The organism is Neolewinella persica DSM 23188 (assembly GCF_000373105.1).
GTDB classification, from domain to species: Bacteria; Bacteroidota; Bacteroidia; order Chitinophagales; family Saprospiraceae; genus Neolewinella; species Neolewinella persica.
The window spans coordinates 57,672-115,342 of the sequence record NZ_KB890421.1 but is presented as its reverse complement, the minus strand read 5'-3'; the positions used below and the strand labels follow the sequence as shown (position 1 = coordinate 115,342).

Below are 57,671 nucleotides of genomic sequence, written 5' to 3'. Positions count from 1 at the left end.
TGCGGCAGGCCGGGTACCTCGCAGCTGCCGGCCTTTATGCCCTGGAGCATCACGTAGACCGACTGGCCGAAGACAACGCACGCGCCCGGCGCTTCGCTGCAGCCCTCGCTCCCCTACCCTTCGTTGCATCGGTGGAAGAAACTCAAACCAATATTTGTATCTTCCATCTGGCCGGTGACCTGATGGCCACCGACTTCCTGGAAACGTTGGCGGGACAAGGCATTCAAGCCGTTCCATTTGGCCCGCAGATGGTACGCTTCACGACCCACCTTGGAGTGACGGATAAAATGGTGGATTACGTAATTGAACGGTTGCAGCTTATGAGCAACGGTTTTTCTGCTTAACGCAGGATCACTCCGCGTTCGTGTTGCGAACGCGGCCAACAAAATTGACGCTTGTAAGGGCGGGGCTTACCTCCGCCCTACCAGTATGAATACCAGCAAAATTCACCCCAGCCCAATCAACATGCAATCATAAACTTTCAGAGGCTTCCACTAACTTACCTAAGATAACTGAACAATAGGTTCAATTTGCTTTCATGTCGGCCAAAATCAAAGGCTGTTGTAGGTAACGCACTGTCGACAACTACATGAACCCAGGTACGGCCGTTACGCTCAGGCTTCAACCATACTTCAACGACCTCGCCAAATTTATTGGAAGAGGTTCCAGGCATACTCGCGGACAACCGACCACCAGCACGGTCCGCCTTTTCCATCGTCATCCCTGCTTTTTTAATCCCCTGAAGCACTTGGTGGTAGGCGGCTCCGTAACCCTTGACCAGCTCAATACTTCGTTCCTTTTTACTTGGAGAGCCTTTGTACTGAATGTCTCCATCAAAGCCAAGAATCACCTTCGGAGCTGAAGACGGGTCTTCCTCGGTAGTCGTAAGATTGAGCTTAAAAACAGGCTTGTCATCATCCGTGGATTTCTCGTGCTTAGCCATAGGCTTTAGCTCCTGAATGACATCTTTCAGTCCGCCGGCAATCCGGCTACGTACCCGGCCAATGTCTTCGTTGGAAAGTGTCCCCATATCAATCCGTTCTTCCATCTCCCGTAACCGGATGGCCAACTGGTTAATTCTTTTCAGGTCGGGATGTTGCTCAGGTACTGCGGCTATCAATTGAGTGATCGTCTCGTTCAATTGATCTTCCGCAATGAGGTTCAACAGTACTCGTTTTTCTGGCTTAGTCATGGTCTAATTTAAGGCTTAAGACGGAGGCAGCCCTAATTCATTGGCCAATGCTTTTGCTTCCTGTAGTTTGATGAAATCAGCATCTGCATTCGCCCAGGTTTTCAGGGGGCCTGCTATTGACTTTTTGGCTGCTTCAGTATCGCCCATCGCATGTTGGCTCAGTGCCAGCTCAAGCAACAAAACCGGGTCATTAACACGAGCAACGAGGGCTTTTTTCAGCACTTTCAGCGCTTTTTCATTATCTCCCGCGAACTGTCGTAAACGAGCTTCTGCACTTGGCGTCAGCATCTCTTTTCCTGCCGCTTGCCGTTCGTCAAGCAAAGCAACTGCCGCACCATAATCTCCGGTGAGGATAATTTCCGCAAGATCGATCAGGTCTTCAGCCGATGGACCATAGCCCAGTAAAGTTTCTCTGCAGCCTTCGAGGGAGGCTGCACCACCAGGCTGGTGTATTCCATAAATAGCTGCCTGAACTGGAATATAGCAGCCATATAACTCCGCCCTGCTGGCATCGAAGGCTGCTACTTCCGCAAGTAAGGTATCAATTAATCCGAAACGTCCGCGTTTGATGGCATAGTCGGATTTAGTCGCAAAATTATTGTTGATTATTACATTCCGCGGGCTAGTCCTGGAGATTAGATCTTCGAAGGCCAGCAGTTCCTTCATGGCCCGGTCAAATTGACCTCTTCCGGAATAGGACTGGATAAGGTAATTCCAAGCTGTTGTACTGTCCGCAATGTTAGTGGCCTGTGCCATTGCCTTACGCGTCAGCTTTTCAACTTCGTCGTAGTTACCTGCCCGGAGCTCGGCAAAAATAATGTGATTAGTGACATCAAAATTCAATGGGTCAAGCGCTTGCATTTCCCGCAGAATTTCCCGTGCCTTATCCATCTGACCAGTAGTTTGGTATAGACTGGCGTACATACGCCGGGTTTTATCGCTGTCGGGAAACTCTTGCTCAAGATCCTTGATGATGGCCTCTACTTTTTCATAATCTTCGGCACTAACATACAGTTGATAAAGTTTTCCCAGAGCTCTCTCCCGATCAGACAATTCCGCCGCCTGCTGCATTAATACAATGGCAGAATCAAGGCCGTAATTACGGGCATAATAGCTTTCCAACATCTCGTAGGGGCTGAACTCATAGGGGTAAAGACTCCGATAAGATTCCATCAGCCGGTAGTATTGGTCATATGAGCCGTTGACGGCCATCAGCGTCGATTTGTACCCGAACTGCTCCCGTTCAGGCAGAACTTCCGCCAGACGGGTAGCTTTGGATATCAGTAACTTTGCACTATCTAACTTGCCTGAGCCATAAAGTTTATCTCCGGCACCATATGCGCAAGGAGCACAATTCGGGTCCAGTTCCAGGGCTTTTAAAAAATAGTCGAGGCTAACCCGAAGATTTCCAGGATCAAGGCTGAAGGCAACAACACCCGCTACATAAGCTTGTAAAGCCTCTTCCCGATCCGTGATCATGGCCGAAGCTGGTAGTTCAGTAGTCATTTGATCCACTACTACCGGTGGGGGAAGGAAATCATTAATCTGATCCCGTAGCCGATCGACCACCGTAAATATGTCCGGCCCAACCGCCTGTAAAGTTTGAACCAACTTACCATCCCGGGTGCGGTATAGCCCACCATTAACTTCGTGGCTGTCTTCTCCGGCAGCGTACTTTCCACTCACGAAATAGTCCGTCCGGGCGCGCTGGGCAATTTTTCGCTGTAGACCAACATTGATGTCGGTGAATTGCTCCACGTTAAAATGCGAGTAATAGCGGTTGAGGGATCGAACGCCCAGCGTCAACAGTTCCGGTCGCTGTCGCAGGTCATCATTCAGCAATAGGGAGTAGGCAGTTCCCCACCAGTTCTTGGTTTCATCTTCCGATTCATTGCTTAATTCAAATACGGCAATGCGTTGAACTGAAGAAGCAGAAGGAATTACCCGGCTCACTTTTTTGCCATCTGTGTCAGTGGTGACTACAGTCTCGGTAGCAGCGGGGGCGACACTTCCAGGAAGCACAAAAACCAGTAATAATGCCAGGCCAAGGTTGCCAAATATGGCCCACTTCTTCCAGTTGAACCCTTTTCCCACCTTTGCCGGCAGGCCCTTGTAATAAAGAAGCAGGGCAACGGCTGGGAGCAGTAATAACCACAGCAGTAAGTAGCTGTCTACCCAAAAGCTGCTCATCGAAAACCTTCGGGAAATAAATTCAACAAATTGTAACACACCAAAACCTACTGCCAGGTAGGTACCAAGTAGTTGAGGAACTTTACGTTCCCATAATTTTTCAATAAAGGTTGGTGAAGTCATGTAGGGGTATTTCAGGCAAATGGTTGATATGGTAACTAAAGACTGGCGAGAGGGTTTAGGAGTAGCCCACTTTTTGGGCGGGGTCGCAGGTGCGATGCTTCCCATCCTCGGCTACCGCCTCGGGCCCGGGGGGCAAAGAATTGAGGAGCAAAGAAACATCGTCCTCATCAGTAGCCTAAATTTATGGCCAAAATACAAAGGTTTGTACAGTATAGCCCACACATCAGTATAGCGGGGTCTTAAGGTTAGCTCCAGATGCAACAACGGCCCGCTCACCAGAAGGTAGCGGACCGTTGCCAAAAAGAGGAATGACTTTGTTCAGGGATAATTCTTAGTTGAGACGACTAGTCGCGGCGGGAACTGCTCTTCTTCGAACGCTTAGCACGTGGTTCGGACTTGGCGCCGTAGACTTCATCGTAAGAACCATTTGCACTGGTAACCTTTCCGCGGCTACGGCTGCGGACACCATTATCAGCCTTTACTACCGTAGTACTACGGCGTGAGCTGGAAGCGTTGGTTCCGGTATTCCGACTGGGGCGGCCGGTAGTTCCGACGTTGGAACGACGGCTGGTGGTCGTAGTGGTGCGCTGACGGGTACTAGACGAGTTGCCGTTGTTCCGGGCGTTGCCACCAGGAGGGCAGTAATTGGGATTGTTGTTTGTGTTGGTCCGACGTGTATTTGTCGGAGTGGAAGTTCTGATCCTGGGGGCGGTAGAGCCCCGGTTAGTGGAAGTGCGGCGCGAATTGGTCGTCGCAGGAGTGCTAGTCCGGCGAGTTGCCGTTGTACGGTTAGGGACTGTCGCTGTGGTTGTTGTAGTCCGGCGGGTAGCCGTTGTGCGGGTGGCGGTGCCACGGGTAGTAGTGGCGCGGGTCGGCGTTGTCGTTGACGTTGTTTCCGTTCCGCGTGGATTGTTAGGCCGTTGTGCCTGTGCTGGCATTACTACGAGGGCAAGAACAAAGGCTAACAGGGTAGAAAGTAAAATTGACTTTTTCATTGCGGATGCTTTGATTATGACTGCAAGTACGTACCACAAGTACCCTATCTCCAACTTCCTGAAGCTGTTTAACGAGGGTTTGACTATTTCGGAGGGAAGTGTTAAGAAGCGTTGCAGGGTTCCATTACGGGGGTTGCAGGGTCGCTTCGCTCCTGTTGCAGGGCGCCTACGGCGCGTTGCAACTCCGCACCAGGCAACTCGCCATACTCGTAGAGCTTGTTCCCTCCCGAGAATACCTACATTGTGGGCTTCTAAGTACCCCAATTTTACTTATGCAGGCCACCACAAAAACACTAAACTTCCTCATTGTCATCAGTGCGATAATCGCAATAGTACTGGACGTGACGGGGAATGTCACCCTTTATCGTTCTTTGAAGCCACTGACAACAGTCCTTATTATTTTGCTGCCAATGATCTTTGGCAGAATGGCACCAAAGGCATACTGGCTACTTACCGTTTCGGGACTACTGCTTTGCCTCATCGGAGATATTTTCCTGTTGGATAGCGAAAACTTCGTTTTTGGCCTCGCCGCTTTTTTGGTCGCTCACGTTCTCTTCACGATCAGCTTTGTAACATTAGATAAGTTTAAGCTTTACCTGACCCCGCTGCTGCTATTGCTTGCCTTTGGCCTGAGTTACTATTACTTCCTATATCCTGAACTGGAATCCCTTGCCCTTCCGGTATTTCTCTACTTCTTGTTCATTTTCGTGATGTGCTGGCAAGGAGTTTGCCTCTACCTCTGGAAAAAAACAAGTGCCCACCGAATGATTGCGGTGGGCGTTGTGCTCTTTTTACTCTCCGATTCTATCCTTGCCCTGAACAAGTTCATTGCTCCCTTCGACTGGTCGGGCGTACTGGTGCTCTCCACCTATTGGGCAGCAGTAGCCCTGATAGCGAATGCCGTTGTTGTGATCAGCAACGGTGCCCGGGAGTAATTGTCGGCCCCTACCCTGCTCCTTTTATCCTTTCCCTGCACCTGCGCGCCGTCGCCCAAAAGAAAGCAGCCCTCCCGACGCGTGGCCAGAAGGGCTGCTAAGCAATTCTAAGTCTTAGTCGCAGCTAAATCGCTGTAACTTGACTTAAATATGCACCAATTTCAAGGTCTTCAGAATGCTGCCACGTGGCGTAGCGATCCTGACGAAGTAGGTGCCGGACGGCAACTTGCTAAGGTCGATCGTATGGCGATAAACCGAGGCCGGAAGTTGCTGGCGTTGCGAGCTGATTAAGCGACCGGAAATATCCACGAGCTCGAAGCGTAAATCGAGGTTACTTTCGGTCTCGATCTGTAAGGTAGCAAAGTCACTGGCCGGATTCGGGAATAACTCCACGCCAACACCGGCACCAAGGTCAATGACGGCAGAGATGACGTCCATAGATTGTTGAAAGCCCTGGGTTAGCTGATTATTTTCAGCGGAGAAAGTCAGTGTGGCCACTTCACCGACGGTGGAGGAGGCGGTCAAGCTGTCTGAAGCAAACACCTGACCAATGGAACCGATCACCTGCCGTTCAATCTGCAGCTGGCCGAAGAGGCCACCCACACAGAACAGACAGGCTGCGGTGGTGATGATTAATTTATGCATGGTCATGGGGTTTATTTCTTGGAGGTTTGGATCTGGGTAGTATTGGGAGATGACTTCCCTTCCAAAGCATCCAAACGTGCCAGCACACTTGCCCGCAGCTGATTAGTTTCCGTTTGCATCGCTTCGATGATGGCCTGTTGCTCCTTAATGGCTTCGAGCAGGATAGGCGTCAGTTTGCCGTAGTCGACGGACTTATAGCCATCATCTCCCGTCAGCACAATCTCCGGGAAAAATGTTTCCACCTCCTGGGCAATTACCCCGATCTGGCGTTCATTCGTGAATTCCCGCTCGGGGAATTGCTCCTGCTTCCAGTTGTAGTACAGACCATTTAGCTGCATCACTTTGTCCAGGGTGTTCTCCAGGGAGGCGAAGTCCTTTTTGTAGCGCTCGTCGGAACAGGCACCGATGGTTCCTGTATAGCAGATGTTGCCGACTACTTCGAGTTTTTCGCGTGGTGCGTTGGTGCCAATACCTACACGTCCATATCCTACGGCAAGTGTCGTGTTGTCCATTACCTCAGCTACCATTTTCACTTGGATGGTTAAATCTGCTCCAACATTTGATGCGCCACCTGCATATTCCGCTTGTGCCTGCACCCAGTTCAACCCGGGAAAGAAAAGCGTGTACTTACTTCCAGCTTCAACTAAAAGAGGAGTGTTTAGCGGGAATTCGACTAATTGAAGCTGTCCTCCGGGATCGAATGCCGCGTATTTTTGTTGGTGAAGCGTGGCTCCCCCTCTGCCTTCACCTTCATAAATTCTGAAGAAGCTGGGCCCCGTAACGCCAGCCGGGCCATTTACTACACTTACTGAACTAATGTATCCCGATTGCGTCGCGGTAAAGGATTGCCAAACGTTAGGCGCCCAAAACGTTAACGTTGTAGAAATTTGTTCAACATCTGTTACAATATCTCCCTGACGACTTTCGGTGGTTATTTCCAGCGTTGTTTCAGGAGAATTCGTCTTAATACCAACATTCCCATTATTTGTGGAATGAATGTTTTCACCAGACAAGGTCCAATACGTGGGCGTCACTGGCAAATCAACCGTCCCGCCATCAGCAGACAGGCTCAACTGATTTCCGGATACAGAAAGCGTCTGAATCTCATTATCAGGGCTGCGATCATTATCATCATTTGCGGTGCCCGCAGCTGTAGCGAAGTCGGCGGTTCCTGCAGTAGCAGCAGTTGTGGCTGAAGTAGCGGTTCCAGCAGCGGTCGCAAAATCAGCCATGGTGGCATTAGTAGCATTTTCTGCTGTTGCAGCGAAGACAGCTTCATCAGCAGTAGCGGCGCTCAAAGCTCGCTTTGCGTAAAGACTGAAGGGAACGCTGGAGAACTCCTGCGTACCTGCACTAACATCGTTAAGCAGTACTTCTAGGAAGTAGGGGCCGGCGCTCCAGTCGATGGCGGCGAAACTGCCGGTAGCGGCGGTGCCTTCACCGACTTTTACGTTAACGAGGCCAAATTCATTGGTCGTGGGGTCGTGCATTTCGCTGTAAACGATCGTTCCGTCGGCAGCCCCCTGGCGGATATTGAAATCAACGGAGGTAACCTGGTTGGCGCGGATGGCACCGTCGGCATCACGAACGACAGCCTGGTAATTGAGGGACTCGGGAGATTGGGCCATCAGTGCTGCCGAGCAGCAAAGACAACAGAGAAGGGTAAAAAAAATGAATTTCATAGTTGAATTGTATGGGTGAAAAGATGCGCAGCTACCAGCAGGTGCTGTAGATGGTGTTGTATGGGTGTAAAAATTAATGCTGATTAGCAGAGTCGTCCAAAAGAAGAATACCTCCTATATCTAAAGTCAGGTAGAAATGCCTAAAAGAATACGTAGAACTACTCATGGAAAACACCTGACAGGGTATCAAAATGGCTAGATGAAAAAATAGCTTATGCCCGCTACGTATCTTCACCAACTGAAATCCATCAGATGTCTGAGACCATTACTACACCTGCACCATTCGGAGACAACCTATTCCGTTTTGCCAAAACACTGCTGGGTACCATCGTCTGGACGAGCGCGCTGATCTTCGGTTTGTACATTTTGGTTTTCTACGCCTTCGCCTATGTTTCGGGAGATACGGCACAATGGAATAAGGTCTTACCTGGCTTGTATGACGCGGAAAATGGTGGCTCTACAGCTGGTATTGCGGTCCACTTCCTTGCCGGGGGGATCATCCTGGTGCTGGGGTGTTTACAGCTGTTACCATCCGTTCGCGAGCGGTACCCCATGGTTCATCGCTGGTCGGGAAGGGTCTACGTCGTTGCGTGTTTGCTGGCCGCCGTTGGCGGCCTGGTCTTCATCGCCCTCAAGGGCACTATTGGTGGCCTGGTGATGGACATCGGCTTTATCGGGTATGGCCTGCTCATGTTCCTGGCGGCCATCCAGACGGCGCGGTATGCGCGGCGGAAAGAGTTTAAGCGACACCGGGCCTGGGCGCTTCGGCTCTTCGCGCTCGCCATTGGCTCGTGGCTATACCGTATGGACTACGGCTTCTATATCGGCTTTGGCGGCCGGTCGGGCCACACAGAAAATTTCACCGGTTGGTTCGATTATTTTATGGACTTTTGGTTTTACCTCCCCAATCTGGTTGTAGTGGAAATCATCCTGGCGGAGTATCCTTTCTTCCAGCGGCCATGGGTGAAGATAGCAGGAGCTACCACCCTGTTGCTGGCAAGTCTTTTCCTGCTGTTTGCCAGCTACTTCTTCATCAAAGATTATTGGGGGCCGGGGATATTGGGAGGTTTATGATCAGGCGCGGACGCAGGTGCAGGGGGAAGTTTAAGAAGCAGGCAGATTGGCCCGTTAGGTCCCCAGAGTATCCGCTAAAGACTGAACCGGCTCTGCTTTCGGTACCAGCAACGGACTCACCGAATCGGTACGCATACTATCGGGTATTACTTCCGCTGCGGGTTTTCCGGGGACAAGAAGCTTTGCCTCCTCCGGTGGGAGTTCACTGCTGGCTACGCAGTCAAATTCCGGAATGGTATAGGTAAAGTTCGAGATTATCGGCGTCCGCCAAAGGCTGAGATCGGCAAAAACGCGGCCAACCATCGGCAAAGCGGTATTACTCCCCGAGCCAAGCCGCGTTGAATTAAAATGGATTCTTTTATCCATGGTGCCTACCCAGGCCCCTACCGTTACTTCCGGAGAGCTGGCAATGAACCAGCCGTCCGTATTATTCTGGGTCGTACCGGTTTTTCCAATGATGTTGTAGGGAATATTGTAAGCACTGATCCTGGAGCCCGTTCCTTCGGTAAGTACGGATTGCATCATTTTTCTCACTTGCTGGAAGGACTCCGCCGGCTCTCTGCGGGTAACGTCGCTAAACGGCCTGGCATAAATTTCTTTTCCGTCTTCACCCTCGATCCGGACAATGGAATAAGGCTCCACACTGCCTCCGCCATTAGCAATATAGGCGTAGGTCCCGACCATCTCCTCCAGGGTAAGCTCAGCCGTCCCTAACACTATGGAAGGTACCTTAGGGATCTCAGTCGCCACCCCGGCCCGCTGGGCCAGTTTGATGACGGCCTCCGGTCCGGTAGCCAGCATAACTTCGGCAGAAACTGTATTGATTGAATTGGTTAAAGCTCCCCACATGGAATAGCTGCCACCGTATTTCCCATCAGCGTTTCGTGGGCTCCAGTCTTCGTAACGACTATAAGTACGGCGCTGGTTCGAATAGAAATCACACGGCGATAAGCCCCTTTGTAGTCCGGCAAGGTATACCAGCGGCTTAAAGACAGAACCAACCTGGCGCGGAAGTTTAATCTGGTCATACTGACTGTAATCATAGTCGTTACCACCAACGTACGCCAGGATGCGCCCAGACCGGTTGTCAAGTGCTAAAATACCGGCATGCAAACGAGTAAGCTCCTGGATAATGTAATTCCGAAAGGTCATATTCACGTCCTGGAAACCATCCCAGGTCCATATTTGCTTTTCACTTGCGGTGGCAAATTTCTCTTCAATCTCTTTTCGCGACAGACCTTGCGAACTGAGATCCCGGGCATACTGGTCCTGCCACATCAACTTGCGCAGGAAACTATCCCGTGAGATACCTTCGATGGAAACCTCCCAGTTTTCAGCGAATACTTTTTGCAACCTTCGCATGTGCCCTTCCTGTGCCTTTTCGGCAGAGAGCTGAATGGCCGGGTGAAGAGAGGTGTAAATCTTTAATCCATCACTGTCCAGGTCATAAACGGAGCCATCCGGTTTAGGAGACTCTTCGGCCCAGGCTTCAAATTCTTTCCTCAGGAAAGCCTTATAATATGCCGCATTCGTAGTGGAAATCCTGGCTGGTTGGTAATTAAGTTTCAGCGGACTATTCTTTGCGGCTTCGTAAGCCACCTCGTCAATCTTTCCGTATCGGTACATTTGGTACAAAACGAGGTTACGTCGTTTCAGGGCCCGCTCCGGGTTCTTGCGTGGATTATAAGCATTTGGCGCCTGTAACAGCCCTACCAGCAGGGCTGATTCGGGTAGATCTAACTTCGCCGGCACTTTATTCAGGAAGCGATGTGCCGCTTTTTCGATTCCAAAAAGATTCTCGCCGTACATCACCGTGTTCAGGTACAGTAGTAATATTTCATCTTTATTGTATACTTCTTCCATTCGCCGCGCGATGAACATCTCCCGGATCTTGTTGATGGGCGTAGAGAAAAAGAATCGTTTTTTTCGGCCAAATACGTTTTTCGCGATCTGCTGCGTAATGGTACTCCCTCCCCCACTACTGGCATCCGCCATCAGAATTGATTTAACCAAAACGCGACCCAGGCTACGGTAATCGATGCCATTATGCTCATAAAAGCGGACATCTTCTACCGAGACGAGTGCCTCCCTCAGTATTTGATTTACTTCTGAGGAATCTACATTAGACCGATTCTGTAGGTAAAAACTGCCCAGCACTTCTTTGTTGGCGCCGTAGATGGTAGTTGCAACCGGGTTGCGTAAATGCCGGAGCGAATCGGTGGAAGGCAACTTCCCAAACAGCCCCAGCCAAATGGATACGATCAAAAGCAGGAGGCTGGTTAGTCCAAAAGCCGTCACGTAGGTGATCGTCTTCAGCTTGTTACTTAGCATCCAGCGCAGGGCCTGCCCGGTTTGGGCCCGGACTACCTGCCAGGAAGGTAAACTCAGATTATTGAATATTTTCATTTACAGCTTATTTGCCCAATTTTTAGCGCCAGCATCTTACCGATATCCTTCACTACCGGAAGGGCGGCCCGGTTACCCAACCAACAATAGACTGTCGCGTTCCCCTGGTGATCTGGGTAACCCGGTGAATGATGAAGGAAGGGAAGATAATGATGGTTCCCTTTTTCCGCGGGGCGGTAACGATGTTCTGATTGATCATGAATTGCAGGTCACCGCCTTCGTACTCGTCGGGATCCGATAGCTGAATGGTCATGCTGAGTTTACGAGCGGAAATTCCGCCTTTCCCGAAATCCAGGTGCCAATCAAAGAAGTCGCCTTCTGAATATCGGGCTAACTGAAGTTCTTCATGGAATCCCAGTAAATCAAACCAGTATCTCTCGTTATTACAGGCTACTGCCAAGCTAGCCAGTTTTTGGTAAAGCCACCTATTTTCCGGAGCGTCGTCAATCCACATGACAGAACTTTTTCGCAGTTCATCTACATGTACCTTATCGCCGGTAAGCTCCGCTTTAATGGTTTTGTCGTCATCCCAAAAGTTTAAAATCCGGTCGATCTCATGGGGCAGGAACAGGCCGTCGTAATAAACGTATTCCGCGAAATTGTTTTTCAAGGGGAGACCGAAAGAATAATTAATCGCCAAGGCTTTATGGGTTTGATCGGTCCGTAAGGTAATCAATTGTTCAAGACCAAATAAGTCGTAAATCCTATTGCTGCTAATAGTGCCAGCGGCCCGGTAAGTAAGACCAGCCATCCCATAACCATCATACCGTTCAATACCCTGCCGAAATTGAATCCGAAGCGAATACATGGATCCGTTCCTCCTTCGTTGATGTTGCATCCCAGCCACTTACCGGTAACCTCAGCGATCCCGACCAGAAAAACAGGAAAGAGGGCAAAGAGTAAAATCAAGAGATAGGTGAAGGTGATGTGGATCGTCGTCATGGGGTGAAGATGGCAAAGAAACCTGAAAACAGCCGTTGGAATGCGTGCTCTTTTACCTTCCCCTGCACCTGCGAAAGCGCCCTGAAAGTAACATCATGAATCTGTCCTGCAGTCGGCACCGCGAATAGTCGGTATCCTAAAAAATGCCCAATCAGCTTACAGGCTCCATTTGTTCCCCACCTCCTCCAGCGGCAAACAACCAATATAGTCCCCGGGAATCGGATCATAATTAAGCACTTCCGTCCCTACCTTTTCAGAAGTGGAATAGGCCCATATGGCCATCGACTTCAGGGATCGATAAAAGCCTACGGGTTCCTGCTTTCCGACGGCTGTCCCCCACACTCCTCCGTTGAAGGTTGGGGAGGTGGACTCCGCAGCCGTTAGTACCTTCATACGGTCACCTTCACTTAGCTCGGCAAAGGGTTTACCGTGTTGCTCCTTGCAGTCCGTATTGAATTTCGCAATGTCTGCCCGAACGGCTGCCTGCCCGGCCTCATCGGCTGTATGGGCCCATATCTTGTCCATGAACATATCCGCCTTCACGTCCAATGCACCGGGCGTATCCGTGCGCGGTAATAGCGTATCAACGAAAGAGGACACGAAAACAGCTTCATCTTCCGTCAGGAATTCGGGTTGCCAATCGACACGGGGTTCAGCCTGGCAAGACTGGAGTAAAGCCAGCAAGGAAGGGGCTGCCATGGTGGCCCCCGCCAGTAATCCGGTTTTCCGTAGTGCATCTCTTCTATTCATGGCTTAAAGATTTCTTTTGTTGAGTTCAGTAACGGCGTGATCGGCTGCCCGGGCAGTAATCGCCATATATGTCAGCGAGGGGTTTACGCAGGAAGAAGACGTCATACAGGCCCCGTCCGTCACAAAAACGTTCTTCGCTGCATGTACCTGATTAAATCCGTTCAGAACGGAAGTTTTCGGATCCCGGCCCATACGTGCGGTCCCCATTTCGTGGATACCGAAGCCTGGGTAGTGCTCATTGTCAAAACCAACAACGTCTTTAACGCCGGATTTTTCGAGCATCTCCACTGCATCGATCTGAATTTGCTTATTCAATGCCAGCTCATTCTCCTTAAACTCCGCGTCAATGGATAAAGTGGGTTGGCCCCATTTGTCGAGCACATCTCGGTTAAGACTGATCTTGTTTTCGTGATATGGTAAGCATTCGGCGAAGCCGGTGATGAAGAATTCCCACGGGCCTGGTTTCACCAGTTGATTTTTGAGGTCAGCACCAACTGCTGGTAAATTGGCGGCATGGCCACCACGACCGCCGCCGCCCTGAAAGCCGAAGCCCCGGACAAATTTGTCGGATTGTGGTCCGCCATCAAGGTTAACGTACCGGGGGATGTAGATGCCGTTCGGCCGTCGTCCCTTATAGTACTTGTCTTCGAAGCCTTCCACTTTGCCCATGGCACCAATCCGGTAGGTGTGGTCCATCAGGTTATGGCCCAATTCGCCACTATCATTACCCAAGCCGTTTTCGAAACGGCTGGAAGTAGAATTCAGCAGAATCTGCGTAGAGCTCAGGGCGGAGGCATTACAGAAGATGATCTTCGCATTGTAGACGATGGCTTCATTCGTTTCTGCATCGATGATGCGGACGCCCGTGGCTTTGCCAAGCTTATCGTCGTAGACAATCGACTGAACGATGGAATAGGGTCGTATGGTCAGGTTACCCGTAGCGTTTGCGGCCGGTAAGGTAACGGCGTTGCTGCTGAAGTAGGCCCCATAAGGACAGCCCCGGCTACAGCGATTCCGGTTCTGGCATTTCCCCCGGCCATTCAATGGTACGGTCAGGTGCGCCGCCCGGCCAATGATCAGGTTCCGGCCGGGGAAGTTCTTCTCCAGCCGTTGCTTCACGCTTTTCTCGACACAATTCAACTCCATAGGTGGTAGAAAGTGGCTGTCAGGAAGCTGTGGCAGGCCAATTGCTTCTCCGCTAATGCCAGCAAATTTTTCCACGTAGGTATACCACGGTTCAATGTCTTTGTAGCGGATGGGCCAGTCGACACCATGGCCATCCTTTGCATTGGCCGCAAAATCCAGATCACTCCATCGGTAGGTTTGCTTTCCCCACAGCAGGGAACGCCCCCCCATTTGATGGCCACGAACCCAAAGGAAGGGTTTGACTTCGGTGTACGGGTTCTCTTCGTCGTTGGCCCAGAAATGCTCCGTATCCTTACCCACGAAGCCGGTACGCATCGTCTTGTAGTGCTTGGCTTGCTCTTCGGGAGTAAGCCCTCCCCGGAGCTCCATGTCCCAGGGATCCAGGTTCATAGTAGGATAATCTATGACGTGCTCTACGATGGGTCCGCGTTCCAGGACCAATGTTTTTAGTCCTTTTTCGCAAAGTTCTTTCGCCGCCCAACCGCCACTGATTCCTGATCCGATAACGATCGCATCATAGGTGACGTCCTTTTGGGCGTCGATGTTAAAATTGGCCATATACTTGAGTTAATGGCCCTAATGTAGGGTTTTATGCTTAATCTGACTTCCCTTGCACCTGCGGCCGCGGCCCAAAAGTCTCTGGCTTGAAGTTCGACTTAGCTAGTTTAGGCTTTTGGGGCGCGGCCGCAGGTGCAAAATCGATTAGAGGCAAGGAACGGGCACTTGTGGAGATAAAGCCAGGAGGTGAAGCAAACTCCATAAATGAGTGACCTCACTTATCCGTTACCTTCGCAATTTTCTCCATCATCGTCACAGCATTTTCATTTTCCGGATTCAGCACTAAGGACTGCTGGTAATTTTTTAGGGAAAGCTCGTACTGCTCATTCATAAAAAAACCTTCGCCCAGGCTGTCATAGGCATTGGCTAACTCAGGAAATTCGTCCACCAGCAATTTAAAAACGCTGATCGCCGATGAAACCCTGTCTATCTGCAATAGGTCATAACCGATTCTATTTAATAGGTAAGGATCATCAAAAATGTAGTTATCGGGTTCGTCGGTCTTTAGCTTATGGTAATAAGTGATGCCGGCATCCGTATTTTCAAGCATTGCCTTTCGAAGTTCGAAATAGGGATTTTTCTTCGGAAAAAACTCCATGTCATCATACAGGTAGTTCGCCGCTCTGTTGACTAGCTGGTCCGATGTATCACCATTGGAATTGAAAACAATGGTATATCCTGCGTTATACTCCGGTAAAATGATTAGCCAAAGTGTAGTTCCCTTCGCTCCACCCCGATGCATAATTTCTGTTCCATTGACTAGCCAGAAGAAGCCATATTCATCATCGTCTTCGTCCGCAAACAATGGTGTTCTCATTAGGTCTATGGCTGGATCACCTGATTCAAGCACATATTTGACAAGTTTCAAGAGGTCCGACACGGTAGTTTTCAGGCCGTATCCGGCCCCCGTCAGCGGAACAGGCGAAGGGAAGGTTAACTGACCATCATCGGTATAGCCCGTCATTAAGTCATTTTTCCGGTTTTCAGGAATTTGGATGAAAGTATTGGTCATACCTGCCTTGTCAAAAAATGAATGTTTGAAGCAATTCATTGTAGGTTTTGCCGTATACTTTTTCCAGCGCCATTGCAACCATCTCCGGTCCCACAATCGGAGAGTAATCGTAGGCAAGGCCAGGAGAAGTGGTTAGTTGGAATGCCTGAAGGTCTGCAATAAGGTCCTCTTTCTTATAGTTTTGAATGGCCAACCTATCTGCTTCCGTAGCATCATCCGCGAACATCTTATTGAACACCGGGGAAGCCGATCTGGGAACCCCGCTGGAATGGGTCAGCAGGTCACGAATTTTGACGGGCCGTCCTTCAAATTCCAGTCCTTTGTATTCTCCCTCCAGGTAATCTCTCACATCATCCTCAATGTTTAGTTTCCCATCCAACACCGCCTGCGCCACCAGCATGCCGGTAAACGCCTTGGTAACTGAGGCGGTTTCAAACAGTGATGCATCCGTAGGGGCATTTCCTTTTCCAGGATCAATTTCCCCGAAATAACCTTTTCTGACTTTTTCATCCTGGTAAATACCAATGGAGACGGCGTTCAGCTCCTCATTCTCCAGGAGGAATCCTGCCAGGTGCTCCATGGAATATTCCAGGGGGTCGGGAGGAGCTGTTGTAGTAGAAGTCTCTTCTGATCTCGTGCAACCGATCAGGAGTGAAAGCAGAAAGAATAGAGTGAAGTTTTTCATTGGGTGAATGGTTGGTTATAAAGTTGTTCAGAGATTTTCTAAAATTTACCCCAACGACTTCCCAGTTAGCAAAAGGGTTGCATTATACTGAAAGTAAGAATTGACACATCCATGTCCCATTACATTCCCAGATAAAACTCACTACTTTTTAAACAATTGGATTCCTTATTAACACTGTGGTGTAGGCCTAATTTTCTAGACCTTGGTTTCAACAGCCCAAATCTCTAAGATTTCTCTAAGGTGTAACTGAAACGGTTCAAAAGCAGGATTCAAAGACTTCAGCCATAGTTTACTCCCTTCTTTCTTGATATTTTTCAAGAAAATGCTGTTGTCTTTACAAACAACAATAACGGCTTGTCTTTCAGTTATCTCCTCAATCACTGCCTTTTTACACATGATGACATCACCATCCTCATAAATAGGATTCATACTATCACCATCAACTCTGATTCCAACTTTTTTGTTTGAATTTCTTTTTGGAAGATGACGCCAATCCTCTATGTCATGATACTCGACTGTATAGTGCGGACCAGATTCCAACCCAGCGACTGCTTTTATAGGAAGAATGGGGAGGTAATTCTCATTTATCTTCTTTAGTATCTCCTTGCCTGAATTTGATATTTCAGATAATCGCTGAATATAATCTCCACTATCGATTACTCCTTCCTTTCTCAGTTCCGCAAGCTGTGTAAATCGATGAAGTTGCATTACGGCATCACTAGTGATCTCATCCTCATCAAAAGAATTGATTACCTCTTTCAAAAACTTGCTAAGAGGACTCTCTGCAAACAAGGTTTGCCAATATGGGATTAGACCTTTAATCATTTGTATAAGCTCACCATAGCATAGGTGACTGATACAAATTTAGGCTAAATTATTATAGGAGTCAAGAAAATAGGTTGTTTTTAAAACATTTTGTTTTGCTAAGTCACATCTTCTTCTCTCTTTGAACTAAAAGCTTAGCATATTCATTCGAGATGTATCCAATTAAAGATGAAGTTATCTGATTCACTTCAATACTGTAACTGTTCAAGTCTATGAGTCCATCACTATTTAATTTACTAACTCTTTTATATCGGCTTGAGAGGTGAACAATGCTTCTCCAAAGTTCGTCTTCGCCAATTTCTTTCAAATTCTCATTGAGCTTAGCTATGGCTTTCTCCACCTGACCGCTAGAAATCAATTCCAATAATTCGTTGACTGTTAAAGACAAAGAGTTGCTAGTGGCAATATGACTTAGAGAAAGGCTCGTTTCTTCGTAATTGTTAATCTCAGTCGGTTCATGTAGAACGCCACTGTCGAAGAAGCATATCTTCAAGTCTGCCAACTCCCATATATTCAACTCTCTCAAAGAGTTCCTCCTTTCATCGGCAGTAATCATGCGAATTGCGTGTTTCCTATCAGTAATCTTATAATCCCTCTTCCTTCCCCCTTCATCAATTATTTGCCAATAGACTAAGTCTCCCAATTCAATAACTATATAGTCCTCTTTATTCATTGTGCTGTAAAACCAACTATAAAATGAAACCTCTTGAATCTTGTTTAAGTGCCTATTCCTGATTTTCATATGTTACCTTTATACCAATTGAACTAAAATCCCTTCAACAAATTCTGCGACCATGAGCCTAATGATGCGAACAGTTAAACCGTCACAACTTAGCCCTTCCGATCCTTGAGTTTGTTGAAGGGATAAAAGAAAGTATCAAGTGATCAACATCACTATTTTCGCGCGTCCTTATCTCCTTCCGGCGCCTTAATCACCTGAACCCCCTGTTCAAGGATCATCTTATTGTAGGCCGGAACTTTATCAGAGATGACCTCCCGGTATTTCGCCAGCTCGCCATCAATAGCGTCGGAGAGCTCCTTTTTAACCGCATAGGCCGCTGCGGTAGGTTTATGCGTACCGATGCCGGTCAGGCTATTCAGGTGGGAGAGTTTGTTCGTCAGGCGGATCGGGTAATTGAGGGGGTCTTGCCGACTGCGGTTCTTCGTCTGGTACAGCGCCTCTTCTACTTCGGTAAGCGACTTTATGATCTCCTTACCGTAGTCCTTCAGTTCCTGAGAAGCGTCTTTGGGTAGCCGCTCCTGGAAGGCTTTGATCTGATCACGAACGCTGCGAAGATCAATGATGGCCTGGTGTGCTTCGGAAGTCTTATCCTGCACTTCTTTCATGAATTGGTACTGTGCCTCCCGATCTCCATCAGTAGCTTTCACCCGGGGGTCAGCCTTAACGACGAAGTCCCGGAACTGCACGTCATCCCCGTGCTTCAGGGTTACCCGATACTCTCCGGGGAGGGCCATTGGCCCGCCGCTACCGGCCCACCACATTATCATGCCCGGCACCTTGACGCCGTCGGGCAGAGAAAGGTCCCAGTTGATGACCTGGCCACCTGCTTCCAGTTCCAGCTTATTGTCCTTGTCGTCAGTAGACCAGCTGCGAATCTCGTCGCCACCTTCGCCATACTCTGCAATACTCAGGGTGAAAGGAATGGTATCCTTAGCGGCTTCTTCTGATAACCAAACGTGGAAATTAACGCCACCGGGGTGGTTCTTACCGGATGTCCGGCTTTCACGGCTGCTGCCGCCCATCCGCCACGCGTCAACGGGGTCATACAGGTGAAAATCGCTATTGGCAGTAACCTCTCCCAACTGCTTGAGGACGGTCAGGTCGTCCAGAATCCAGAAGCTGCGTCCCTGAGTAGCCAGGATAAGGTTATCGTCCTTGATGGTAATATCTGTGATGGGGACCATCGGTACGTTGAGTTGGAATTCACGCCAGTTTTTGCCGGTGTCAAAACTGACGTAGAGGCCGGACTCCGTACCGGCAAACAGGATGTTTGGCTGTCCGGGGTACTGCCGTACCACCCGGGTGAAGTGATCACGGGGAATACCGTTGTCAATCCGTGTCCAGGTTTTTCCGTAATCGCCGGTGTGGTAGAGGTAGGGGGTGTAATCGCCGGTTTTATAAGCAGTGCCAGCGATGAAAAGACCGCCGTTGCGGCTGTTGTCAACTTCCACCGAGTTCCACATCACGTACTTCGGCGCCCCTTTTGGCGTCACGTTGTCCCAGTTACCACCGTTGTCTTTCGAGACGTGTACCAGGCCGTCATCGCTGGCCGCCCAGATCAGGCCCTTTTCTTTATGGCTTTCGCAGGCGGCAAAGATGGTCGCGTAGTATTCCACGCCGGTATTGTCCTTGGTAATTGGACCACCGGAGGAAACGAGTTTGTCCGCCTCACTACGGGTAAGGTCCGGGCTGATGATCTCCCAGGTTTCTCCTTCGTCAGTGCTCCGGTGTACGTGCTGACTGGTAGTGTAGAGTACCTCCTCATCGTTGGGACTAAAGAAGATCGGGAAGTTCCACTGGAAGCGGTACTTCATACCTTCTGCGCCGTAGCCCATCGGGTTGTCGGGCCATACGTTGATGGCGCGTGCCTGATTTGTTTCGTGATCATAGCGGGTCAGGTAGCCGCCATAGCTGCCACCGTATACAATGTCCGGGTTCTTGGGATCCGGTGCAATGTGGGCAGACTCCCCTCCTGCCGTAGATTCCCAGTCGGATTCACCAATGGTGCCGCCGTCGGTCCGGTGATAGATGCGCACGGTGGAGTTGTCCTGCTGCGCACCGTAGATGCGGTAGGGGAAGGAATTGTCCGTCACCACCCGGTAAAACTGACTGGTGGGTTGGTTGTAGTAAGTAGACCAGTTTTCTCCCCGATCAAAGCTCACCTGGGCACCGCCATCGTCGGCGATGATCATTCGTTCGGGGTCCTCCGGGGCAATCCACAGATCGTGGTGATCGCCATGCGGGGCATTGTTCGACTCAAAGGTCCGGCCACCGTCGGTACTGTGGTGGTAGCTTACGTTGACGACGTAGACACCGTCGATGTCCTGCGGATCGGCGTAGATACGGGTGTAGTACCAGGCACGCTGGCGCAGGGCACGGCTATCGGAACGAGCGCTCCAGGTATCGCCGCCGTCGTTAGAGACGTAAATACCACCTTTATCGTTTTCGATCAGGGCGTATACACGGTTGCCATCTACCGGACTGACGGCTACTGCGTTGATGCCCCACAGGCCTTTCGGTAAGCCTTTGTTGCCGCTGATGTCCGTCCAGGTGTCTCCACCATCGGTGGAACGCCAGAGGCCGGAGCCTTCTCCCCCGCTCTCTAAACTGTAGGGGGTTCTACGGATTTTCCAGGTGGAGGCAAATAGCACGCGTGCATTCGATGGATCGACGGAGAGGTCCACTGCACCTGCGCCAGCGCCCGCAAAAAGCACCTGCTTCCAATTCTTGCCACCATCGGTAGACTTATAGATGCCGCGTTCCTGCGAATCTTTGAACAGGTCGCCCATCACCGCTGCATACACAAGGTTCGGGTCGTTTTTATCGATACGGATCCGGGAAATGTGCCGGCTGTCTTTCAGGCCCATTTGCTCCCAGGTCTTGCCCCCGTCGATGGTCTTCCAGACGCCGTAGCCGTAGCTGACGTTACCGCGCACCGTTTTCTCGCCACCGCCGACGTAAATGATGTTCGGGTTGCTTTCGTGTACCGCAACGGCACCGATGGAACCTCCGAAATAGCCATCGGAGATGTTGGTCCAGGTCTGGCCACCATCTTTCGTTTTCCAGACGCCGCCGCCGGAGCTGCCAAAAAAGTAGAGGTTGGGCTTTCCGGGTACGCCGGTTACCGCGCTGCTTCGGCCACCGCGGAAGGGGCCGATGTTGCGGAATTCGAGGGAGGAATATAGGCCTTCGTCTTGTGCCTGGAGGTCAAAAGACAGGCAACATAGTGCCAGGAATATCAGGGTAAGTAGTCTCATGGTATGTGGTTTGGGGTGGCAATATAAAAAATTAACTTCTTTGCTTATTATGGGGGTGGGCGGGGACGCGGGTGCAGAAGATGGTTAAGGGCAGGGTAAAAAGCGTTGGCACGGCTGCTCCAGGTCAGGTTTTTGACAAACGGTCACGAACAATATACTCATCACGAAGTGGTACGGGAAGCCCCGTGGCGCTGAGCGCCTGCAAACGCTGCTGCTCTCAAGTCTACGGTTTCCCAAACCTTTACGGTTTGGATATATAGCCACAGAATGATTGAAACAACTGTACCAGCTGCTTGAACCAGCGTCAATCTATTCCTGTTAGGCGCTCAAATCAATTGCTACGTGACGCAACCTAAAACCCTTCGCCTGATCCTGGGCGACCAACTCAACGAAAACCACAGCTGGTTCAATAAAGTCGACAGCTCCGTCACCTACTGTCTTTTTGAGACCTGGTCGGAGTCCAATTATACCAAACACCACGTCCAGAAAGTAGTCGCCTTTTTCCTGGCGATGCGGCATTTTGCCGACCGGTTACGTACGCTGGGGCATACCGTCGTATACCGAACCCTCGAAGAGACCCGGGAATTACAACTGGAAACCATTACTGATAACCTGGCTCATTTGGCAAACGTCCTGGAAGTTGACGAAGTAGGATACCAACTACCTGATGAATGGCGGTTAGACCAAGAGTTAATTTCATTTTCAGAAAACTTCGGAGGAGTAACTCAGTCTTACAAAAGCGAGCATTTTCTCAGTAGCCGTAATGACCTCGAAGAACTGTTTAAGGGCAAGAAGACCTATCTGATGGAGACTTTTTACCGGATGATGCGTAAGCGCCACCTGGTGATGATGGAGCCGAACGGGGAGGAACCTGAAACCGGGCAGTGGAACTATGACCACGATAACCGGGGCAGTCTGCCCAAAGACATTGAATTCCCCGAAGCCGTTAGCTTTCCGCGAGACGTGACGGAACTGGTAGAAATGCTGAACCGAAACGGCGTGGAGACAATGGGCAGAATAAAGGACAACACACTCTCCTACCCCATTACCCGGGTAGACTGTCTCAAAGCCCTCGAAGATTTCGTCATCAACCGATTACCGCTGTTCGGCACCTACCAGGATGCCATGACGGTAAAGCATCCACTGCTGTACCACGCGAACCTAAGCTTCGCCATGAATACTAAGCTGATCTCCCCAAAGGAAGTTATCGATGCGGCGGTGCAGGCTTACCGTGACCGGCCGGAGGAGATCACCATTAACCAGGTGGAAGGCTTTGTCCGTCAGATCCTTGGTTGGCGGGAGTACATGCGCGGCGTCTACTGGGCAAAAATGCCGCAGTTCTCCGCAACGAATGATCTGGACCATCAACGAAAGCTTCCGGGCTGGTTCTGGACAGGAGACACCAAGATGAACTGCCTGAGCCACAGCATCAACCAGAGCCTGGACTTGGCCTACGCACACCACATCCAGCGCTTGATGGTGACGGGGAATTTTGCTTTGATCTTGGGCGTCCACCCGGATGAAGTAGATCATTGGTATCTAGGCGTTTACATTGACGCAATTGAATGGGTAGAGATCACCAATACCCGGGGTATGAGCCAACGGGCTGATGGCGGGCTGGTGGCAACTAAACCTTACTGCAGCAGCGCCAACTACATCAACAAAATGAGTGATTACTGCAAAGGATGTCACTACAACCATAAGCTAAAAACGGGAGAAAAGGCCTGCCCCTTCAACGCTCTTTACTGGGACTTCCTCGATCGGCATCGGGAGAAATTCGGCAATAACTTCAGGATGGCGTTTATGTACAAGACCTGGGACCGGTACTCAGGAGAGGACAAGGCGGCGATTTTGGAGCGGGCGGCCTGGGTTAAGGAGCATCAGGAGAAGCTTTAAGGGACCAGGGATCAGTTTTCAGGATTTAGTACGTAGTAATCAGCACTCAGAATTTTGCCATTGGCACCTACTTTAATCTGACTTCAACCGGGGAAATAAATCCTTCACTTTGCTTCGGTAAGTTTTGCCGATGGGCAACTCCTGCTCTCCCTGCTGATACTTCATGAATAAGCGGCCGCCTTGATAGGAAGCCAAGTGTTGGATATTTATGATGTAGGAGCGATGAATCCGAACCATGAAGTCTTTTGGAACCTGTTGGGAGAAACTGGTAAGATTGGCGGTCAGAACGTAGGTATCTTTTTCAGTAATTATTTTAACGTTTGCTCCCAGCGCCATCACCCAAATAATACTAGCGATCTTGACCCTCAGGTGTTTGTACCCATCTTTGAGGAAAACATAATCCGTCACTGAAAACATTTGCTCTGCTGGAGATTGCTGCTTGCGCAGCGAATGAGAAGGGTCGGCAAGGGTTGAGGAACTAAAGTTAGCTATTGCAAAATCCAGGGCTACTTTTAGTTGGGGGGCATTACAAGGCTTAACGAGATAGTAGGCCGGACGGGCTAATTTGGCTCTTTCCACCGTTGCGGTATCACCGGATGCGGTCAGAAACACAATTGGCACTCTGGCAATTTCATTCATTTCTTTAACCAGCTCGATTCCATCAAGGGCGGATCCTTTCAGCCGGATGTCACACAGAACGAGATCGGGACGCCGGCGGCGAAAAGAAAGTAGTGCTGTGTCGCTTCGAGAGACGGTGTCGGTAATGGCGTAACCAAATTCCAGGAGCTGCTCCCCCAATTCGGTAGCCAACAGGAGGTCGTCTTCTACGATAAGAATTCTGAGGACTTCCATATCAGGCTACGATTCTGTCTTCGATGAAATCAAAATAAAAACGAGCGGTCGGTTCTCGCTCCAGGGTAAGTGTTCCGTCTAGCTGCCGGGTTAAGATATTAATGAGTTTCATGCCCAATGAATCTATCTTGTTGATATTCAAGCTAAGCGGAATGCCAATTCCGTTATCCGCATAGGTTAATCGATAACCGTTCGCTCCTTTCCGTTCCATCCTGATATTGATGATCGGATCTTTCTGTTTATCAAAGGCGTGCTTGAATGAATTGGTGACCAATTCGTTCACAATGAGACCGATGCAGGAGGCTGCTTCGTCGTTTGTTGTCAATGGTATGATGTCTAGTTGTATGTCAGGAATGTTCTCCAGCAAAGGATAGGTGCTTAAGAGGTAGCCACATAATTCGTCGAGATAATCATGCAACTCGGTAGCATTATCCCTTCCTTCCATATAAAATTTCCGGTGCAACAATGACATTGCCTCGATCCTAGACTCCCCCTCACGTACGGCTTGACGTGCCTCCGCGCCACTGAGGTGCCGGCGTTGCATTCTCATTAACCCAGCAATGAAGGCCAAGTTGTTTTTGACCCGGTGATTAAGCTCCTGATGCAATAAAACGATTCTTTCATTCTGCGCTCGTAATTGATCGTTAAGCAGCTTTCGTTCCCTGCTTCGCCGATAGGTGATAAAGGCAATAATCCCTAGTGCTGCCGCCGCCAGGGCAAACAACCATAGTCTACTCCGCTGCCGACGTATGGTCAATGCCTGTGCTTCTTTTTCAACGACCAATAAGCGGTTTAGCGTCGCGGCCTTTTCGGTTTGGTACTTTGCCTCCAACTCATTGATTGCAAGTATTTTCTGTTCGGAGAAAAAAGAATCTCTTACAATCCTGATGCGTTGATGTAACGAGGTCGCTTCTTCGTATTTTCCCAGCGCTGCAAAATTATCAAATAAAGATTCCAAGCTGCCCAATTCCATCTTGCTATTATTGATGGAGCAAGCGTAAGTCACTGCGTTTCGCAAATAGGGTTCTGCTGCAGCGTATTTCTTTTGCCGGAATAGAATTCGGCCAACGCTGCGGTACCCATGGACAATCTGAAAACTATCCTGGAGTTGCTGGGCCAGGTCGAGCCCCTTCCGATTCTCTGACAGTGCTAGTGCTTGCTTATTGAGTTTACTCAATTGTTCTGCCTTAGTATAGTGTAGAAAAGGCATGACATGGTTCACCTTAGCCAGCCGCGCATAATGAAAAGCTGAGTCGATTAAGGATAGTGACTTGGTGTATTCCTTATTACTAGCGTAAGCAATCGAAAGGTTCTGATAACTGGTGGGAAGTATTCCATAGCTGCCAATTTCCTTCTTCAGGGCGATGGCCTTTTCAGCGTATTCAATCGATTTTTCTATCTGCCCAAGCGAGTTAAAAACACCAATAAGATTGGAATACGCTTGCGAAAGTCCTCGCTTATTCCCTTGCTTTTCGAAATATTCGGCTGCACTAAAGTAGTATTTAAAAGCCTTTTCATCGTCCCCCTGTAATTCATAATTAATGCCAATATTTAAGTAGTTATTAGCTACCATGGCGGAGTCTGCATTACTTATCGCCAGTTGCATACTTTTTTGATAAGCAGAATCGGCCGCCTCATACTGGTGAAGGTTCTGCAGAATATTTCCTTTTAAGAAATTATTCACGGTAAGGCCTTTCAACGAACCTAATTTTGTGCAAACCTCCAGACTCTGTTGCATCATGTCCAAAGCTTTTTTGTATTCTCCTCTTAAATTGTAAATATCGGCGAGGCTGTTACAAGCTTTTGCGATGGGCAGCAAATCTCCATCAGACTGGCACTCATAGAGCAGTCTCTTGCCGTAAACTTCCGCACTATCCAGGTTTGTGTATAGGTACTCAACGGCAATTGCCTTTAAAAGTACTTGACGATCAGTTGTACTGTCAATACTTGTTTCAGAAAGCACAATTTTTAAGCTATCAATCCCCCTCGCACCATGCATTGAGGCACTATGAGAACACAATAGGAATAGTAATAATACCTTTAAATGGCTCGACATAGAGTTAAAATGATCTGAATTAGTTGAGTAAAGCCCCTACTCTGTCAATTTTACAAAAGTGGTGTTCAAAGCTGTTGTTCATAGTTAAAAAAACAGAGAGGGGTCTAACTCTACTAATCGATGGGGGCGTTTGCACTGATAATGCCCATCATTTTATGAGAAACCCAATGTCTGAATCTTTCAGCTAAAATGAAGTCACAATAACACCAAAGGCCACATTTACCTTACGAAGGGACGTATTATTATGACATCTTGTGTTCTAATTGCCCTCTCTCCCCTTCCGACAAACGTCTCAAACAAGCAATGCACCGATCGAGCAAGTCAATCGGTGCATTTACGTTAGGAAGTTAAAGGATAAGACTACTGCCCTCCTCCCCCCACCAGGAGAATCTTTGCCTGGTATCCCAGGCTGCCTTTGTGCCCGAGCCGGATCATATAAGATCCGGCAGGCAGGCGCCGTTCCAGGTCAAAACGAAAAGCCTGCCCCGGAAGGTGGAGGTAAGATTCGGTAAACAGGGCCTTGCCCATAAGGTCAAAAACTTCCAGCGTCATAGTCTCCCCTGCTTCCATTCCTTCCGTGCGCACGCTGAAATGTTTACCCGTATTTGGGTTGGGGAAGAGGTTAAATGACCAGTCAGCAGCGTCGGAATATTGTACCTCTATCAGGTGTGAGAGGCTCACTACACCGTCAAAATCCGTAGTTTTCAGCCGGTAGAAGGAGGATCCCTGGTAAGGTTCATCGTCCCGCATTTCGTAGTGGAGTTGTTCTCCTGGCTCGGAGAAGCCGGCAGCGTCCGTATCGCCAACAAAAGCGAAGGAGGAGCCATCTACAGTTTTCTCGATCGTGAAGAAATCTGTCGCCTCCTCATTCTCGGTCACCCACTTGAGCAAGACGTAGTCTTGCTCCGGGAAGGCGTCGAAACTGATGAGCGTGAGCGGTAAGGGGATACTGCCTACGTACAGAGAGACATCGAAACCGTCCCCATCTCCGCCGCCGAATAAGGCGGCCAGGTCCTGGCCGCTGATGGTGGTAGAAAACTGCAGCACGTCGAAGCCATCGCCGGAGCCTCCACCGAACAGGCCGGCAAGATCGGTGCCGTTGAGGGCAAGAGAAATGGATAGGTTATCGAATCCGTCGCCAACACCGCCGCCGAATAGCCCAGTCAGCGATTCACCACTGATGGTGGCATTGATGGTTTTTCCGTCGAAACCGTCACCGTCGCCACCGCCGAATAGTCCGGTCAGCGTGTTGCCGGAGAGCGTCAGGGAAATAACTTCCCCGTCAAATCCGTCGCCATCGCCACCACCAAAGAGCGAAGCTAAGTTTTCGCCACTGATGGTTAGGCTGACGGTATGCTGATCGAAGCCGTCGCCATCGCCACCACTGAACAGGGAAGAAAGATCGATTCCGGACAAGGTGAGGCTTTCGGTAACATGATCGAAGCCATCTCCATCTCCACCGAGAAATAGTGCAGTAATCCCGGCGGGGACCCCGTCAAAGGTTACTTGTACGATCGCGTTGTTGGTGAATCCGTCACCATTCCCACCAGCATACTGAGCAAAAAGTGGAACGGTTACCAAAACTCCTCCAAGAAGAACAAGGCATCTCCACATGATAATTTTATAGTTCATGGCATAATTAATTGAGACGTTAGAAAATTACGTCCCCGATTAATCAGCCGAGCGTACGCCACGAAAGCCGAGACGGTTGTTTGCTCCCACCAGCACTGTAGCAGCGTCGTAACGATCTGAAAGGCGGATGAAGTCAGAACCATTAAAGAAAGACCCTCCCCGGTAACCGAAACCGGTGTTATTATCCGCTGGCCAGGTGGCTACATTATGGGTGCCGCTACTCAGTAGTTGGCCGTCTCCGTGGGCAGCCGTAAAGGCCCGCCCTTCGGGGTTGCCAACCGTTATGCAACGTTCATAAAGGTTGCCCGTAAGCTCCATAACGCCGTAGTAACCGGCACCGGTATCCTCCCGGGTAGGGTTCACCGCACTCGCCGCAAGAATACCACAACGTTTCGGGCCTGTGGGTGTGCCGTTCGTTGCGTTGTAGAGGGCATTCCCAACGCCTTCTCCCGGATTAGATATACGCTCATTAGTGCCGTTCAGGTTCTGGTAATCGTAGTCAGTGGCGTGGATGTTGGCGGTTCCCCAGGCGAATTCATTATTAACCGGGTTGGCGGTACCCCGGCCAGCCTTTTCATACTCCATTTCGGTGATGGGGCGGAGCGCCGCCCAGTCCAGGTACGCAAGTAAGATGTTGTTGTTGACGTAGTTGAGCGGCACGTCGGGCAACGTTGTGGTAGCATTTCCGGCATCCTCCCAGCTTACGCCATTACGGTTGAGTTCCGTATCCTGGCCCTTTCCATTCGGTCCGGTGACATCCAGATTTACCCGTTGGGTTTGGGTCAGCGTATTAAAGAAGGCCACGTACTGCGACTGCGACATTTCATACTTCATACAGTAAAATGCAGAGAATCCTTTGGGGAAAGCTGCGGGAATCGGGCCCATAAGATCGCCGGGGCGGCTACCTCCGGTAGCTGTACTGTAGTCCAATTGTCCTGTCCCGCCACCAACGGTAATCGCCGCTTCTGAGGTTACCCGGTAGGCGCTGTAAAAGGTTGGGAATACCGCGCCCCTGGTCCTGAATTCTCCCACTTCGTTTTCCGCTCCGATACCGCCAAAGCCGGTACCTAAGCGATATTCTCCTTCGGGGATATAGACCATTTCCAGGGCGAAGACCTGGACGTCGACTACGGCATTTTCGTCAACGTTGCTGGCATCGTAGTCCCATTCGAGTTGTATGTCCTGGACGAAGATGTCGCCGTTTCCGTCAGCATTACGGTATACGAAGGCACCGACGTTGTCGGTAACATCAACCGTTGCGCCCGCTGGGGAGACGCCAGAACCACTTATGACGGTATGACGCCATGGGCCACCGTTGACCCGGAATTTTGCAAAGACCCAGGCGGCATCGTAATTCGCCGGGCCAACGCTGATGCGCCAGGAGTTTTCCCAGCTAAGGTCGAACTGAATCACCGTTGTGCCCGAAACCACGTCTTGGTCGACCAGCGTGATGTTGGTTACTTCAATATTGTTGGCGTGCAGAGCAAAGCCACTAAGTAGCAGCAGAAAGGAGTAAAGAATTCGTAACATAGGTTGTTGATTATGGTGCGGCCACTTTTTGGCGCGGACGCTGGTGCAATGGGATGGTTTTTCAAAAAGGCAGGGGCCAACAAGGGCCTCCCTGATGCTTTATGCCATACAATCAATGGTTGTTACAGCGGAGTGCAAAAAACATCCGGGTGGTACAAGAGAATTTAGAGAATAGCGCCGCTCTTGCTTGCTTATCAGGCCTGACTTTGCACCTGCGTCCGCGCCAAATGAGTGAACAATCAGATGGTTAATAGTCAGATGGTCAGACAGTCCCCCCTCGCAAATCACTGCTTTACTTTCTGACTGCTTTACTTTTTGACTCTCCGACTACCTGACTTTTCCTATCTTCGCCCAAAATCTAAAGAGCCCCCAATATGAACCTCCACGAATATCAAGGCAAAAGCATCCTCGTTAAGTATGGCGTGCCGATTCAGAACGGCTATGCAGCCGATACCGTTGAAGAAGCCATGACCAAATATGATCAGCTTGCGACCGAGACCGGCAGCGGCTTTGCCGTGATCAAAGCACAGATCCACGCAGGTGGCCGTGGTAAAGGTGGCGGGGTAAAGCTGGCTAAAAACCGCAACGAAGCGCAGGAGCACATCTCCAATATCCTCGGTATGCAGCTGAAGACGCCGCAAACACCCGGCGGAATGGAAGGCCCCGGCAAGCAGGTTAATAAGATTCTGGTAGCTGAAGACGCTTACGCGCCTGATTTCGCTGCCTGCAAAGAGTACTACATCTCTATTCTGATGGACCGTGCCCGCAAGCAGAATGTCATCATCCACTCTACGCAGGGTGGCATGGATATCGAGGCCGTTGCTGAAGAAACACCTCACCTCGTACACAAGACCTACATTGACCCGGAGCTGGGTATGCAGGGCTTCAACGCCCGTGAGGTAGCCTTCAACCTGGGCCTCTCTGGCCTGGCGTTCAAGAACATGACCAAGTTCATCTACAAGCTGTACGCTGCTTACCTGGGTGCCGATGCAGCCCTGATCGAGATCAACCCTACCCTGCACAAGCCAGACGACAGCATCATCGCGGTCGACTGTAAATTCAGCGTAGACGATAACGCGCTGTACCGCCACAAGGACATCGCGGAAATGCGTGACACGACGGAGGAAGACCCTACCGAAGTGGAAGCAGCGAGCTACGGCCTCAACTTCGTCAACCTGGACGGTAACGTGGGATGTATGGTAAACGGCGCTGGTCTGGCCATGGCCACGATGGACATCATCAAGCTCTCCGGTGGTGAGCCGGCTAACTTCCTTGACGTAGGAGGTACCGCCGACGCAGAACGGGTAGAGAAAGCTTTCCGCATGATCTTGCGCGACGAAAAAGTCGAAGCAATTCTCATCAACATCTTTGGCGGTATCGTCCGTTGCGACCGCGTTGCCCAAGGTGTAATCGATGCTTACAAGAACATCGGTGACATTAAGGTCCCAATCATTGTTCGCCTCCAGGGCACGAACGCAATTGTTGCCAAGGAAATGATCGACAACTCCGGTTTGAACGTTCGTTCCGCCATCACGTTGCAAGACGCAGCTGATGTGGTTACCTCGGTACTGAAATAAGTCAGACCGTCGACAATTGAAACGGGCCGTCGGGATTTATTCCGACGGCCCGTTTTTATGCAGCGTACCGTTGCTAAGCTTCCTTCAATTAACGCTGATTTACCGCCAGTACCAACACCGACGTCCCGGAAACAGGGGCTGTTTTGCAGTAGGTAATTTGCCCCTTGCCGTTACGCCAGCACTGCATCCAACAGAACTAATCCACACTAAGGTTAATCAGTTTCAGTCCACGCTGTTCTTTTAAAGAAATCGCTTTGGCGTCGATCTCACCGATCGGCACTGCCGTGACGAATTCGCTGTCGTATTCACCATCCTGAAAGATGGCAACATACTGCGTGGTATTTCCTTCACGAAACCGATCAAAATCAATCAGCTGAACCTTACTCTTCTTACGTTCCGTTGCTTCCTTCCTGATTTCTTCCAGCGTATCTGCAAAGAAGAGGAAGTTGAACCGGTCTACCGGAGAGAAGTGATAAAGGACGACGAAGGAAGGTTCCCCGTTCGGCACGTCCAACACGTGAACACGCTTGATCTTAAAGCGATCTTTCGCCATATCCTGGGTTTTCTTAATGATGGTTTCCCGGCTGTCCAGCAACCATACTTTATGGATGGAGGGTTGGGCTTCTTTGACCCATACGCCGTAGAAGTTCGCATCAGACTCATTAAGCGTCACTGCGGCCACATCAACCATGGTGTAACCGGACTTAACCATTTTGCGCTTCAGTTTAATGAACCGGGCCCAGCTATCGGCCATGCCTACGGAGTCACGCAGTGGGCTCTCCGTATAGATCCCGACATAGCTTCGCTCATCGCCTCCTTCTTTATAGGTCTCGATGTCCGTCAGGCGAAAGCCAGCAGCTTGTTGGCTGGCGTGGTCTGCCAGGAAAGCGTCCCATCCCAGTGTGGTCACCACGCGGACTTCCGCATCGGAGGGCTGGTAGATGGCTGAGAATTGTTGTTGGGCGGTCAGTGCAAGACCAGCGAAGCCAGCTATTGCCAGCAGTAGAATTCTGTTCATTAGGTAGTTTGATATACGTAGGGTAAATGTAAGCCATCCCTTGAATATTGTGTCGACCAGCGGAATAGCTGCTTTTCGTAACAAGCTTTAAGAGGAATTGCGGGATAAGTATTGTCCTTTTTTTTGAAGGGGTATTGCGGTAACCGAATTTGCTCCCATCAAACTCACTCTGTACCTGCGCCCGCGCCCAAAAATAAATCTCCTGAACCAGCGCCTGACAAAGGCCCAAAAGCCTGTTTCCCTCCTGAATCGGTGGAATCAGGAGGGAAATTTCCCCGCCCAGGGGATTTAGCTATCATTAACTATCTTCGCCGCAACGATAAACTATCCCGACCAGCTTCAGCACATGTCCAAACAAATTAAGCACGTAGCCATTGCCGGCAATATTGGCGCCGGAAAAACCACCCTCTGCACCAAGTTGGGCCAGCATTTTGGCTGGGATGTTCACTACGAGAGTACCGACGACAACCCCTATCTGAGCGACTTCTACAACGATATGGAGCGCTGGAGTTTCAACCTTCAGGTCTACTTCCTTCACAACCGATACGGTCAGATATTGGGGATTCAGGAAGGTGACCGGACGGTTATCCAAGACAGAACGATCTACGAGGATGCCCATATTTTTGCGCCTAACCTGCACGATATGGGCTTGATGACCCAGCGGGATTTTGATAACTACACCAAGTTATTCGAAACAATGACCAAGCGTATTTCCCCGCCCGATCTATTGATCTACCTCCGGGCTGGAATTGGTACGCTGGTGGCCCACATCGAAAGTCGGGGAAGGGATTATGAAGGGAGTATGAGCCTTGACTATCTGAAGAAACTAAACCGCCGCTATGAAGATTGGATTGCTACCTACAACGACGGTAATATCCTGATCATTGATATCGATACCATCGATTTTGCCAATAAGCCGGAAGACCTGGGGAAAGTGGTGGAGGATGTACAGGCGAAATTACATGGCTTGTTTGAATAGGCACCACTACCCTACTTGAATATGAATCTCAACGCCGATCTCGGAGAATCCTGGTACCAGCAGACCGTAGGTAATGATGCGGAATTAATGCCCCTGCTGGACAGTTGTAATATTGCCTGTGGTTTCCATGGTGGTGACGCCTACACTATGCTAAAAACCATTGAGTTAGCCCAGGAAAACGGGGTGCTCATTGGTGCACACCCTGGGTTTGCCGACCGGAAAAATTTTGGCAGAAAAAGGCTGGAATTGGAAGATGAGGTGCTGTACGCCCAGCTGATCTATCAGGTAAGCGCGCTTAAGGGGATGGTGGAAAGCTACGGGGAGACCCTGCATCACCTAAAACCCCACGGCGCATTATACCATTACGCCAATGAGTACCCTGCGGCGGCACAATCGGTGGCCATCGTCGCGGCTCAATTAGATATTCCCATCATTTACGGTCCGCCCAATGGGTATTTGCGGACATTTGCGGAGGAAGAAGGGCTGGAGTTCTGGGCCGAAGGTTTTGCTGACCGTGCTTATGAAGCCAATTTGAGTTTACGGTCCCGCACGCTGGCAGGCGCTGTGCTAGATGATCCGGATCAGGCGCGGACGCAGGTGCTGAGAATGTTGGAGCGCCGGGAGGTCGTTGCTACCGACGGCAATGCTTACCCGCTTGAAGTTCAGACTATCTGTATCCATGGGGACCATGAAGGGGCCGTAGCACGGGCTCAGGCAGTGCGTAAGGTGCTGGACCGGCCTCGGAAGTTGCAGTAAAACTAGTGCTGTGTCAGCTCGACCTTGTCACAGTTGGCACCTTATCTCTACCGACTGAACCCCCGTCAAAACTGCCTGCCTTCCGGCAGGCCAGTAAAACGTGCTACCTTCTTCTGAATTAATGCGTCAAAATCGACCTGACAGAATACTAGCGAATATTCGTATTCAACAGCGTCAACAAACGCTCCTTACTTTGCTGTTCAATACCGGCTAAATCGATGTTCTTTGTAGAACCACCGTACATATTCAGGGTGTAGCTGTCTTCCGAAAAGACCACGTTCTTCACGTCAGAGAATGAAAGATTTAATCCCCAGAAGCTGTTGACACGGAGGGTCATCCCACGCTTATTCCACTCTACATAATGCCGGTGAAAGAACCGCCGCAGACCTACTTGATAAGCTATGATGATATAGCAGGCGGCTGTGATCAATTTGACGTTGTATGCACCCAAAAATTGAAAAATGTCAAACAGACTAAGCACCGGAAAGAGGCTAGCACAGGCAAATAGTATAGCTGCAACGGGACGATGTGTAAACGACAGCTGATAGAATTTTATCTTTTGCATGGTGTTTTTACTTCTTATTAATGGGCAATGCTATTATTACTCTTCATCAACGATTTCCGCGTCGTCAATCAGGCTGTCACCGTCACCATCAGAATCAAGGAACCCTGAGATGAGGCCTCCTTCTTTTTTGGCCTTGGCGTCTGGGTTTTTCTTTATCTGCATATCCTTTCCACCTTCGTTGGCGTAATCACCATCAGCAAAGCGAGCGGCGCGATCAAAGAAAGAGTCGGTGCCAGACAGAGTGGATTCTCCTGTGTCCCGGGCGGACTCTTTACCATCGAAAGCTCGTGCCCGTGCCTCCGCAACTTCGGCGGCATGCTTAGCCTTTTCGATGGTTTCTTCCATTTTCATTTTTTCGGCCTCTACGTTGGCGTGATCGATGAAATCACTGGCCTTACCCTTTAAGTCCGCACCAATTTCAGCAGCACGGTCAAGAATTTCGTCGCCTTTCTCGAGTACTTTTGCCCCCACGACTTCACTGACATCACCAACTTTTCCGGCAAGAACCTCCGCCTGGTCCTTCAAGCCGGCTCCGGCTTTAGCCGCAGCATTGAGGCCACTGTCAGCAGCACCTGCAGCTGCCCCACGAATACCGGCAGTGGCATCTGCAGCTTTTTTAAACGCGCCGGAGGCAGCGTCCTTTAAGCCACTTGCAGCCTTAGCGACTTTTCCGCTGACATCATCAACCAAGCCTTCCTCAAAGTCAATGGTCCCGGCCTTCGGTGATTCAGTCTCAGAAACTTCCTGCATCCCAAGGTCATCGAGGTCAAGACCAAAATCAGCATCTAAGTCGATTTCTTCGGTTTTAGGGTTAAGGTCTTCCAGTTTGCTATTGATCGCATCGCTGGCCTTGTCTTTCAACTCTTTGCCCTTATCGACGGCAGCATCGGCATCTCGCCATATTTTGTCCGAAAGGTCTTCCAGCGCATCTTTTCCTTTTTCGAAGTACTCCGGAGCCTTGTCCATTAGTTCTCCCGCAGCCTCTTTAGTATGCTGGATGAGGTCGTCACTCTGTGACTTCAGATCATCTCCTATTTCACGGGCAGCATCACCTGCCTTGCCAGCCTGATGCTTAGCTACCGATTTGGCACCGAAGAAAATTCGCTTAAGATCATTGAAAATAGCCATGGATAAAATTGTTCTATTGAGTTCCCAATGTAGGGATTTAGGGCGAAACTATCACAGATTTTCGACTAACGCACTCATATCCAGGAGTTCCGAAGGCCTTGCCCTTCCACCTAGAAGGCCGTTTCAATACGGCGGAGAAATGTTTGTGCTGTCCCCGGACTAACGGGCAAAATCTCGTACGTAGCACCATCGTCCATTTTCATGATCAGGTCTTTGGCTTTCATGGTCTCCAATTCGTTCATGAAAGATGTATTGTTGGACACCACGTTCATGATTCCGTCCTTAAATCCAAAGAAGTAATAAAGCTCACTTGGTGATTTGAGGTAAATGTAAAGCCGGTCATCACCACCAGTTGTCATTTTTACTTCTACATGTACCTCCAGCATTTTAGCAATAGGGTTGCCTTTGATGCTCGCCAGCCCACTTAGTTTGTCGGTGGTTACGAATGACTGATAATCACTTGACCACTTCATATTCAATTGGGTAAATAAGAAAGTATGATCATTGATCTTTTCGGGGACCCGGAAAACTGCGGCGTCGAGAGAAGCCCTTGCTTCCACTTTCTCTTTAGACTCTGGAAACAGCGTTTCAAGGCCTGCCATATAGAATTCTTTATCGGTAACGACATTCAGTCCGGGGGCGGCGTAGCCGCCAGAGATGATGTCCGTAGCCATCATATTAACCAACTTATTAGGCAGAATGAGGTCGATAGCAGCCATGGCCTTCACCTTCACATCAGGGTATTTTTCGGCTACCTCTCCCTCAATAGTTATCCCCGTTTTTCCCTCACCTGCGACGGCAGTTGAATCCACTGGCTTTGGTTCAGTTTCTTCCTCAAGAAGGAACATACTTGGGGTCTCCTTTTTCTCTTCTTTTTTCTCTTCCACAACTGGTACAGGTTCAGGAGCTTGCCTGCGGCTGGTCACCGGCAAGTCCATAGCAACACTACCGTACGACTTCATTTTAATGTACTTAAGCCTACCACCAAGCCCTAATTGACCATCTCCGGATACTTTACCATTAGCGTGATCAAAAAGCATAAGATTACCCCCGATTTTCTCAGGAGAGTAGACCCTTGAGCTGTCCCCAAAAAGGAAAATATCTTTTTCTTCGTTGTAAAGCATTACTTCGTTACAATCGAGGATCGGGTGATCTTTTCTGAAGTCAAGTGTTTGAACGAAGCTAGGATAGATCTGCCGGTTAGGCTTACTCAAATATATACCCGTAAAGAGGGGAAGTCCTTCCCGATCTTTGGGCGTTTCAACCTTAAGCATTAAGTTTTTCTTATCTCCCTCCGAACGTATCGTAAACCATTGAGCTCCCGGAAGCTTCTCTGCTTCGATTTTAGCGTATCCGTCAAACAAAAGCGTTTTGCTACTGGCGTCAAGGTTAATCGTTCCGTAAAACTTAGTCTTGTGGTCGATAAAAAAGTCTGCGCCTTCCTCGACCTCACCTTTAGCTCTGGTAGCCGTCGCCTTTTCACTTGCCTTCCCTTTACCTATCCGGGTACCTACAATATCCTGGAATTCGACTTCCTGCGTGTGCGGACCTACGTTGTACTCATAAAACCCTGAAGCACGATACTCTTTACGTCCAAGGATACTTACCGTAGCCCGGTTCATAACGTGGTATTCATTGATTGTATCCGCTACGATTCGTGCACCTGTGATTTCCGTGATCTTCGCTCCTGGCTCTACCTGAATCTTTCCATCACCCGGGTAGATCCTGGCGTCTGCACTAGTAACGAAGGGGACCCCTTCAACATTCAGCATACTGGTGTTGATATCGTAGGTTGCATCATCTCCGGTAAAGGTCAGTTCATCCTGATCTGGGTGGGTACTCGTGAAACGATCCTTTCCAGGCTTGGCCTGGAAGGTGACACTTCCTCCAGCCATGTTCCAATCAAAACGATCAATACTTGTTTTGAACTGGTTGTAGGGTAACGAAGTAGCCAGATCATTAGTGTTGTTTTCGAAAGAGGCAATCTGTGTTTCGAAATCAACATCCGCATTTACGTTGGTCGTTTGTAAGGCTAGTCGGTCATCACCAGACAACGACTTGATGGCAACATTGGCGGTATCGGCTTTGGCACCGAAGATGCCAAAATCAAGATCACTGCTGGTGAGGCTTGCCGCGCTCCATTCAAGTGTACCGTTTGCCTTGAGTGCTTCTGGCGTAAGGACCAGGCCACCATCAAAACGGTGCGCTCCGGCCTTGAACATTTCAAACGGAACATCTGCAGCGGAGTTTACCAACAGAGAGTCTGCGTAGGGTTTAAACTCGATGTTCACTTCTTTGCCACTAACCTGGGGGATTTCTCTTCCGGCAGTATTCGTCTCCGCCAACTCAAATGACTTGGCACTAGCGGTTGTCCGATTAAGCTGGAAGCTCAGGTCTTCGCTGTCGATATTGGCTTCCAGATAGGTGAATTTACCTTTTCCTTCAAGACCCCGGTTACTAAGTATCACCTCTCCTTCATATTTACCCCGGTCTCCGTAGGCACCCTGACCACCTGCTTCAGTTTGGGTGATAAAGCCAAGGCTTCCGTCCTCCTGAATCGCAAGTGTTTCCTCCATATCGGGAAAAATCCCACCGCTATACAGCTTGCCATCAAAAGCAACTTCACCTGAAATCAGGCTGTCCATCCCGTTCAGACTGAAAGGGTCCAATTTAAAGAAAAAGCTATCGCGGGAATAATTGGCCGAAGAATCAGCCCCATCATAAAATATATAACTAGGCCCTTTGCTCTGCAACGAAGGGAAGTAAGCAATGTCTTCAGTACCACTTTTATTTTTGGGTGCATCGATGAGCAGATATCCGCTGAGGTGCTCAATACGGCTCCCGGTACTTTCGCGTTTCATTCCTTCTCCAAACTTGTCCTCTACGGGCAGGAACAAGTCGAAGTAACGAACAGAGTCCAGTTTAATCCGGTAAGGGTCGTACTCAAAATGAAAATTCTTTCCGGTCAGGACCATTCCTCCTGCGTAAATGTCTCCTGAAAAATCAAAATTACGATCTCCTTTGACCGTCACCTGATTACCCAGGGGTTTAACCGCAATTTGCTTTTCATGGTTAAATTCAATGGGCTGTACATTATCAATTCTGATTTCACCGGTCTTCAGGTCAAAGAAGGCATTGATGTCTTTTGTTCGACTGATAAGACGCAGGCGATCAAAGTCAATTTCTTCCCGGCTGGCCTGCACATAATGGGCAACTTTAGGTAATAAGGTCACCAGTTTGGTTTCCGGATCGTAGAACAAGTAGCCCTTGGTTTGCAGATCAAAGAGAAGTGGCTGGATATCTGCCGCACCCATTTTAGCGTTGAACCTGGTCGCCAGTACCTCAGCATCGATGATGTCATTTCCGCCTTCCGGGCCCATCCGATAGCCATAAATAATGTTGAGCGGATTCGAACGCGCAATGTCCTGAATCCTGATATAGTCCGTTTCATTGAAAAACTCCCTGCTCTCAAATACGACGTCGGGCTTTTCCTCAAAAGAGACGGATCTCCTGCCTACCACAGCACTGTCTCTGCTTAAGTAAACGTCCATCTGGTCGGCATAGATGTTCATATTATTGAGGCTATGGTAAAATGGGCTCTGGTCAGCACTAGAGCCTGACCGACTCAGTTTTGCCACCTGCTCCTGAACATCAATTCGAAGGGTGACACTGGGGTGGTAAAGGCTGTCTTTTCCAAAGTATATGGTGGTTTGAACCCCCTGGCCAGCAACTGTTTCTCTGGGTTTTACGGTGAAACGGTTAGCTTTAGCGCGGACCTTTCTGGTGCCTTCACTATTTGAAACCCCCAGGGTTACCTCGGCCTTACGACCGGCCATACCAATGGCGTAAACGGTACTTCCTCTCATTTCAAAATTCCCTTTCAGGTTAATCCCTTCCCCGATATTTTTGATTTCTACGAACCCGTCATCAGAAACAAATTGAGGATACTGCCCACCTGATTTTGCCCCACCGGCCTCCACCTTATCCGTAAAACGGCCGATCAAAATTTCATCATCGAAGTAATCGGGAAATTGCAACTGGGCGGAATCCGCCGTGTAAATTGTTCTGCCAATATCGAGTTGGTACTTAACCAACACCGCAAAAACATCTTCCGGAAGGCCAATTCGCTGCCAGTCTGTCCGGCCGCCACTTCCTTCCGCAGTACTTTCTGCCAGGTTCACCAGTAGTTGCGTCTCAGCAATTCTGAGTGTATCCTTGAGGCCCAATGCTACCAACTCCTGAATGGAGTCAATTCGCATCATGATTGTTTCATCGTATAAGAAATGTGGCTTACCTCCTCTTACAAACCAGCCGGTCGGCTCCTCTTTTGGTGTAAGCTTTTTGTTAACCTGAAAAGCCCAGGTATTATGCAGCGATTCCGTAATGGCGGCAGCCCGTGAAGACGGATTTGCCAGCATTTGGTCAAAGGCATCATGGAACTCGGCAAATACCGGATTCTCAGCATCTGCCGTTCCGGTCAGGGTAGCTAATAGGTCAAGATAATAAGCGAAACCGGTACTCCGACTAATGCGCTTTTTCCCCATTGCCCTCGAGGTTGCAATGATTCTACGTTGTTGTGCTTCGGTAAAACCACCGCCGAAATATATGCCGACAAAATTAGCATAAGCGTCTTTAGCCTTACGGTTATCATTGAAATTCATGAAGTCTTCCAATGCTTCGGAAAAAGCAGCTGGATCGGTGTCCGGCGGTATCTCTTCTATGCCTTGTGCAAAAGACAAATGGGTAAACAAGAGGATCGTCGTAATAAATAAGGGTAAACGCATGTAATCACTTAGTTGCGGGTAAAAACAAAGGCGCGCCAATCTTCCCTTTTGCGGGTTTCCTGGTGCTGCAAACCTAAGCTGGTAAGGCGGGAAACAAGTAAATCTTCATCGGTGACCAAAATCCCACTGAAGAGCGCAGTTCCGCCTGGAGCCAAGCGCTGATACAACGCTTCGGCAGTTGTTAATATTACATTTCTGTTAATGTTTGCCAGGATGAGGTCATAGGGTGCTCCTTCGGGTACATCCTTCAGTTCCCCATGAATAACTTCATCCAGAATCACACCGTTTCGGGCCGCATTCTCCAGGGTATTCTCTGCCGACCACGATTCAATGTCTACGGCGTCTGCCTGGGCCGCCCCGAGCCGCTTGGCAAGGATCGCCAGCACACCAGTTCCGGAACCATAGTCGAATACCCGCTTCCCTACCGGGTTTTGGTCAAAGATCAGCTCACACATCATGTAAGTAGTCGCATGGTGTCCCGTTCCGAAAGCCATTTTGGGCGTAATGATCAACTCTTGTTCCACCTCAGGATTTGGAGCATGGAAATCAGCTCGGATGTAAAGCCTGTCACCAATTTGGATCGGATTAAACTGACGTTCCCACTCTTCATTCCAGTTTTTATCTTCCAACGGTGCCCAGGTGTAGGTGAACTCGAATCGTTGCTTCAACGCTTCCAGCTCTTCCAGCCAGCGGTCGTGCGCTTCGGCACTGGCGAAAGCCAGTACCCCCTCTTCCGTTTCCTGGAAACTGTCAAAACCTGCCTCTCCTAAAAAGGCAATCAGAATTTGGGTCAGGTCAGCGTTGTTGACCAGGGTATATTGATGGAACATCATGGCAAATGAGTTGAATTTTGGCGAAGGTAATGGCTTGGCTTTAGATTTGAACGAGAAGCTATTTTTGAGGCAGTACGCTTCTGCTTTTTTTGGGCGCAACCGCAGGTGCAGACAAAAGGATAGAGAAGCAAGGTTGTGTAATCGGGTTGAGCGCCCGTGGCGCAATCTTGAAACTGAAAATCGAGCCACGGGCCCTCAACTCAATTCAACTATACACTGATGTAGCAGACAACTCCTGGTCTATCCTGCCAACCCCACCTATATTTACCACCAAAACCATCACCAATGAAAATTACCGGCCCTTTTTCCGTCACCATGAAACCACTTGACACCTATGCTTCGCCTTCAGACGGCGCAAGCCTCGGCAGGATGTCAATCGACAAGGAATTCAGCGGTCCGCTGGAAGGCACCAGCCAGGGAGAGATGCTCACCGGAATGTCTCTGGTAAAAGGTTCTGCAGGCTACGTTGCCATCGAAAAAGTGAAGGGGAGCCTGGCTGGAAAAACCGGCACTTTCGTCCTGCAGCACTTCGGGATCATGTCCGGGACAGAAAGCCGGTTGATTCTGGAGGTCATCCCTGATTCCGGTACCGAGGAATTGACCGGACTAACCGGAAAAATGGAGATCAATAATGAAAATGGTCAGCATTCCTACGTCTTTGATTATGAGATTGGTTGAGTTTACAAGGGTTAGACAGAAAAATGTCACAGGTAATTCAGTCAATTACTTTTGGCTTTCACATTAATACAAGCGAGTCTTTTGGGGCGCAAACCAAATATGAGTCATCCCGGGCACGAAGTACATTACAGCTAATTTTACCCCTTCCCCGATTACTTCTGCAACTAAAATGAAGTGTTCATCCCTCGATAATTGCAAATCTGGTATTCGTTGACCGTTTAACCTCCCTGCCGGGAGACTACTTTTCATGGGAAAAAGTAGCAAAACCCTTTGGCTGTGTCCCCGGCTGATCACAAATACTGCAACGTGCCGCGGGCGGGCTCAAGGTATAGTTCCAAACGAGCTGTTAATAATGTACCCACACCGAACTATATTTCCTGGCTTCAGTTGAACCAGTAAATACAATATTTACCTGCCAAAAATTACCATGCTCTTCAAAGACCTTTTACTGCACCCGCGTCCGCGCCTGATTCTCTCCTTTTTTATTCTTCTTTTTCTATCAAGTAGCATTTTCGCTCAAAAAGGACCAACACCAGGCAAAGTTGCAGGAACGCTGATCGATGCAGAAACAGAGGAGCCCATTGGCTTTGCGAATGTTGTCGTCTATACCATCACCGATAGCCTTGTAACGGGTACTACTACCGATATTGACGGATCTTTTAGTTTTGATAACCTCCCCTTGGGAGACTATCGCCTTGAAATGAGCTTTCTTGGTTACGGCACCGAAAACCGGGGAGTGGAGCTTAATGAAATGGAACGATTTTTCAGCCTTGGAGACGTATTTCTTGGCTCTGGCGGACAAGAACTAGAGGAGGTTGTTGTCACAGCAGAAAGAGCCGTGATGGAGCTTGGGCTTGATAGAAAAGTATTTAACGTCGAAAAAAGTGTAGCCGCTGCCGGCGGCTCCGCCGAGGACCTGCTCCGGCAACTGCCCAGCATCAGTGTCGACCTGGAAGGCAACATTTCCCTTCGGGGAAGTGGGAATGTCCGCTTCCTTATCAACGGACGGCCAAGCGGCCTGGTAGGTTCTGACCCGGCCACCTACCTGAAATCCCTATCCGCCAGCAACATCGAACGTATTGAGGTCATCACCAACCCCGGAGCAGCCTACGACCCGGAAGGTACCGCTGGCCTGATCAACATCGTGCTGAAAAATAAGCGGGAAGATGGTTTCAATGCCTCCATCAACCTTAATGCCGGTACCAACAACAAATTCGATGGGAGCCTTGACCTTAACTGGCGCAAGGGCAAATTCAATAGTTTTGCCGGGATAAGCGGCCGCCATGACGAACGCTTCTTCGTAGGCTTTCGCGATCAGTCGGGTATCATCAGCGACAGTTCTTTTACCCGCCGTTTCAACTTTGATGGAGATCGTATCCGCAAATCAACCACCTACAAACTCGGTACGGAGTATTCTCTAAGTAAAAGAGGGGTGTTGGGTATCCAGGGCAACTACCAATCAGAGGCTGGGCGTAGTGGTAATGACCGGATTACCAACTTTTTCAACAGCGCTGGTGAGCTCGAACGGGTAAGTACCCGCCTGGAGACTGAGCCATCGGATGAGTCCAACTACGAAGTACAGGCAAACTATACAACCACCTTCAAAAAAGAAGGCAGAAAGCTCTCCGCACAAGTTCAGTTTAGCGAAAACGACGAATTTGAGCAGGAGAACTACGACGAGACAATTACTGACGGTAACAGTGTCTTGCTGGAAAATCTATTACAGCAGAGTCCAAGTATTGAGAACCGGAATCAGTGGATTGGCCAGCTCGATTACGAGCAGAATTTCGGTGAATTCAAATTTGAAACCGGGTGGCGCTCTACTCTCCAGGAACTAACGACGGACTCGGAATTTGCGACCTTTGACGGCAACACATTTGTCCGCAACGACCAACAAAGTAACATCTTCCGTTACCAGGAGGACGTGCATGCAGTTTATGGCACCATTGGTGGAAAAGTAAAGGACTTCACCTTCAGTGCCGGTCTTCGTGTCGAGCAGGCCTATACCACCAGCCAGTTGATTGAACCCGATCCGGAGACTTTTGAGAACGACTACTTTAAGGTCTACCCCAGTGTGTTCCTTGGCTATGCCCTAAACGAAAATTCAACACTACAGTTGAGTTACAGCCGGCGGATTAACCGCCCACGTGCCGGAGCCCTCAATCCTTTTGTTGACCGTGGCGACCCCTTCAATCTGCGGAGCGGAAATCCCTTCCTGCTCCCCGAACTGATCAACAGTTTCGAGTTCAACCTTCAGCAACGACATGGGTTGGGTACGCTTACTGCCGGTCTGTACTTCCGCCAGCTGAACGACATCATTAGCCGGATCAGTGAAACGCAGCAAGGGGGAGTAACCCTCAGCACACGCGGCAACCTGGATCGTGGCCGTAACTACGGTATCGAGCTCATCAACACCCTACGGTTTGGCAAAAAATTCGAGCTGACGGCCAGTGCCAACGGTTACCGCAGTGAGATCATCGGCCGTGCCGACGACCAGAGCGTTGACGCTAACGGCTACCTCTTTAGTGGAAACATTCAGGGTGGTTATAAGCTTCCTGCTGATATCCAGGCACAGTTCACTTACTTCTACCGTAGCCCCGGTGTACGCCCACAGGGACGTATCGGTACCATTCAGAGTTTCGACATCGGGTTCCGGAAGGAGATACTTGATAAAAAAGCGGCCATTACCCTTCGGGTGACCGATATTTTCAACACGCGTAAATACCGATTCGATACCGAACTAAGCAATCTTACAACTATAAGCCAGTTTCAACGGGAAAGCCGAATCGCCTATATTGGTTTCCAGTACAGTTTGCAGCAATTGAAGCCGCAGCGTGACCGTGGCGGTCGCGGCGACGGTGGAGGTGGTGACGGAGGTGACTTTTAAGCCACCTGCAGCAGTTACCTTTGTGGCTCATTAGATGTCCTTAACAGTATTGTCAGCCTCTATCATCACCGATACCGACACCGCAGCCCAGGCCCTCCGGGCGGGCCAACTGGTGGCGATACCCACCGAAACCGTTTACGGTCTAGGTGCTAATGCCCTTGATGAATCTGCCGTTTTGAAGATCTTCACCGCCAAGAACCGGCCAAGTTTCGATCCGCTGATCATTCACCAAAGTACGCCGGAGCGGATTCTTGCCTACGCCAGTGAAATCTCTGAAGAAGCGTTCAAGCTGGCCGAGGCCTTCTGGCCCGGACCACTGACCATGGTATTGCCTAAGCATAGATCCGTTCCTGACATGGTCGTTTCCGGCTTACCGGCAGTGGCCTTGAGGGTGCCAGACCACCCTGTCGCCCTGGAACTGCTGTCGAAAGTAGATTTTCCAGTAGCAGCTCCTAGTGCCAATCCATTTGGTTTTGTCAGCCCAACTACCGCTCAACACGTAAAGGATCAACTGGGCGAGAGAGTTGATTACATTCTTGATGGAGGGCCCTGCAGGGTCGGCCTGGAGAGTACCATCGTAGCCTTCCCCAATGGTGAAGCCACGATCCTGAGAAAAGGGGGATTACCCATTGAGCAGATCGAAGAGATTTTAGGACACCGCCTCGCCGTCAAAACACACAGCAGCAGCCAACCAGAAGCGCCAGGGATGCTTAGTAAGCACTATTCTCCGGGCAATCATCTGGAAATTTTTGAGCGTCTGGAAGAAGATCAGCCCATACCCGCAGGCTCGGCCAGAATAGTTTTTGGCCGTGGGGGTAAGGCAATCTCGTACGACGACAAACGTTTGATTACCACTTATGATCTAAGTCCAAATGGAGAATTAGCTCAGGCTGCCCAACAATTATTCACCTTTTTACGTCTTATGGCAACGCACAACTATCCTTTCGTTGCCGCCGAACTACTACCAGAAACCGGTCTTGGAAGGGCCATCAATGATCGCCTTCGGCGAGCTGCAGCTACGGAATAATCCATTAATCCAGTTGTAAGTCATTACCTTTCTACCCGGATCAAACTCCCCAAGCCCAAACCTAGTACATGAGACTATTCGTTGCCCTCACATTTACAACCATTTTTCTTACCTCCTGCTTTGATGACCAGGGCCAGCATGCTGCAACAGTAGAAGGCCACTGGGAACTCGTCCAGGCGCTTAGAAATAACACCGAGACCGAGATGCTGGACGGCCTGCATTTCGACTTCATGGTCGACGGCAAGCTTAAAACAAACCTCCTTGGTAATGAAACCGAGGGAACCTACGTCTGGGCCGATCAAGAGATTGTAACCGAAGGGGTAAAATTACCCCTGACTTATAACATCCAGGAACTAACCGATACTACCATGCACTTACGTAGCAGGTACCAGGGGTTCCAGTTCGATTTTAAAATGAAAAAGGCGGAGTAGAATTCAGTATTTAGATTTCAGTGCTGGACCCTCCGTACTGAAATCTAAATACTGAATTCTGAGTACTGAACCCTGAATTCTGCGACCTAGCGCAGGAAAAAGGTCTGAAGATCACCGACCGTCTCAATCTGAGCGGCTTCTTCTTCTGTGAGGTAGTATTCCAGCTTAGTTTCCAGACTGGCGACCAACAGGTCGATATCCATTGGGTCAAGGAAAAAATCATCCTTGAGTCGCATAAAAGAATGCAACCTGTGACCTGGCACTTTTAATTCAGTGCTGAGGTTATGCATCAGGTTAGCAGAACGGGTAACGGGAACTTGAATTGCAGTCATTTTGGTTTTTTGTTGTGGGCTCGGTTTGACGAGGGCTGAGGGGGTAAGTCACTAAAAAAAGACGCCAGCTAAAATTACCAGCGAATATTCGCTCGAAAGAACGATGTAAAGACACTAACCGTTGCCTGGCATTCGTCTTTTTGTCCGATTTCTTCAATTATCTTTGTCGCCCCCTTAAAAAATAACCCCTTGTATGAGTAAATCCTCAAAGTTCTCTTCCGCCTCTCCACGCAGTTGGCATGGCAATGTCCGAGGTGAAGACAGCTGGACCATGTTTAAAGTCATCAGCGAATTCGTGGAAGGCTACGAAGTAATGAATCGGGTAGGCCCCTGTGTCTCGATCTTCGGATCTGCCAGGACCAAGCCAGACCACAAGTATTATAAGCTGGCTACGGAGATTGGTCAACGGCTTGTGGAAGAAGGCTACGGTGTCATCACGGGCGGTGGCCCCGGCATTATGGAGGCTGGCAACCGCGGCGCCCACCTGTCTAAAGGGGCCAGCATTGGCCTCAACATCGACCTTCCGTTTGAGACCAGCAGCAATCCTTACGTAGATGCAGACAAAGACATTGACTTCCGCTACTTTTTCGTCCGGAAGGTAATGTTCGTCAAATACGCCCAGGCCTTCATCTGCTGTCCTGGCGGATTTGGAACTATGGACGAATTATTCGAAGTACTCACCCTTATCCAAACCCGAAAGATCACCAAGGTACCCGTCGTCCTGATCGGTAAAGAATACTGGGCTGGAATGATCGACTGGATTCGCGAAACGATGGCCGAAAAAGAAAAAACCATCGCCATGGACGATATGGACCTTATCCCGGTCGTTGATTCTGCAGACGAAGTCCTCCAGATCATCCGGGAATTCTATGATGTGCAGGGGCATACCCTGGAGCCGAATTATAAGCTGTAGAAAAGATGAAACGGTTACTTACAATCAAGGCATGGAAATTAATTGTCACTGTGGTTGTGATACCGTTCTTCTTATTGATCATCATCGAAGTTGCGCGTGATTTCTATCACAACTTACGAACAGGAGAAGGCCCTCCTATCGAAGGACTTAATTGGCATTTGGTTTTTACAGCCTCGGGCACGAGCTGCCTGGAAAGGCTTGCAAACACGTGCCATGGAGGATCATTTCATTGAATAATGAGTACCTGGAAGCGTCGGTTAAGGGATTATGTAAGGGGTAACCCTAAGCGTTCCCTGGTGCTGACTCTGAGTCTACTTGCATTTACCTGGTGGCTTTTCTGCCTGCCCCGCCCACTGTTCAACGATCCGCTGGCCACGGAGCTACTTAGTGCTGAGGGTGAATTGCTAAGTGCGCGTATTGCGGCAGACGGGCAGTGGCGCATGCAGGCCGCAGACAGTATTTCTGCTAAGTTGAAACTTGCCGTAGTCAACTACGAGGACCGGACCTTCCGGCAGCACTGGGGCATCAGTATAAAAGGTGTCACCAGAGCGATTCGGGATAATTGGCAGGCGGGAGAGATCGTTTCCGGAGGTTCTACGATCACGATGCAGGTGGCGCGTATGGCCCGGGGCAATAAGGCGCGAACGCTGGTGCAAAAAATGTTGGAAGCAGCCTGGGCCACCAGGCTCGAATTAAGGTATTCAAAGGAGGAAATCCTCCGTTTCTGGCTGGCCAACGCACCGTTTGGTGGCAATGTAGTTGGCGTGGAAGCCGCTGCCCGGCGCTACTACGCTCGTTCTCCCGCCGAGCTGTCCTGGGCAGAAGCAGCAACGCTGGCCGTATTGCCCAATAGCCCGGCCCTGATCCACCCAGGGCGCGCGCGCAGCGCGCTGCGCACCAAACGGGATGCGCTGTTGGACGATCTAGTTAAAGCAGGTCACCTCTCCCACGAAGAAGCGATGCTCTCCAAGTTGGAGCCGCTTCCCGATGCTCCTCACCCCCTTCCAAGGCGGGGAGATCACCTCCTGGAGAGATTGCGCAAGGGCGCGCCTTCAGGACGCTTCCGTAGCAGCCTCGAAGCGGGATTGCAAATGGAAGTTACCGAATTGGTCCGTCGGCACCAAGGCCTGCTTTCCGGTAATCAGATACACAATGTGGCCGCCATGGTGACGGAGGTCGCCTCTGGTAAAGTGGTCGCCTACGTTGGTAATGCACCTGACCTTGCACCTGCGTTCGCGCCTGATGTTGACCTGATTACTGCTGCGAGAAGCCCCGGCAGCTTATTGAAGCCCATGCTGTTTGCGCTGGCACTGGAAAATGGAACCCTTGCTCCCCGACAATTGCTGGCAGACATCCCCACAAACTTCAACAGTTTTCAACCCGCTAACTTTTATCGTGACCATGACGGAGCCGTGCCCGCTAAAGAAGCTCTGGCCCGTTCTTTGAACATCCCTTTCGTCTATTTACTGCGGGATTATGGTGTGCCGCCATTTCATGCTGCTTTGAAAAACTATGGCTTTCGGCAGCTGACCAACTCTCCTAACCATTATGGCCTGTCCCTCATCCTCGGCGGAGGGGAAATTACCATGGAGGAAATCAACGGTTGGTTTCTTGGCATGGCCCGTCAACAGCGGTATTTTTATGAACGGCAGGGGCAGTATTCGGCAGCAGACTTCGATGCGCCTTTACTCCTGGCCGACACCCCAGACCGACCGCCGCTGATGAATATTCAACGGGCTTCCGGCCCCATCGGTGCCGGCGCCGGGTACCTGACCCTGAACGCACTTACTGCCCTTTCCAGGCCAGACGAAACCGGCGTCGCTCACCGGTTCAGCTCACACCGGCGTATTGCCTGGAAGACCGGAACCAGCTTTGGGTTCAGAGACGCCTGGGCGGTGGGCTGTACGCCGGCTTACGTAGTTAGCGTATGGACCGGAAACGCAGACGGGGAGGGTCGGGCCGGGCTCGTCGGCGTACGAGCAGCAGCTCCGCTGCTGTTTCGGATTTTCCGGACCTTAGAAGGCCGGGCGCCGGAGGCGCCGCTATGGTTTGAGCAGCCATTTGACGACATGATAGAAACCAGTACCTGTGATATCAGCGGGATGCTCGCCGGGCCGGAATGCCCTGAAAGCAGGGAATGGCTGCCGGCTAAAGCGGAGCGTGGAAGGCAATGTCCCTTCCATCGGCGGATATTCACCACCGCCGATCAAAAATGGCAGATCAGGCAAAACTGTACCGATGAACAGCCCATCGTCAACGGATGGTTCGAGCTACCCGCCAGGCAAGCCTACTATTACGGTCGACGACATCCGGAGTACGTAAGTCCCCCACCCTTCCATCCAGACTGTTTAGAAGCAGCTGGCATTGCAGCTGATCAGCCAATGCAATTGATCTATCCGTATAGAAAAGGTGTGCTCAGTGCCTCGAAGAATTGGGAAGGAAAAACAGAGCCCTTCTTTTTCGAACTGGCGCATCGGAACACTTCTTCAAGGGTTTTTTGGCACCTTAATGATGAGTTCATTGGCCAGACACAAGAATTTCACACCATCTCAATTGAGGTTCCGGTAGGAAAACACTTGCTCACTGTGGTTGACGACAGTGGAAACCGGCTCGAACGGCGATTTGAAGTAAAGTAAACGTTAAATATCCGGACGCAGCTATTAAATTAAGCTTCGAAACAGCGTTGGGCATAACAAATACCAACACTTACACGAGTTCATCATACCAAATAAAATTTCTATTAGCCCTATCTTATAAGATTTATAGAAACATAGTAATATTTTTGTTTGCTTTTGTACTGAATTAGTCGTGCAAAATATTTCATGCGCATCTGCTTAAAGCTTACAAAGATGCTTGAATGTAGCATTTGCCAGGCGAATTTTCGCTCCCTATATTTGTATTATCAATCGGGTAAGAGACTACCTGAGTAATTGAAAAGTCAGACCAAGTCGGCTTTTAAGCATTGCTCAAATCTTCCCGGTTCTTCCCATCGGCATGATCGACTTTAAGTTTTTTTTCAGCGGCTCCTTCTTAGGAGCCGCTGTTTTTTTTGCCCCAGGTCAGGTTCAATCGAAGCTATCCCGGGACAGGTTACTTCTATCTAAAGTGCGATCGGGACGACTCCTTTCGGTTAGTTGGCCTGTCGCTATACAGGCTCGAATAAACCAGAAGGGACTTTTAAAGGGCTTCAATAGAGGAACCCTAAAATGCAAAAGCCCAGCCATAAATGGCCGGGCTTTCCCAAATTAATGGTTTGGCGGAGGAAGAGGGATTCGAACCCCCGGTACCTTTCAGTACGTCGGTTTTCAAGACCGGTGCATTAAACCGCTCTGCCATTCCTCCGTTAGCGGCCGCAAAGATATGCAGCAAGAACATTAAGAACAAGCATTTTGCCGGAAAGAGTTGCAGAAATTTGCAGAAATGATTTTGACGGTATCCGACTTGAACACGAATCGTTTCAAACATATTCATCACTCCTTCGCGTTATATAACTGAATCTCCCAAACCAAGACACATGACTAAGATGCTGACTTACACCCTAAATGCCTTACTATTAGCCACCCTGCTCTTCTCCTGTGGAGGCCCGACGGCAGACACGGTTACTTCTGCCTCCGAAAGTCCGGAGGCCGTCAGTTCAGAACCGGCGCTCGATATTCTTGAAGAACACGAGATGGAAAAGGATGTAATAAAAGCAACTGCCGAGGCCTCTCCTGAACATATACAGGACAAGAAACTGCCTGAGCCCGAGGTATTGGACCCGACGCCTACCTCAAAACCTAAAGTTTCACCTGCCCCGCCAAGTAAACCAGCGTCCGATGCTACCCGAACGGAAGCCCCGGTAGTTAATCCGAAAACTCCAGCCTCCAGTGAACCAGTTGTACAAACGGCATCTGCGCCAATACCCGATAAACCTGAAGTCCCCACACATGACGTCTGGAATACTCTATTGCAGCAACACGTAAACAAAGCGGGAAACGTCAATTATGCTGCATTTAAAAAGGACGAAAGCAGACTCGATGCTTACCTCGCCGAATTGGCAGAAAATGCTCCGACAACAGACTGGACCCGCCGGGAAGGAATGGCCTACTGGATCAATGCCTACAATGCTGCGACCATTAAAATGATCTTGAAAAACTGGCCCGTCAAAAGCATTATGGACCTGCACGGCGGCAAGCCCTGGGACGTGAAATGGATTAAGCTGGGTGAAAAGACCTACAGTCTTAACAACATCGAACACGACATTCTACGGCCCCGATACAAGGACCCAAACATCCACTTTGCCGTCAATTGTGCGGCAGCCTCCTGCCCGCCGATCCCAAACATGGCTTTTACGCCAAGTAACCTGACTGGCTTGATGGAGTCACGCGCCCGCAACTTTATCCGAAATCCCGCCTATAACACCATCGGTGAAACAGTCGCCGTATCCAAAATTTTCGACTGGTATGCAGAAGATTTCGGCGATTTACGGGATTACCTTAATAAGTATGCTGCTACCCAGATTCCTGAAGGAACAACAATTGGATTTCGGGAGTATGATTGGGGGTTGAATAAGCAGTAGGGGCGCTTTGCTCAGGTTGCAGGGTCGCTTCGCGCCTTGTTGCAGGGGTTGCAGGGTCACTTCGCTCCGGTTGCAAAGGGTTGCAAGAGGCCTTTGCCTCATATTTCATATCAGACAAGCGTAGCTAGCTGCCAGGTACGGTAGCTGCAACGCGCCGAAGGCGCACTGCAACGGGAGCGAAGCGACCCCTGCAACAAGTCGCGAAGCGACTGCCCTGCAACGCAAATAAAATCAGCTTAAAAAGCAAAAGCTGACAAAAAAGGCAGCAAGAAATAGCAAACCAGGCTGATCAGCATAATTGAGATGAGGTTCATACGAAAACCTGCCCTGGCCATATCGGGGATGGTGAGGTAGCCAGAGCCGAATACAACGGCATTAGGTGGCGTGGCTACTGGCAGCATAAAAGCACATGTGGCCGCCAGCGTGGCCGGCACCATCAGGGAAGAGGCGCTAACGCCTAGTGGGCCGGCAGCTACTGCTAATACGGGCAAGAGCATTGATGTGGTCGCTACATTACTGGTGATTTCGGTCAGGAAATTGACGGCAGCTACTACCATGAGCGTAATTACCAGCAAGCCGATGGTTCCCGGCACACTGAGGTTCTCGGCAATATACTCCTTCAGTCCACTGGCATCGAACCCCTCCGCAAGAGCAAAACCTCCCCCTAACAGCAAAACTACTCCCCAGGGCAACTTCACGGCCTGCTTCCAGGTCAGTAATTGGGTCCCCTTTTCCCTGCCGGGTACAAGGAACAACGCTGTGGCACCTGCCATAGCGATGACGGTATCGTTTATGCCGGGAAGTATTGGGGAGAGTACTGACTGGCGGAATATCCAGGCTAATGCAGTAAGAGTAAAAATGACCAAAACCTTAATTTCTTCGCGGGTAATTTTTCCTTGCTCTTTCTGAAGACGACGTACCTCCGCACGTCCACCGGAGAAGGCCTCTGCCGAGAATTTGAAGGCTACGCGAGTCAGGTACCACCAGCAGATCACTAACAAAGCCATGGAGATCGGAAAGCCGATTTTGAACCAGTCCATGAACCCGATTTCGATGCCAAAGACCGTTTCTACCTGCCCCAACAATACGCCATTGACCGGTGTGCCGATCAAAGTAGCCATACCGCCGATGGAAGCGGAATAGGCGATGGCCAGCATGAGGGCTTTGCCGAAAATGGCGTTTTCATCCTTGGTCGTAGTTGGATCATCCGCTAATTGTTTCGCTATAGCCATAGCGATGGGCAGCATCATGACGGAAGTAGCGGTATTCGATATCCACATCGACAGGAAGGCGGTAGCGACCATCGCACCCAGAATGATCATCCGAAGGTTGGAGCCGATCAGGTTAATGGTGGCCAGGGCGATGCGTCGGTGCAGGTTCCAGCGCTCTACGGCCATTGCGATCATGAAGCCTCCCAAAAAAAGGAAGACAATATAATGGCCGTAGGGAGCGGTAGCTTCGGGTGCTGCCAGTACGCCGGTCAGGGGGAAAAGGACGACAGGCAGCAAGGAAGTCACGGCAATGGGAATTGCCTCGGTGGTCCACCATACCGCCATCCAAAGGGTGGTGGCCAGAACGGCTACCGCAGTGAATTCCATGCCGGCAGGCCGGAAGAAGAGCAGCAGCAAGGTAAAAAGTAGGGGACCTAGGATTAGTCCGATGCGTTGAGTGGTCATTCAGGTTGCAGGTTTCAGGTTGCAGGTTGCAGGTTGCAGGTTGCAGGTTGCAAACTACAAATAAATCGGATCTGGACCTCCGGCTCCTTCACAAGTATTTAGGTAGCGACACTTCAACTAACTCACCCTCTGCAACTCGTCTGGGCTTCCTTGATCTCCCAGCGCATTTCCTGGGCGCGGCCGCAGGTGCAAAGGAGGGCAAATAGCAGCAGGGTTAGTAGGATCGGTTTCATCAGGGGAAGATATGGACAACAATACGTTTAATGACAAATGAAGCTGGGTGGAAGCTTTCGGTCTAATAGCCAAGGGAAACCTATCTGTGTTCGCCATACTCCAAATTAAGGAGCGCTGTTTCTTCGTCAATTCAATTCTAAAGAATTACCCGCGATAATTTTTTACCTTGAATTCAGCTTTTCTTCTCACGCTCACCTATCCTTCCATGCAAACAAGGTTCATCCTACTAATCCTTATTTCAACCATCTGCTCAGCACTAAAGGCACAATCAACCCACGAACTTTGGTTCGACGAACCGGCTACAGCTTTCGAGGAGACCCTGGTATTGGGTAATGGCCGAGTCGGTGCATCCGTCTTCGGCGGAATGGAGAACGACAGCATTTTCCTCAACGACGCCACCTTATGGTCCGGCGAGCCGGTTGACCCCAACATGAACCCCGGCGCGCGCACTGCCCTCCCCGCCATCAGGGCCGCATTGAAGGCGGAGAACTATCGTTTAGCAGATTCCCTGCAGCGGGGCCTGCAAGGCAGCTTTTCCCAAAGCTATGCACCTTTGGGGACTTTACACCTTGCCTTTCAACACCCCCTGCACCCGCGGCCGCGCCAAAAAAAGGCCGTCAGTAACTACCGGCGTTCCCTGGACATAGACCGGGCCATCGTCACGCAAACCTATTCCCTTGCCGGTGTTGATTTTAGCCGGGAATATTTCGTTTCGCATCCCGACAAAGTAATGGTCATTCGCTTGAAAGCCAGTCAAACAGGCGCGCTCAGCTTTGATCTCGGCTTCACCAGCCAGCTCCCTCATACATTTGATCCGCTGAGTACCGACCTGGCCGTGAATGGCTACGCCCCCTACCACGCCGAGCCAAGTTACCGGGGAGATATTCCAAACGCCGTCCGTTTCGATCCCGCTCGCGGCACCCGTTTCACCAGCCGGTTCCGCATCAAAAGCTTCGATGGCCGCGTCTCCGTGGAAGAAGAAAAAATGCGGTTCATTGGCGGTACCGAAGCCATCATTCTGGTGTCCATCAGCACCAGCTTCAATGGTTTTGATAAAGATCCTGCCCGCGAAGGTCTGGACCATAAGCGCATCGCCGAAACACAGCTCCAACAAGCAGCCCAAAAGACAGTACACGAACTACGGACAAACCACCTGCGTGATCATCAGTCCTTCTTTCGCCGCCTTTCGCTAGATCTCGGGCCCACCAACGCCCCTGACCTTCCCACTGACGAACGCCTGAAACGCTACGGTACGGGTGTGGAGGACAAGAATCTCGAAATTCTCTATCTGCAATACGGGCGCTACCTGCTCATTTCGAGCTCCCGTACTCCCGAAGTCCCCGCCAACCTGCAAGGCATCTGGAATCCCTACCTGCGACCACCCTGGAGCGCAAACTACACCATCAACATCAACGCGGAAGAAAACTATTGGCCAGCTGAAGTCGCCAATCTGTCAGAAATGCACCAACCCATGCTCGGCTTTATCGAAAACGTGGCCAGGACCGGAGCGATAACTGCCCGTACTTTTTATGGCACCGACGGCTGGGTAGCCTGCCACAACTCAGATATCTGGGCAATGAGCAACCCCGTTGGCGATTTCGGCCAGGGAGATCCCAATTGGGCTAACTGGAACATGGGAGGTGTTTGGCTCAGTACCCACCTCTGGGAGCACTACCTCTTCACCCGCGATGAAGCATTCCTGCGAACCAAGGCCTACCCTATCCTGAAAGGCGCTACCCGCTTTTGCCTGGATTGGCTGACGGAAGGGCCACAGGGAGAATTGCTCACGTCTCCATCCACCTCCCCCGAAGCGAGATTCATCACTTCCGACGGTTACGCCGGTTCAACGCTGTACGGAGGGTCCGCCGACATGGCTTTCATTAGGGAGAATTTTGCCCAGACCCTGGCCGCCGGTGAAATTCTAGGCATGGATCCGGGGCTGCAAAGCCAGATCAAAGCCGCGCAGGAACGCCTCTTGCCCTACAAAATCAGCAAAAACGGCCACCTGCAGGAATGGTACCACGACTGGGAGGACCAGGATCCCAGGCATCGCCACCAAACGCATCTTTTCGGGCTCCACCCCGGGCATCATTTAAGTCCGGAGAAGACGCCGGAGCTAGCCGCTGCCAGCCGTAAGACTCTCGAGATAAAGGGAGACGAGACGACCGGATGGTCCAAGGGGTGGCGAATCAACCTGTGGGCCAGATTGTGGGACGGCAACCGTGCCTACAAGATGCTGCGGGAATTACTTCGCTACGTGGAACCTACCGGCAAAACCGGCGGACAAGGTGGCGGCACCTACCCCAACCTTTTTGATGCGCACCCACCCTTCCAGATCGATGGCAATTTTGGCGGTGCAGCGGCAATTCTGGAGATGATCGTACAGTCTGGCCCCAACGAGATCCGGCTGCTGCCGGCGCTGCCGGATGCGTGGCCGGAAGGAACACTCCGGGGGGTACGGACGCGCACGGGGCATGAAGTTGATATTTCCTGGAAAGACAATAAAATAACGGCTGTTACCCTTCACGCTTTTGGTCCGGGAAGCATTCAACTGATCACGGGAGCGTCCAAGCAAGAAGTGTTCCTTACTACGGGGTCTAATGAGGTTGAATTCTGAGGATATTACCCCTGCAACTCCTGAAATCTGCAATCGTACAACTTGTTTACCAAACCGCCCGTAAATACCGATAAGTAGCCACTGCCTTAGCCCGGGACAGCCGTAACTTAGCCACGTCCATCCGGGCCTTCAACAGTGCTTGTTCCCGTTGGTTAAGAACAAATTGGGTGCTTTCCCCCAGGTCATACAGTTCCCGTTCTGCTGCCAAAAGTTGTGCGGCCTGATTTGCCAAAATCTCTCCGGAATTAAGTTGCTGCAGGTATTGCCGGGAAGCCCCGTAATAGGCCCCGGCTTTTGTAAATAATGCCTGGGTTTTGGCGCCGAGTTTTGCTTCGGATTCCAGGACCTTCAATTCTCCGAGTTGCGCACCGGCACGGGCTTTACGGTTGAGTATGGGGTAGCTCGCCGTCAGGCCGAACTTATAGGCTTCGGCGAAGGGACTAGCATCCATTTCCGGCAGGGCGAAGCCATCGCCGAGCAGGTAATAACTTAGGTTCAGCTCCGGTTTCAGTTGTTCTCTCTTCAGGTCACGGGACAATGAAGCATCGGCCAGACTTAGCGCTAATTGCCGGATTTCCGGATGACTTTCTACCGTGCCTGGCGCGGGTAAGTTCACCAGAAATTCGGCGGGTAAAGTAACCGGCACTTCACCTTCGGTCATCGGCCAATACATTTCAGCCACTGCTTGCTGGGCCAACACCAGGTCGATTTCTGCCTGCCGCACCATCTGTTGTTGTGTCCCGAGATAAACTGAAGCTTCGAGGGTGTCTACCTCCGCCTTGTCTCCCTGTTGCAGCAAAACGCGGTAATTAGCCAGGCGTTCAGCGATGGTCGTTTCCATTTCCCGATTCAGGTCAAGCACCTCGACGGCGAAAGTCCACTGCAGGTATCGAACTGCCAGGTCGTAACGTAGTTCGTTTCGTATAACGTCTGCCAGCGCTCTTTGCCGGTCAACCGCCAACTCTCCGCGTTTCAGGCCGATGCGGGTGGCGTCGGTCATCAGGCCGCGAAGCAGGGGCAGCTTCAGGGCAAGATAGCCCTGCCCGGCAGACGGGATGGTTCGCTCAGCATTCAGGTAAGTTCCTTCTGCACGCTGGTAGCCACCGGCCACTTTAACGGCGAATGGGCTTTGCCACTCCACGGCTGCTTCGCCGTAGTCGAAGTACTCTGTCCCCTTAAAGTCCTTGCGATCGTAATTCACACTAAGTTTAGGGTCCAGGGCACCACGGAATTTCATCAGCTCCGCTGCACCTCTTTGCTCTACGGCGTCAGCAGCAGCAGCAAGCGGGTGATTGTTCAGTACCCAATCAATCGTCTGATCGTAAGGTAGATTTTGCGCGGCCGCAGGTGCAAGGAGAAGGCCAAAGAAAGCAAGGAAAAAGATTGGTTTCATTGATTAGTGTTCAGTATTCGGGAAGGAGTCTTATGGTTCCAGTTCTCAGGTTTCAGGATTCAGCGTTATGAGATTCAGAGACTTGAACACTGATAACTATACCTGGACCCTGAGGCCTGAATCCTGATTACTTAATTACCGTTTTAGCTGGTGCTTTAAA

43 protein-coding genes and 1 tRNA gene (2 of these 44 cut by a window edge) are annotated in these 57,671 nt (G+C 50.3%); 15 read left to right on the top strand and 29 right to left on the bottom strand.

Annotated elements, in window-relative coordinates; translation table 11 throughout:
- A protein-coding gene (locus tag B036_RS0107170) for a threonine aldolase family protein (RefSeq protein WP_020568021.1) crosses the window boundary here: on the top strand, positions 1-344 show its 3' end. It extends 691 nt beyond the left edge of the window; the window shows 344 of its 1,035 coding nt (coding positions 692-1,035); its start codon lies beyond the left edge, outside the window; the stop codon is at positions 342-344.
- A 155-nt stretch (positions 345-499) separates the two neighbouring features.
- Here the strand turns inward: B036_RS0107170 and B036_RS0107165 are convergent, their stop codons facing one another.
- The 3 genes from B036_RS0107165 to B036_RS0107150 form a co-directional block, all read right to left on the bottom strand.
- A complete protein-coding gene (locus B036_RS0107165; RefSeq protein WP_020568020.1) occupies positions 500-1,192 on the bottom strand; it encodes a hypothetical protein in 693 nt (230 codons plus the stop codon).
- Between the two features lie 15 nt (positions 1,193-1,207).
- Positions 1,208-3,505 (bottom strand): tetratricopeptide repeat protein, encoded by a 2,298-nt coding sequence (locus tag B036_RS0107160; RefSeq protein ID WP_020568019.1) that lies wholly within the window; start codon positions 3,503-3,505, stop codon positions 1,208-1,210.
- A gap of 344 nt (positions 3,506-3,849) precedes the next feature.
- A complete protein-coding gene (locus B036_RS0107150; protein WP_020568017.1) occupies positions 3,850-4,500 on the bottom strand; it encodes a hypothetical protein in 651 nt (216 codons plus the stop codon).
- A 272-nt stretch (positions 4,501-4,772) separates the two neighbouring features.
- On the opposite strand from B036_RS0107150, the gene B036_RS0107145 reads away from it, so the two are divergent.
- Positions 4,773-5,435 carry a lysoplasmalogenase gene (locus tag B036_RS0107145; protein ID WP_020568016.1) on the top strand — a complete coding sequence of 221 codons (663 nt, stop codon included), beginning with the start codon at positions 4,773-4,775 and terminating at the stop codon, positions 5,433-5,435.
- Between the two features lie 144 nt (positions 5,436-5,579).
- Here the strand turns inward: B036_RS0107145 and B036_RS0107140 are convergent, their stop codons facing one another.
- Together B036_RS0107140 and B036_RS0107135 are read right to left on the bottom strand one after the other, a co-directional pair.
- Positions 5,580-6,080: a T9SS type A sorting domain-containing protein gene (locus tag B036_RS0107140; protein WP_169435038.1), complete on the bottom strand. Its 501-nt coding sequence runs from the start codon at positions 6,078-6,080 to the stop codon at positions 5,580-5,582.
- Between the two features lie 11 nt (positions 6,081-6,091).
- The gene (locus B036_RS0107135; RefSeq protein WP_026231768.1) at positions 6,092-7,762 is read right to left on the bottom strand and encodes a tail fiber domain-containing protein; all 1,671 of its coding nucleotides are present in this window, start codon (positions 7,760-7,762) and stop codon (positions 6,092-6,094) included.
- Positions 7,763-8,014: 252 nt separating this feature from the next.
- On the opposite strand from B036_RS0107135, the gene B036_RS0107130 reads away from it, so the two are divergent.
- Complete coding sequence (locus B036_RS0107130) at positions 8,015-8,836, top strand: DUF2306 domain-containing protein (protein ID WP_020568013.1); 822 nt, start codon at positions 8,015-8,017, stop codon at positions 8,834-8,836.
- 54 nt (positions 8,837-8,890) lie between these two features.
- Here the strand turns inward: B036_RS0107130 and B036_RS0107125 are convergent, their stop codons facing one another.
- The 10 genes from B036_RS0107125 to B036_RS0107085 all read right to left on the bottom strand — a co-directional run bounded on the left by B036_RS0107125 (position 8,891) and on the right by B036_RS0107085 (position 21,159).
- Complete coding sequence (locus tag B036_RS0107125) at positions 8,891-11,242, bottom strand: transglycosylase domain-containing protein (protein WP_020568012.1); 2,352 nt, start codon at positions 11,240-11,242, stop codon at positions 8,891-8,893.
- A 52-nt stretch (positions 11,243-11,294) separates the two neighbouring features.
- Positions 11,295-11,852, bottom strand: coding sequence for a 2OG-Fe(II) oxygenase (locus B036_RS0107120; protein WP_211217376.1), 558 nt, complete (start codon positions 11,850-11,852; stop codon positions 11,295-11,297).
- A gap of 62 nt (positions 11,853-11,914) precedes the next feature.
- Positions 11,915-12,184, bottom strand: a complete 270-nt coding sequence (locus B036_RS33470) for a hypothetical protein (protein WP_020568010.1) — start codon at positions 12,182-12,184, stop codon at positions 11,915-11,917.
- Between the two features lie 156 nt (positions 12,185-12,340).
- On the bottom strand, positions 12,341-12,934 hold the full coding sequence (locus B036_RS0107115; RefSeq protein WP_020568009.1) for a gluconate 2-dehydrogenase subunit 3 family protein: 594 nt from the start codon (positions 12,932-12,934) through the stop codon (positions 12,341-12,343).
- A 3-nt stretch (positions 12,935-12,937) separates the two neighbouring features.
- Positions 12,938-14,638 (bottom strand): GMC oxidoreductase, encoded by a 1,701-nt coding sequence (locus tag B036_RS0107110; protein ID WP_020568008.1) that lies wholly within the window; start codon positions 14,636-14,638, stop codon positions 12,938-12,940.
- A 214-nt stretch (positions 14,639-14,852) separates the two neighbouring features.
- Positions 14,853-15,650, bottom strand: a complete 798-nt coding sequence (locus B036_RS34425; RefSeq protein WP_020568007.1) for a serine hydrolase — start codon at positions 15,648-15,650, stop codon at positions 14,853-14,855.
- A gap of 10 nt (positions 15,651-15,660) precedes the next feature.
- A complete protein-coding gene (locus B036_RS34420) occupies positions 15,661-16,335 on the bottom strand; it encodes a serine hydrolase domain-containing protein (RefSeq protein WP_052333925.1) in 675 nt (224 codons plus the stop codon).
- 195 nt (positions 16,336-16,530) lie between these two features.
- On the bottom strand, positions 16,531-17,160 hold the full coding sequence (locus B036_RS0107095; RefSeq protein ID WP_020568005.1) for a S24 family peptidase: 630 nt from the start codon (positions 17,158-17,160) through the stop codon (positions 16,531-16,533).
- A 103-nt stretch (positions 17,161-17,263) separates the two neighbouring features.
- On the bottom strand, positions 17,264-17,902 hold the full coding sequence (locus tag B036_RS0107090; RefSeq protein ID WP_020568004.1) for a hypothetical protein: 639 nt from the start codon (positions 17,900-17,902) through the stop codon (positions 17,264-17,266).
- A 152-nt stretch (positions 17,903-18,054) separates the two neighbouring features.
- Entirely contained in the window at positions 18,055-21,159 is a 3,105-nt protein-coding gene (locus B036_RS0107085; RefSeq protein WP_020568003.1) for a VPS10 domain-containing protein, read from the bottom strand.
- A 342-nt stretch (positions 21,160-21,501) separates the two neighbouring features.
- On the opposite strand from B036_RS0107085, the gene B036_RS0107080 reads away from it, so the two are divergent.
- The gene (locus B036_RS0107080) at positions 21,502-23,055 is read left to right on the top strand and encodes a cryptochrome/photolyase family protein (protein WP_020568002.1); all 1,554 of its coding nucleotides are present in this window, start codon (positions 21,502-21,504) and stop codon (positions 23,053-23,055) included.
- A 72-nt stretch (positions 23,056-23,127) separates the two neighbouring features.
- Here the strand turns inward: B036_RS0107080 and B036_RS31765 are convergent, their stop codons facing one another.
- The 4 genes from B036_RS31765 to B036_RS0107060 all read right to left on the bottom strand — a co-directional run bounded on the left by B036_RS31765 (position 23,128) and on the right by B036_RS0107060 (position 29,125).
- Positions 23,128-23,907 (bottom strand): LytR/AlgR family response regulator transcription factor, encoded by a 780-nt coding sequence (locus B036_RS31765; protein ID WP_020568001.1) that lies wholly within the window; start codon positions 23,905-23,907, stop codon positions 23,128-23,130.
- Position 23,908: 1 nt separating this feature from the next.
- Positions 23,909-25,963, bottom strand: a complete 2,055-nt coding sequence (locus tag B036_RS0107070) for a tetratricopeptide repeat-containing sensor histidine kinase (RefSeq protein WP_083926154.1) — start codon at positions 25,961-25,963, stop codon at positions 23,909-23,911.
- Between the two features lie 360 nt (positions 25,964-26,323).
- Positions 26,324-27,595, bottom strand: coding sequence for a T9SS type A sorting domain-containing protein (locus B036_RS0107065; RefSeq protein ID WP_020567999.1), 1,272 nt, complete (start codon positions 27,593-27,595; stop codon positions 26,324-26,326).
- A 39-nt stretch (positions 27,596-27,634) separates the two neighbouring features.
- Entirely contained in the window at positions 27,635-29,125 is a 1,491-nt protein-coding gene (locus tag B036_RS0107060; RefSeq protein ID WP_020567998.1) for an SUMF1/EgtB/PvdO family nonheme iron enzyme, read from the bottom strand.
- A gap of 374 nt (positions 29,126-29,499) precedes the next feature.
- On the opposite strand from B036_RS0107060, the gene sucC reads away from it, so the two are divergent.
- Entirely contained in the window at positions 29,500-30,702 is a 1,203-nt protein-coding gene (sucC, locus tag B036_RS0107055) for an ADP-forming succinate--CoA ligase subunit beta (protein ID WP_020567997.1), read from the top strand.
- Positions 30,703-30,898: 196 nt separating this feature from the next.
- Here the strand turns inward: sucC and B036_RS0107050 are convergent, their stop codons facing one another.
- Positions 30,899-31,720: a hypothetical protein gene (locus tag B036_RS0107050; protein ID WP_020567996.1), complete on the bottom strand. Its 822-nt coding sequence runs from the start codon at positions 31,718-31,720 to the stop codon at positions 30,899-30,901.
- Positions 31,721-32,066: 346 nt separating this feature from the next.
- Between B036_RS0107050 and B036_RS0107045 the strand changes: the two genes are divergently transcribed.
- Both B036_RS0107045 and B036_RS0107040 read left to right on the top strand, forming a co-directional pair.
- Positions 32,067-32,699, top strand: a complete 633-nt coding sequence (locus tag B036_RS0107045) for a deoxynucleoside kinase (RefSeq protein ID WP_020567995.1) — start codon at positions 32,067-32,069, stop codon at positions 32,697-32,699.
- A 21-nt stretch (positions 32,700-32,720) separates the two neighbouring features.
- Complete coding sequence (locus B036_RS0107040; RefSeq protein ID WP_020567994.1) at positions 32,721-33,455, top strand: 5-oxoprolinase subunit PxpA; 735 nt, start codon at positions 32,721-32,723, stop codon at positions 33,453-33,455.
- 148 nt (positions 33,456-33,603) lie between these two features.
- Here the strand turns inward: B036_RS0107040 and B036_RS0107035 are convergent, their stop codons facing one another.
- The 4 genes from B036_RS0107035 to prmA all read right to left on the bottom strand — a co-directional run bounded on the left by B036_RS0107035 (position 33,604) and on the right by prmA (position 40,765).
- The gene (locus B036_RS0107035) at positions 33,604-33,885 is read right to left on the bottom strand and encodes a hypothetical protein (RefSeq protein WP_157472068.1); all 282 of its coding nucleotides are present in this window, start codon (positions 33,883-33,885) and stop codon (positions 33,604-33,606) included.
- 171 nt (positions 33,886-34,056) lie between these two features.
- Positions 34,057-35,148 carry a hypothetical protein gene (locus B036_RS0107030; protein WP_020567992.1) on the bottom strand — a complete coding sequence of 364 codons (1,092 nt, stop codon included), beginning with the start codon at positions 35,146-35,148 and terminating at the stop codon, positions 34,057-34,059.
- Between the two features lie 110 nt (positions 35,149-35,258).
- Positions 35,259-39,932: a hypothetical protein gene (locus B036_RS0107025; protein ID WP_020567991.1), complete on the bottom strand. Its 4,674-nt coding sequence runs from the start codon at positions 39,930-39,932 to the stop codon at positions 35,259-35,261.
- An 8-nt stretch (positions 39,933-39,940) separates the two neighbouring features.
- The gene (prmA, locus tag B036_RS0107020; protein ID WP_026231764.1) at positions 39,941-40,765 is read right to left on the bottom strand and encodes a 50S ribosomal protein L11 methyltransferase; all 825 of its coding nucleotides are present in this window, start codon (positions 40,763-40,765) and stop codon (positions 39,941-39,943) included.
- Positions 40,766-41,050: 285 nt separating this feature from the next.
- On the opposite strand from prmA, the gene B036_RS0107015 reads away from it, so the two are divergent.
- From B036_RS0107015 to B036_RS0107000, 4 genes are all read left to right on the top strand, one after another.
- Positions 41,051-41,443 carry a DUF3224 domain-containing protein gene (locus B036_RS0107015; RefSeq protein ID WP_020567989.1) on the top strand — a complete coding sequence of 131 codons (393 nt, stop codon included), beginning with the start codon at positions 41,051-41,053 and terminating at the stop codon, positions 41,441-41,443.
- A gap of 427 nt (positions 41,444-41,870) precedes the next feature.
- Positions 41,871-44,330 (top strand): outer membrane beta-barrel family protein, encoded by a 2,460-nt coding sequence (locus B036_RS0107010; protein WP_020567987.1) that lies wholly within the window; start codon positions 41,871-41,873, stop codon positions 44,328-44,330.
- Between the two features lie 49 nt (positions 44,331-44,379).
- The gene (locus tag B036_RS0107005; RefSeq protein WP_020567986.1) at positions 44,380-45,357 is read left to right on the top strand and encodes an L-threonylcarbamoyladenylate synthase; all 978 of its coding nucleotides are present in this window, start codon (positions 44,380-44,382) and stop codon (positions 45,355-45,357) included.
- A gap of 68 nt (positions 45,358-45,425) precedes the next feature.
- Positions 45,426-45,788: a hypothetical protein gene (locus B036_RS0107000; RefSeq protein WP_020567985.1), complete on the top strand. Its 363-nt coding sequence runs from the start codon at positions 45,426-45,428 to the stop codon at positions 45,786-45,788.
- Positions 45,789-45,874: 86 nt separating this feature from the next.
- On the opposite strand, the gene B036_RS0106995 is transcribed toward B036_RS0107000, so the two are convergent.
- Entirely contained in the window at positions 45,875-46,120 is a 246-nt protein-coding gene (locus tag B036_RS0106995; protein WP_020567984.1) for an acyl carrier protein, read from the bottom strand.
- 193 nt (positions 46,121-46,313) lie between these two features.
- On the opposite strand from B036_RS0106995, the gene B036_RS0106990 reads away from it, so the two are divergent.
- Together B036_RS0106990 and pbpC are read left to right on the top strand one after the other, a co-directional pair.
- Positions 46,314-47,033: an LOG family protein gene (locus tag B036_RS0106990; RefSeq protein ID WP_020567983.1), complete on the top strand. Its 720-nt coding sequence runs from the start codon at positions 46,314-46,316 to the stop codon at positions 47,031-47,033.
- Positions 47,034-47,269: 236 nt separating this feature from the next.
- Positions 47,270-49,669, top strand: a complete 2,400-nt coding sequence (gene pbpC, locus B036_RS0106985; protein ID WP_020567981.1) for a penicillin-binding protein 1C — start codon at positions 47,270-47,272, stop codon at positions 49,667-49,669.
- A gap of 618 nt (positions 49,670-50,287) precedes the next feature.
- Here pbpC and B036_RS0106980 read toward each other — a convergent pair.
- Positions 50,288-50,375: transfer RNA gene (locus B036_RS0106980), tRNA-Ser, on the bottom strand.
- A 172-nt stretch (positions 50,376-50,547) separates the two neighbouring features.
- Here B036_RS0106980 and B036_RS33215 point away from each other — a divergent pair.
- Positions 50,548-51,591, top strand: a complete 1,044-nt coding sequence (locus tag B036_RS33215; RefSeq protein ID WP_020567980.1) for a DUF547 domain-containing protein — start codon at positions 50,548-50,550, stop codon at positions 51,589-51,591.
- A gap of 236 nt (positions 51,592-51,827) precedes the next feature.
- On the opposite strand, the gene B036_RS0106970 is transcribed toward B036_RS33215, so the two are convergent.
- Positions 51,828-53,267, bottom strand: a complete 1,440-nt coding sequence (locus tag B036_RS0106970) for an SLC13 family permease (RefSeq protein ID WP_026231762.1) — start codon at positions 53,265-53,267, stop codon at positions 51,828-51,830.
- A 439-nt stretch (positions 53,268-53,706) separates the two neighbouring features.
- Here B036_RS0106970 and B036_RS0106965 point away from each other — a divergent pair, with 439 nt between their 5' ends.
- Positions 53,707-56,118: a glycoside hydrolase family 95 protein gene (locus tag B036_RS0106965; protein ID WP_020567978.1), complete on the top strand. Its 2,412-nt coding sequence runs from the start codon at positions 53,707-53,709 to the stop codon at positions 56,116-56,118.
- A gap of 46 nt (positions 56,119-56,164) precedes the next feature.
- Here the strand turns inward: B036_RS0106965 and B036_RS0106960 are convergent, their stop codons facing one another.
- Entirely contained in the window at positions 56,165-57,511 is a 1,347-nt protein-coding gene (locus B036_RS0106960) for a TolC family protein (protein WP_020567977.1), read from the bottom strand.
- A 127-nt stretch (positions 57,512-57,638) separates the two neighbouring features.
- Positions 57,639-57,671 carry the 3' portion of an HlyD family secretion protein gene (locus tag B036_RS0106955; RefSeq protein ID WP_026231761.1) on the bottom strand. It continues 1,356 nt past the right edge of the window, so only the last 33 of its 1,389 coding nucleotides appear in the window; the start codon falls outside the window, past its right edge; its stop codon occupies positions 57,639-57,641.

Bases quoted from the DNA above. Each gene is read 5' to 3' on its own strand.
- B036_RS0107165 (WP_020568020.1), bottom strand. From the start codon at position 1,192: ATGACTAAGCCAGAAAAACGAGTACTGTTGAACCTCATTGCGGAAGAT.
- B036_RS0107160 (WP_020568019.1), bottom strand. From the start codon at position 3,505: ATGACTTCACCAACCTTTATTGAAAAATTATGGGAACGTAAAGTTCCT.
- B036_RS0107150 (WP_020568017.1), bottom strand. From the start codon at position 4,500: ATGAAAAAGTCAATTTTACTTTCTACCCTGTTAGCCTTTGTTCTTGCC.
- B036_RS0107145 (WP_020568016.1), top strand. From the start codon at position 4,773: ATGCAGGCCACCACAAAAACACTAAACTTCCTCATTGTCATCAGTGCG.
- B036_RS0107140 (WP_169435038.1), bottom strand. From the start codon at position 6,080: ATGCATAAATTAATCATCACCACCGCAGCCTGTCTGTTCTGTGTGGGT.
- B036_RS0107135 (WP_026231768.1), bottom strand. From the start codon at position 7,762: ATGAAATTCATTTTTTTTACCCTTCTCTGTTGTCTTTGCTGCTCGGCA.
- B036_RS0107130 (WP_020568013.1), top strand. From the start codon at position 8,015: ATGTCTGAGACCATTACTACACCTGCACCATTCGGAGACAACCTATTC.
- B036_RS0107125 (WP_020568012.1), bottom strand. From the start codon at position 11,242: ATGAAAATATTCAATAATCTGAGTTTACCTTCCTGGCAGGTAGTCCGG.
- B036_RS33470 (WP_020568010.1), bottom strand. From the start codon at position 12,184: ATGACGACGATCCACATCACCTTCACCTATCTCTTGATTTTACTCTTT.
- B036_RS0107115 (WP_020568009.1), bottom strand. From the start codon at position 12,934: ATGAATAGAAGAGATGCACTACGGAAAACCGGATTACTGGCGGGGGCC.
- B036_RS0107110 (WP_020568008.1), bottom strand. From the start codon at position 14,638: ATGGCCAATTTTAACATCGACGCCCAAAAGGACGTCACCTATGATGCG.
- B036_RS34425 (WP_020568007.1), bottom strand. From the start codon at position 15,650: ATGACCAATACTTTCATCCAAATTCCTGAAAACCGGAAAAATGACTTA.
- B036_RS34420 (WP_052333925.1), bottom strand. From the start codon at position 16,335: ATGAAAAACTTCACTCTATTCTTTCTGCTTTCACTCCTGATCGGTTGC.
- B036_RS0107095 (WP_020568005.1), bottom strand. From the start codon at position 17,160: ATGATTAAAGGTCTAATCCCATATTGGCAAACCTTGTTTGCAGAGAGT.
- B036_RS0107090 (WP_020568004.1), bottom strand. From the start codon at position 17,902: ATGAAAATCAGGAATAGGCACTTAAACAAGATTCAAGAGGTTTCATTT.
- B036_RS0107085 (WP_020568003.1), bottom strand. From the start codon at position 21,159: ATGAGACTACTTACCCTGATATTCCTGGCACTATGTTGCCTGTCTTTT.
- B036_RS31765 (WP_020568001.1), bottom strand. From the start codon at position 23,907: ATGGAAGTCCTCAGAATTCTTATCGTAGAAGACGACCTCCTGTTGGCT.
- B036_RS0107070 (WP_083926154.1), bottom strand. From the start codon at position 25,963: ATGTCGAGCCATTTAAAGGTATTATTACTATTCCTATTGTGTTCTCAT.
- B036_RS0107065 (WP_020567999.1), bottom strand. From the start codon at position 27,595: ATGAACTATAAAATTATCATGTGGAGATGCCTTGTTCTTCTTGGAGGA.
- B036_RS0107060 (WP_020567998.1), bottom strand. From the start codon at position 29,125: ATGTTACGAATTCTTTACTCCTTTCTGCTGCTACTTAGTGGCTTTGCT.
- sucC (WP_020567997.1), top strand. From the start codon at position 29,500: ATGAACCTCCACGAATATCAAGGCAAAAGCATCCTCGTTAAGTATGGC.
- B036_RS0107050 (WP_020567996.1), bottom strand. From the start codon at position 31,720: ATGAACAGAATTCTACTGCTGGCAATAGCTGGCTTCGCTGGTCTTGCA.
- B036_RS0107045 (WP_020567995.1), top strand. From the start codon at position 32,067: ATGTCCAAACAAATTAAGCACGTAGCCATTGCCGGCAATATTGGCGCC.
- B036_RS0107040 (WP_020567994.1), top strand. From the start codon at position 32,721: ATGAATCTCAACGCCGATCTCGGAGAATCCTGGTACCAGCAGACCGTA.
- B036_RS0107030 (WP_020567992.1), bottom strand. From the start codon at position 35,148: ATGGCTATTTTCAATGATCTTAAGCGAATTTTCTTCGGTGCCAAATCG.
- B036_RS0107025 (WP_020567991.1), bottom strand. From the start codon at position 39,932: ATGCGTTTACCCTTATTTATTACGACGATCCTCTTGTTTACCCATTTG.
- prmA (WP_026231764.1), bottom strand. From the start codon at position 40,765: ATGATGTTCCATCAATATACCCTGGTCAACAACGCTGACCTGACCCAA.
- B036_RS0107015 (WP_020567989.1), top strand. From the start codon at position 41,051: ATGAAAATTACCGGCCCTTTTTCCGTCACCATGAAACCACTTGACACC.
- B036_RS0107010 (WP_020567987.1), top strand. From the start codon at position 41,871: ATGCTCTTCAAAGACCTTTTACTGCACCCGCGTCCGCGCCTGATTCTC.
- B036_RS0107000 (WP_020567985.1), top strand. From the start codon at position 45,426: ATGAGACTATTCGTTGCCCTCACATTTACAACCATTTTTCTTACCTCC.
- B036_RS0106995 (WP_020567984.1), bottom strand. From the start codon at position 46,120: ATGACTGCAATTCAAGTTCCCGTTACCCGTTCTGCTAACCTGATGCAT.
- B036_RS0106990 (WP_020567983.1), top strand. From the start codon at position 46,314: ATGAGTAAATCCTCAAAGTTCTCTTCCGCCTCTCCACGCAGTTGGCAT.
- pbpC (WP_020567981.1), top strand. From the start codon at position 47,270: ATGAGTACCTGGAAGCGTCGGTTAAGGGATTATGTAAGGGGTAACCCT.
- B036_RS33215 (WP_020567980.1), top strand. From the start codon at position 50,548: ATGACTAAGATGCTGACTTACACCCTAAATGCCTTACTATTAGCCACC.
- B036_RS0106970 (WP_026231762.1), bottom strand. From the start codon at position 53,267: ATGACCACTCAACGCATCGGACTAATCCTAGGTCCCCTACTTTTTACC.
- B036_RS0106965 (WP_020567978.1), top strand. From the start codon at position 53,707: ATGCAAACAAGGTTCATCCTACTAATCCTTATTTCAACCATCTGCTCA.
- B036_RS0106960 (WP_020567977.1), bottom strand. From the start codon at position 57,511: ATGAAACCAATCTTTTTCCTTGCTTTCTTTGGCCTTCTCCTTGCACCT.